Source organism: Rathayibacter sp. AY1E2, assembly GCF_002932325.1.
In the GTDB taxonomy this organism is placed as follows: domain Bacteria; phylum Actinomycetota; class Actinomycetes; order Actinomycetales; family Microbacteriaceae; genus Rathayibacter.
On the sequence record NZ_PSVO01000024.1, the window covers coordinates 1 to 50,782 of the forward strand.

Below are 50,782 nucleotides of genomic sequence, written 5' to 3' on the forward strand. Positions count from 1 at the left end.
AACCCGATCCGAAGATCAAGGCCGGGGTATAAAATTGGCATTGAACATAGTGCACGCTGTTGAGTTCTCAAGAATCGGACACATCCCGCCTCCACACCAGAACGGTGCTTCACAACGAAAGTGATCGAAGTTTGCTGCACGAGGGCGTGAGCCACTCGATTTGTCTTGCTTGCCGAGACCGGTTAGACTTGTCAGAACCGAAGTCCCGATCGCCTCCGTGGCAACTCGACTAACTTAGCACATCCGCAGGCCGTGTCAAGTCCGGCTTTTCCGTGGTGTTCGCTGCGCGATCGAGGATCGCACCGCTGCACCGGGCTGGGCCGTGAGGCCTTGCAACGAAGCCGGGACCGTGTCCCGTGGAGGCTTTGCATCTTACGCTCGCGATCCTGCAGTCTTCAAGAGACGAATCTCTAACAGGCCTGGGAGCGAGGGGATGGTCCCCGCTTGAGGTGGGCCAGCTGGTCTCGACGCTCTGCGCCTGACTCCCGCTTGCCGCTCCTTTGGGGTGACGAGGAGTTACATTACGTCGGGCCTCGGCCGAGCGGCAAATCGCCTGCGTCCCGGGCGTGTCGCGATTCAAGGGCTCTGCGTCGCTGAGTGTCCGACTCGGTACCCGACACCGGACATCCGGCTACCGGCTACCGGCTACCGGACACCGGACACCGGACACCGGACACCGGCTACCGGACACCGGACACCGGACACCGGACACCGGACACCGGACACCGGCTACCGGCTACCGGCTACCGGCTACCGGACACCGAGCTGATGAGACCGCCGACGCCGTCATCGTCCGCGTCCGCTCGAGGACAGCGGGCACGCGGTCAGCGGACGAAGGCCCCGGCGAAGCTCTTCTTGCCGCGACGGAGGACGGCGATCCCGTCGATCAACGGGAGCTCGCCGAGCGTGACGGTCTCGGACGGGAGGGCGGTGTTGTTCACCGAGAGCCCTCCCTGAGCGAGTGCCCGTCGCGCCTCCCCCGTGCTGGCGACGAGTCCGGTCTCGACGAACGCCTGCAGCGCCGGCGTCTCCGGTGTCGCCTCCATCGAGGGCACCGCCTCGAGCGCGCCGCGGAGGATGACCGGGTCGATCCCCTCGAGCGAGCCCTTGCCGAAGAGCGCGGCCGAGGCGTCGATCACCGAGCGCGTCGCCTCCGCTCCGTGCACCAGCGACGTGACCTCCCAGGCGAGCGCGCGCTGCGCCTCCCGGCGGAACGGCTCGTCGGCGGCGGCCTTCTCCAGGCGCTCGATCTCCGTGCGCGGCAGGAAGGTGAAGATCCGCAGGCGGTCGGCGACGTCGCGGTCGTCCGTGTTGACCCAGAACTGGTAGAACGCGTACGGGCTGGTGAGCTCGGAGTCGAGCCAGACGGCGTTGCCCTCGCTCTTGCCGAACTTGGTGCCGTCGGAGTTCATCACCAGCGGTGTGCCGATCGCGTGGACCGACACGCCCTCCGTGCGGTGGATCAGGTCGGTCCCGCTCGTCAGGTTGCCCCACTGGTCGCTGCCGCCGGTCTGCAGGACGCACCCGTACTGCCGGTAGAGCTCCAGGTAGTCGAGACCCTGCAGGATCTGGTAGCTGAACTCGGTGTAGCTGATCCCCGCGTCGGAGTTGAGGCGGGCGCTGACCGCGTCCTTCTTGAGCATCGTCCCCACGCGGAAGTGCTTCCCGATCTCCCGCAGGAAGTCGATCGCCGACAGCGGAGCGGTCCAGTCGAGGTTGTTGACCAGGCGCAGCCCGTTGTCGCCGCCCGCGGGAACGAACCGGGACACCTGCGCCTGGAGGCGCTCGACCCACGCCGTCACCGTCTCGCGCGAGTTCAGCGTCCGCTCGGCCGTCGGACGCGGATCCCCGATCAGCCCGGTCGAGCCGCCGACGAGCCCGAGCGGCCGATGCCCGGCCAGCTGGAGCCGGCGCATGACGATCAGCTGCACCAGGTTCCCGAGGTGGAGGCTGGGCGCGGTCGGGTCGAACCCGCAGTAGTAGGTGATCGGCTCCCCCGACAGCAGCTCGCGCAACGCTCCCGCATCGGTCGACACGTGCACCGAGCCTCGCCAGACCAGCTCGTCCCACACGGAGTCGAAGGCGGGGTCGAGCTGCGGGCTCGTCGCGGACCCGGGGAGGTGCTGGTCGATCACCCGACCAGGCTACCGCGGCGAGAAGGAGCCGGTCTCCGGGAGTCAAGCGCACAGGCTTGATCCCGGGCGATCAAGTGCCGATACTTGATCGAGGAGGTCCGATGTTCGTCATCACCGCGGATCAGCGCGACAGCAGGCACGACCACGACCGCGTGGACCAGGCGATCGCGAGCCTGATCGACGACGGTCGGGCGACGTTCGTCCTGCCCCCGGAGCGGACGGCGGGCGACGAGTTCCAGTGCGTGCTCGACCGGGCCGATGCCGTCGTCGCGCTCGTGCTCGAGCTGCACCGGACCGGCCACTGGAGCATCGGCCTCGGGATCGGCCCCGTCGACCGGCCACTCCCCGCGACCACGAGAGCGGCGACCGGGGAGGCGTACTTCGCGGCGCGCCGGGCGGTCGAGGCGGCGAAGGGCCGGCCGACGCGCTTCTCCCTCGATCCGGACGCACCGGGAACGGCGGCGCCGGCACCGGTGGACGTCCAGGCGCTGATCGATCCGCTCCTCCTGCTGCGCGACGCGCGCTCCGAGGCCGGCTGGCAGATCGTCGACCTGCTCGAGAGCGGCCTCTCCCAGAAGGATGCGGCCGAGCGCCTCGCCGTCAGCCCGCAGGCGGTCAGCCTCCGGGTCCGCGCGGCGAGTGCTCGAGTCGACGCTCCCGCCCGTGACGCGCTCGCGCGCCTGCTGACAGTGGTCGACCGTACGCTCGACCCCACCGACGAGAGGACACCCCGATGACGGCACCCCCCGGATCTCCCGCCCTGCTCCTCGCCTCCGCGCTGCAGTCCGCCTCGTGGACGGGCGTGGTGCTCGTGCTGCTCGCCGGTCTCGCCGGTGCGGTGCTGGCCGTGCGCCTGCGCCGTCCGCAGCTCGCCTGGATCCCCCTCGCGGCGGCGGCCGCCGCCTTCCTCCTCACGGCGGTCGCCGGACCGTCCGCGCCCCCGATCCACTCCGTCCTGGTGGCGGTGCTGGCCTTCGCGCTGGCGGTCGCGGGCGGCGGGCCGGTCGTGCTGCTCACCCTCCGGCTCGCGACGGCCGACTCCCGCAGCGGCAGCCACGGCGGCATCATGGTCGCCGGAACCTCCCGCCCCGCCGCCGGGAGCGCGCCCTCGGCGATCGGCCAGCCGATCGAGGTGCTCCGCGGCGGGACGACGATCGGGGTCCTCGAGCGGATCGCGACGGCCGGCGCACTGATGAGCGGTCTCCCCGAGGGGATCGCGGTCGTGGTGGCGATCAAGGGCGTCGGCCGCTTCAGCGAGCTCGCCTCCCCGGAGGCGCGCGAGCGGTTCATCATCGGCACGCTGGCGAGCCTCGCCTGGTCGGCGGCTCTCGGCGTGCTCGCGCGGCTCTACCTCGCGGGCTGAGCTCCGGGCCGCCGCCGGGGCACTGCTCTCCGGTAAGGCGAGACGGTGGGGTCGCCCGGGATGCTGAAGCGCCACGGGAAGTCGTCCCCGCCGCCCGGGCCCGAGACGCCGGTGCGCGGGCCCGCCGCCACGGAGGACGGCCTCTCCCCCGGCAGCAGCTCGAACGCCGCCTCGAGCGGGTCGCCCGACTCGGTGAGACGGACTCCGAGGGCCTTCGCCAGCCGTGCGGGTCCGCGGGCCAGATCCCGGCTGCGAACGGGTCCGCGCCGGATCATCGCGAGATCCTCCCCCGATACGACCTCGCCGGCGCGCAGCAGCACCGCCGACGCCGTGCCCGCCGGGGAGCAGACGATGTTCACGCAGGTGTGCATCCCGTACGTGAAGTACGCGTACACGGACCCGGGCGGACCGAACATGGGAGCCGTCCGGGGTGTCGGTCCGCGGTGCGCGTGCGAGCCCGGATCCTCACCGGTTCCGAGGTACGCCTCGACCTCGGTCAGCCGGACGCCGACCACGCCCTCCGGCCTGCGGTGCAGGAGGACGCGGCCGAGCAGCTCCGGTGCCACCTCGAGGGCCGAGCGCGAGAGATCGGGGAGGTCGGCGCTCAGAAGAAGCTCTGGCCCGACACGAGGGTGATCACGATCACCGCGACGATGACGACTGCGGCGACGAGCACCAGAGTCCGCTGCTGCCAGGGGCGCAGCGGCGGACGTCCGTCGTCGCCCGGCGCTCCTCGAAGAGTCACGGGCGTTCCCCCCGGAGGGATCCGCGCACGACCCGGACGCGCTCGGTCAGCCGGGCGAGCTGCTCCGCGACGCGGTCGGGAGCCGTGCCGCCGACACCGTCCCGGCTCGCCACCGATCCCTCGATGCTGAGGACGGACCGCACGTCTGGAGTGAGCAGCGGCGACACCGAGGCGAGCGCGGCGTCGTCGAGATCCTCGAGCCCCCTCCCCTGCGACTCCGCCAGCTTGACCAGCTCACCGGTGATCTCGTGGGCGTCCCGGAAGGGCACGTGCTTCTTCACGAGCCACTCGGCCACGTCGGTCGCGAGGGAGAAGCCCTGGGGCGCGAGCTCCGCCATCCGGTCGGTGTGGAAGGTGAGGGTCGCGATCATGCCGCTGAACGCGGGCAGCAGCACCTCGAGGGTCGTCACCGAGTCGAAGACCGGCTCCTTGTCCTCCTGCAGGTCGCGGTTGTAGGCGAGCGGCAGCGCCTTGAGGGTCGCGAGCAGCCCGGTGAGGTTGCCGATCAAGCGGCCGGACTTCCCCCGGGCGAGCTCGGCGATGTCGGGGTTCTTCTTCTGCGGCATGATCGAGGACCCGGTCGAGTAGCCGTCGTCGAGCGTGACGAAGGCGAACTCCCGCGTGTTCCAGAGGATGACCTCCTCCGCGATGCGCGAGACGTCGATCCCGATCATGGCGGTGACGAAGGCGAACTCGGCGACGAGGTCGCGGCTGGCCGTCCCGTCGATCGAGTTCGGCACGCTCGACGCGAAGCCGAGATCGCGGGCGACCGCCTCGGCGTCGAGGCCGAGGGTCGAGCCGGCGAGGGCGCCCGAGCCGTAGGGCGAGACGTCCGCCCGGACGGCCCAGTCCCGCAGGCGCTCCAGATCGCGCAGCAGCGCCCAGCCGTGGGCGAGCAGATGGTGCGCGAGGAGCACGGGCTGAGCGTGCTGGAGGTGGGTGCGCCCGGGCATGATCGCCGTCGGGTGCGCCGACGCCTGCGCGGCGAGGGCGTCGATGAGCTGCACCACCAGCTCCGAGACGAGCGCCGCGTGGTCGCGGAGGTACATCCGGACGAAGGTGGCGATCTGGTCGTTGCGCGAGCGCCCCGCGCGGAGCTTGCCGCCGAGCTCGGGACCGGCTTCGAGCATCAGGCCGCGCTCGAGGGCGCCGTGCACGTCCTCGTCCGACTCGTCGGCGGCGAAGCTCCCGTCGGCGACGGCAGCCTCGAGCCGGTCGAGCGCCGCGAGCATCGCGGTGAGCTCGGCGTCGTCGAGGTAGCCCGCTCCGGCGAGCGCCCGGGCGTGGGCGCGAGAGCCGGCGAGGTCGTAGGGGGCGAGCTGCCAGTCGAAGTGGGTCGACCTCGAGAGCGCGGCGAGCTCGGGCGAGGGGCCGCCGGCGAAGCGGCCGCCCCACAGGGCTCCGGCCTCGCCCGCGCGGGCGGAGGGTCGTTCCGTCATGGTTCTCCTCGGGTTCGGCTGTCGAGTCTACTGAGCGGCGTCGGCGGTGCCGGCGCGCTCCAGGAGCCACACGAGCAGGGCCTTCTGCGCGTGCAGGCGGTTCTCCGCCTCGTCCCAGATCACGCTCTGCGGGCCGTCGATCACGTCGGCGGTCACCTCGTAGCCGCGGTCCGCGGGCAGGCAGTGCAGGAACAGCGCGTCGGGAGCGGCAGCGGCCATCGTGGCGGCGTCGACCCGGTAGGCGCCGAAGGTCGCGACGCGCGCCGCCTTCTCGTCCTCCTTGCCCATCGACACCCACGTGTCCGTGATCACGATGTCGGAGCCGGCCGCGCCCTCGTCGGGGTCGGTCGTGGTGATCGCCGATCCGCCGGTGGTCGCGGCGATGCGCTGCGCATCGGCCAGGACCGCCGCGTCCGGCGAGTACGACTCCGGGGAGACGATGCGGACGTGCATGCCGGCCGTGGCCCCCGCCAGGAGGTACGAGTGCGCCATGTTGCTCGCTCCGTCGCCGAAGAACGTGAGCGTGAGGCCGGCGAGGTGACCGCGGTGCTCGCGGATGGTCAGCAGGTCGGCGAGGAGCTGGCACGGGTGGAACTCGTCCGAGAGCGCGTTGACGACCGGCACGCGCGTGCTGCGCGCCATCTCCTCCAGGCCCGACTGCGCGTAGGTGCGCCACACGATCGCGGCGACCTGGCGCTCCAGGACCCGCGCCGTGTCGGAGGCGGTCTCCTTGCCGCCGAGCTGGCTGCTCGCGGTCGAGATGATCAGGGGGCTGCCGCCGAGATCGGCGATGCCGACCGCGAAGGAGACGCGGGTGCGCGTGGAGGACTTGTCGAAGATCACGGCGACGGTCTGCGGCCCGGCGAGGGGCTTCCGGGAGAAGCGGTCGCGCTTGAGCTCGAGGGCGAGGTCGAGGATCTCGGCCTGCTCGGCGGGAGTGATGTCGTCGTCGCGGAGGAAGTGGCGGGTCACGGTGCTGGTCGCTTTCGGTGGAGGTACGGGGTCAAAGGTTCTGCAGTGCGCGGCCGAAGCGCTCGGCGAACTCGGCGACGTCGGCGGCGGTCACCACGAGCGGAGGCGCGAGCCGGATGCTCGAGTCGTTCGCCGCGTTCACGATCAGGCCGGCGTCGAGGCAGGCGGCGGCGAGCTCGGCGGCGACCGGCCGGGTCAGGGCGATGCCCAGGAGGAGGCCCGCGCCGCGGACCCCTCCGATCAGGGGCGAGTCGAGAGCGGTCAACGCGTCGACGATCTGCGCCCCGCGCTCCCGCGCGTTGCCGAGAAGGTCGGCGCGCTCGATCTCGGCGAGCACGGCTCCGGCCACGGCGGTCGCGAGCGGATTGCCGCCGAAGGTGCTGCCGTGGTGGCCCTTCTGCAGGAGGTCGGACGCCTCGCCGAAGGTCACCAGCGCTCCGACGGGGAAGCCTCCGCCGAGCCCCTTGGCCAGGGTGACGGCGTCGGGCAGGATCCCCGCCTCCTGGTAGGCGAACCAGCGTCCGGTCCGCCCGACCCCGGTCTGGATCTCGTCGACGATGAGCAGCGCGCCGTGCTCGCGGGTGAGCTCCCGCGCGCGCTCGAGGTAGCCGGCCGGCAGCGGGATGACGCCCGCCTCCCCCTGGATGGGCTCGACGATCAGCGCGGCGACGGACTCGTCGAGAGCCGCCTCGAGGGCCTCGATGCTCGCCTCGAGGTGCTCGACCCCTCCCGGCATCGGCTCGAACGGCGCACGCATGGCCGCCTTGCCGGTCAGAGCGAGCGCGCCCATCGTCCGCCCGTGGAACGCGTTCTGCAGCGCCAGGACGCGGTGCCGGCCGCCGGCCGCGTTCAGCCGCGCCAGCTTGAAGGCCGCCTCGTTGGCCTCGGTGCCCGAGTTGGCGAAGTAGACGCGGCCCGTCTCCCCGGCCCCGGTGAGGCGGCGCAGGGTCTCGGCGAGCTCGATCTGCGGGGCGGTCGCGAAGTAGTTGGAGACGTGGGCGAGCGCACCGGCCTGGCGCGTCACGGCCTCGACGAACACGGGATGCGCATGGCCGAGCGAGTTGACGGCGATGCCGCCGAGGAAGTCGAGGTACTCCCGCCCGTCAACGTCCCAGACCCGGCAGCCCTCGCCGCGCTCGAGCACGGCGAGCGGCGGCGCGAAGGTCTGCATCATCGCGGCGGAGTAGCGGTCGCGCGCCGAGCCGGTGCGGGACGCGGTCGTGGGGATGGACATGGTGGCCTTTCGATCGGAGCGGTCCGGCCGCGAGGGCCGACGGTGCGCGCGTCCCGGATGGGACGGACGCTCGGAGCCGGGGCCGCTGAGGATCAGCGGCCCGACATTCGCTCCCGGTCGCGGGGGTCGAGCGAGGCGACGACCTCGGTGCCGATGCCCTCCGAGGTGAACACCTCGAGCAGGATCGAGTGCGGGATGCGGCCGTCGATGATGGCGGCCTTGGGCACTCCCCCGCGCACGGCGTCGAGGCAGGCGGTCATCTTGGGGATCATGCCCGATTCGAGCGAGGGCAGCAGAGCCGCGAGGTCGTCCGAGCGGATGTGCGAGACGAGCGACTCGCGGTCGGGCCAGTCGGAGTAGAGGCCGGCCACGTCGGTGAGGACGACGAGCTTCTCGGCGCCGAGCGCGACGGCCAGCGCGGCGGCGGCGGCGTCGGCGTTGACGTTCAGCGACTGCGTGGGGTCGTCCGAGTCGGGGGCGATCGAGGACACGACCGGGATCCGGCCGGCCTCGAGCTGAGCGAGGACGGCGGCGGGGTCCACGGCGATCACGTCTCCGACGAGTCCGAGGTCGTGCTCCTCGCCGTCGATCACGACACCGCGGCGGCGGCCGACGAAGAGGCCCGCGTCCTCACCGGAGATGCCGGCGGCGAGGGGGCCGTGCTCGTTGATCCGGCGGACGATGTCGCGGCTGATGCTGCCGGTGAGCACCATCCGCACCACCTCCATCGCCTCGGGGCTCGTGACCCGGTAGCCGCCCCGGAACTCGCTCTCGATCCCGAGCCGGTCGAGCATCCGCGAGATCTGGGGCCCACCGCCGTGGACGACCACCGGGCGGATCCCGGCGTAGCGAAGGTAGACCATGTCCTGGGCGAAGGAGCGCTGCAGCTCCTCCGACACCATCGCGTTGCCGCCGAACTTGATCACCATCGTGCGCCCGTGGAAGCTCTGCAGCCAGGGCAGCGACTCGATGAGCGTCGCGGCCTTCCCGGGTGCGGCCTCGCGCTCGGCGCGGCTCTCGGCCGAGAGGGTGGTGTCGTCGGTCATGGCCGCCTCAGCTCGAGTACGCGGAGTTCTCGTGCACGTAGTCGTGCGTGAGGTCGTTGGTCCAGATCGTGGCCGTCGCGTCGCCGGCGTGCAGGTCGATGTCGACGGCGACCTGCCGAGGGGCGAGGTCGACGAGGTCGCGGCTCTCGTGCGGCTCGCCCGCGAGGCAGACCTGCACCCCGTTCATCGCCACGTCGATGCCGTACGGGTCGAACTGCGCATCGGTCGTGCCCACGGCGGCGAGGACGCGACCCCAGTTGGGGTCCTTGCCGAAGATCGCTGCCTTGAACAGGTTGCTGCGGGAGACGGCGCGGGCGACGACCACGGCCTCGTCCTCGGTCGCGGCGTTCAGCACGCGGATCGCGACGTCGTGGTCGGCGCCCTCCGCATCCGCCTGCAGCTGCAGGGTGAGGTCGCGGCAGACCGCGGTCAGGGCCTCGGTGAACTCGTCGGCGTCGGCCTCGACGCCGCTGGCGCCGCTCGCGAGCAATGCGACGGTGTCGTTCGTCGACATGCAGCCGTCCGAGTCGAGGCGGTCGAAGGTGACGCGGGTCGCGGCCCGCAGGGCGGTGTCGAGAGCGGCGGACTCGAGGGCCGCGTCGGTCGTGATCACGACCAGCATCGTCGCCAGACCCGGCGCGAGCATCCCGGCGCCCTTGGCCATGCCGCCGATGCTCCAGCCCTGCTCGGAGCGGACCACCGCCTGCTTCGGGACCGTGTCGGTGGTCATGATCGCGCGGGCGGCCGCCTCGCCCGCCTCGGGTCCCCCGGCGAGCTCGGCGGAGGCGCCGGCCACGCCGGTGGTGAGCCTCGCGAGGTCGAGCTGGTCGCCGATCAGCCCGGTGGAGCACACCAGCACGTCGCCGGCGGACACCTCGAGGCTCTCACCCACGAGCTCCGCGGTGCGGTGGGTGACCTGGAAGCCCTGAGCACCCGTGTAGCAGTTGGCGCCGCCGGAGTTGAGGACGATCGCCGAGACGACGCCGTCGCGCATCACCTGCTCGCTCCAGAGGACGGGGTTCGCCTTGCAGCGGTTGCTCGTGAAGACCGCGGCGGCGCTCTGCAGCGGGCCGAGGTTCTGCACGAGCGCGACGTCGCGCGCTCCGGTCGACTTCAGCCCGGCGACGACTCCGGCCGCCCGGAACCCTGCTGCTGCGGTGACGCTCACGGCGCGACTCCGTTCACGCTCAGGCCGAGGGACTCCGGGAGTCCCAGGGCGATGTTGGTGGACTGGACGGCCGCGCCCGCGGTGCCCTTGACCAGGTTGTCGATGGCCGAGACGACCACGACGCGGCGGGCCCGCTCGTCCACGGCGAGTCCGATCAGAGCGGTGTTCGCCCCCACCACGTCGGCCGTCCGGGGGAAGGAGCCCTCCGGCAGCAGCTGGACGAAGGTCTCGTCGCCGTAGGCGGTCTCCCACGCGGCGCGCACGTCCTGCGCGGAGACGCCGGGGGCGAGGCGCGCGGTCGAGGTCGCCAGGATGCCCCGGGACATCGGCACGAGGACCGGGGTGAACGAGATCGAGACGGGTCCGGCTCCGGCGAGCAGGAGGTTCTGCCGGATCTCGGGATTGTGACGGTGCGCTCCGCCGAGGCCGTAGGCGTGCGCGGAGCCGAGGAGCTCGCTGGCGAGGAGGTCGGTCCGCAGGCTCTTGCCCGCACCCGAGGGTCCGACGGCGAGGACCGCGACGAGGTCCGACGACTCGATCACTCCGGCGTGCAGGCCGGGGGCCAGGCCGAGCGTGATCGCCGTGACGTTGCAGCCGGGGACGGCGATGCGCCGCACTCCGGCGAGCGCCTCGCGCTGCTTGCGTCCGCCGCCGCCGATCAGCAGCTCCGGGAGCCCGTAGGGCCAGGCCCCGGCGAAGTCGCCCCCGTAGAAGTCGGCCCAGTCCTGCGGGTCGGTCAACCGGTGGTCGGCGCCGCAGTCGACGACGAGGACGTCCTCGGGGAGGGTCGCGGTGATCTCGCCCGACTTCCCGTGCGGGAGGGCGAGGAAGACGACGTCGTGCCCGGCGAGGTTTGCGGTCGTCGTGTCGACGAGGACGAGGTCGCGGAGCGAGCGGAGGTGCGGGTGCACGGCGACGAGGGGCTGACCCGCGTTGGCGTGCGCCGTCACCGTGCGCACCTCGAACTCGGGGTGGTCGGCGAGCAGTCGTAGCAGCTCGCCGCCCGCGTAGCCGCTCGCACCGGCCACCGCCACGGAGAAAGTCATGCCCGAGAGCCTAGCCGGTGCGGGTGCGGGGCCCCGCCCGGCCGAACCGGACGGGACCCCCTGCCTCACTCGCGGAGTCGGGCGCCGAAGCGCTCCGCCGCCACGGCCACGCCGTTCTCCTTCGCGGCCGTCGCCTCGGCCGCGGTGAGCGTGCGGTCCGGCGCGCGGAAGCGCAGCGCGAAGGTCAGCGACTTCGTCCCCTCGGAGAGCCCGGTGCCGCGGTAGTCGTCGACCAGGCGGATCGCCTCGAGCAGCTCGCCCGCCCCCTCGGCGACGGCGGCGTGCACGTCGGCGGCCGCGGTGCCGACCGGCACGACGAGCGAGAGGTCCTGGGTCGCGGCGGGCAGCGCGCCCACCGGGCGGGCCACGACGACCCTCCCGGCCCGCGCGAGCAGCGGCTCCAGGTCGAGCTCGACCACGGCGACGCGGCGCGGCAGGTCGAGCTCCTCGGCGAGCGCCGGGAGCAGCTCCCCCGCGTGGCCGATGACCGCGCCGTCGAGGACGACCTCGGCGGTGCGGCCCGGGTGCAGCGCGGCGTGGGCCCCCTGGCGCAGCACCAGCTCGGTGCCGGTCGCCGCGGAGACCTCGCGGACCACGTCGAGGGCGTCGCGCCAGTCGACGTCACGGCCGGCGACACCGGGCTGGCGCACGACGGCGGCGCCCGTGAGCAGCGCCGCGAGGTGCCGCGGCTGCGGTGGGATGCCCGCGTTCAGCTCGGCCTCGACCTCCGCGGACGGACGCGCCCCGCCCGCAGGGAGCGCCCCGGAGCCGAACGGGCCGCCGGCGGCCGGGAGGAAGACGGAGCCGAGCTCGTAGACCGCGAGATCCGTCAGGCCGCGCGAGCGGTTGCGGGCCGCGACCTGCACGAGACCCGGCAGCAGCGAGATGCGCAGCTGGCCCGCGGTCGCGTCGAGCGGGTTCGCGAGCGTGATCTGCTCCTGCGGCTCCCCGTCGACCGAGCCGAGCCGGTCGTTGATCGAGCGCGAGAGGAACGGGTACGAGAGCACCTCGGTCAGACCCGCGGCGGCGAGCGCCTGGGCGAGAGTCCGGCGCAGCCTCTGGCCCGGGGTCAGACCGCGGCCGGGAGGCGCTACGGGCAGGATCGCCGGAATGCGGTCGTACCCGGTGATGCGGGCGACCTCCTCCGCGAGCGAGGCGCGGTCGACGAGGTCGGGGCGCCAGCTCGGCGGAGTCACCAGCAGGCCCGCTCCGCCGGCCTCGACGGAGGCGCCGATCTCGACGAGCGCGCCGCGGATCTCCTCCGGGGTGTACTCCACGCCGATGAGGCCTGCGACGTAGCCGTCCGGCAGCTCGACCGGCTCCGCCGTGCGCGGGTCGGCCAGGACCGAGCCGAGCTCGTCCGCCGTGCCGCCGGCGAGCTCCACGAGCAGCTGCACCGCGCGGGCCGCGGCGACCGAGGCCACCTCGGGGTCGACGCCGCGCTCGAAGCGCCGCGACGCCTCGCTCGGCAGCTTGTGCCGGCGAGCCGTCCGGGCGATCGAGACCGGGTCGAAGTTCGCCGCCTCGAGCAGGACGTCGGACGTGGCGTCCGAGATCTCGGTGCGCGCGCCCCCCATCACTCCGGCGAGGCCGATCGCCCCGCCGTCGTCGGCGATGACGAGGTCCTCCGCGTGCAGGCGCCGGGTCTGGCCGTCGAGCGTCTCGAGGGTCTCCCCCGGCGCGGCGCGCCGCACCACGATGCCGCCCTGCAGGGTCGCCAGGTCGTAGCCGTGCAGCGGCTGGCCCAGCTCGAACATCACGTAGTTGGTGATGTCCACGACGAGCGAGATCGAGCGGACGCCGGCCAGTCGCAGTCGCGCGAGCATCCACGGCGGCGTCGGTCGTGAGACGTCGACGCCCCGAACGACGCGCGTGACGAACACGGAGGCGCCGACACGGCCGCGGATCGGCGCCTCGTCGGCCACGGACACGGGGAAGACGGGGGCCGTCTCCGTGCGCTCGTGCGGAGGGAGCGCCCGAGCGGGGTCGCGGAAGGCGGCTCCGGTGGCGTGGGCGTACTCGCGGGCGATGCCGCGGATCGAGAAGGCGTAGCCGCGGTCGGGCGTCACGTTGACCTCGACCGCGGCGTCGTCGAGACCGAGGAGCGCGACGGCGTCCGTGCCCGGCTCCGGGTCGAGCCCGAGCGAGGCGAGGCGGAGGATGCCGTCGTGGTCGTCCCCGAGGCCGAGCTCGCGGCTCGAGGCGATCATCCCGTCGGACACGTGCCCGTAGGTCTTCCGCGCGGAGATCGGGAACGGCCCGGGCAGGACCGCGCCCGGCAGTGACACGACGACCTTGTCGCCGGCCGCGAAGTTGTGGGCTCCGCAGACGATGCCGCGGACGTCCTCTCCGCCGTCGGCGGCACGCCCGCCCTCCGGGGCCACGCGGACGTGGCACCAGTTGATGGTCTTGCCGTTCTTCTGCGGCTCCGGAGCGAGGTCGAGCACCTCACCGACGACGACGGGCCCGGTCACCTCGAACCGGTGGACGTCCTCCTCCTCCAGGCCGACCGACACCAGGGCCGCGTGCACGGACTCCGTCGTGACGTCCTGCTCGAGGTCGACGTACTCCCCCAGCCAGCTCAGCGGGATGCGCATCAGATCACCATCCCGTACTGCTCGCTGAAGCGGACGTCGCCCTCGACCATGTCGCGCATGTCCTTCACGTCGTTGCGGAACATCAGGGTCCGCTCGATCCCCATGCCGAAGGCGAACCCGGAGTACTCCTCCGGGTCGATCCCGGCCGCGCGCAGCACGTTCGGATTGACCATGCCGCAGCCGCCCCACTCGATCCAGCGGGCACCGCCGACGAAGGTCGGGTGCCAGACGTCCAGCTCGGCGCTGGGCTCGGTGAAGGGGAAGTAGTTCGGGCGCAGGCGGATGCGCGCGTCGTCGCCGAAAAGGATCCGCGCGACGTGCTCGAGGGTGCCCCGCAGGTGCGCCATGGTCAGGCCGCGGTCGACGGCGAGACCCTCGAACTGCGTGAACACGGGCGTGTGCGTCGCGTCGAGCTCGTCGGTGCGGTACACCCGTCCGGGAGCGATCACGTAGAGCGGCAGCGGGCGCTCGAGCATCGAGCGGATCTGCACCGGCGAGGTGTGCGTGCGCAGCACCAGGTGCGAGTCGACGGGGTCGACGAAGAAGGTGTCCTGCATGGCGCGGGCCGGGTGGTCCTCGTCGAAGTTCAGGGCGTCGAAGTTGAACCACTCGTTCTCGAGCTCCGGCCCCTCCGCGATCTCCCAGCCCATCCCGACGAACACGTCGGCGATCGACTCCTGGAGCAGAGAGAGGGGATGGCGGGCGCCGCGGCGCACGAAGCTGGCGCCGGCGGTGACGTCCACGCGCTCGGCCTCGAGCGCGGCCGCGTCCTCCGCCTCGACGAGCTCGGCCTCGCGGGCGGCGTAGGCGTCGCCCACCTGCTTGCGGGCACCGCCGACGAGCTTGCCGGACGCCGCCTTGTGCTCGGGCGGGACGGAGCGCATCTGCGCGTTGAGGCGGGCGAGGGCGGACCCCTCGCCGAGGTGGGCGGCTCGGGCGGACTTCAGAGCGGTGGAGTCGCCCGCCGCGCCGATGGCGGCGAGGGCGTCGGCGACCGCCGCGGAGACGGCCTCGTCGGTGATCGGGTTGCTGTCTGACACGATCCCCCAGTGTAGGCGAGGGCCTCCGCCCCCTCCCGCCGCCCGCGCGCGGTGCTCGTCGCGCTCGCCCGCGGCCAGGCCCCCGTCTGCGCCGACGGCTCTCGAAGCCCCGCCACCGGCGCTGCTCGACCAGCAGGGGCGGGGTTCTCGCTGCGCCGGGGTCGGAGGCTGCTCCACCGGCAGGAGGCGGGGCACCACCGGACGGGAAGACGCCCGGATCGATCGCGACTCCCCGATCACCACCGCCTCCGCGTCGACGACGCCGGAGCGGAGCACCACCGCTCGATGCGCTGAGCGATCGCCGGACCCTCGAGGCGAACGGAGGAATCGCGTGCGAGCGATTCCTCCTAGCCGGACGCAGGACGCTCTGCGGAACCCGACCCGTCGGGAAGCCGACCGCGGTGAGGATCGCCCTCGGGCGATCCTCACAGTTCAATCCTGCACAGCGATCAGCTGCGTGTCCGTCTGCGCGCGGGCTGCGGGGTGGCCGCCGATGGTGCGGCCGCCGCGTCCGCCGCTCTTGGTGCGGATCTCGATCCACTTCGCCAGCCCCGAGAGGAGGAGGCAGATGCCGATGTAGATCGCTCCGATGACGATCGCCGCCGGGATGATCGGGCTGTCGAGGCTCGACTGGTTGCCCAGGTAGCGCGCGTAGTACAGCAGCTCGTTGTAGGTGATGATCGAGCCGAGCGCCGTGTCCTTGAGGGCGACGACGAGCTGGGCGATGATCACGGGCAGCATCGAGCGGATCGCCTGGGGGAACAGGATGAGCCGCATCACGCCGGACTTGCGCAGGCCGATCGCGTAGCCCGCCTCCTTCTGTCCTCGCGGGAGGGCTTCGATGCCGGCGCGGAAGATCTCGGAGAAGACGGAGCCGTTGTAGAGGGTCAGGGCGATGACGACGGCGAGGTAGGGGCTGAGCTTGAGGCCCGCGAACGGCAGGCCGTAGTACATCAGCATCATCAGGATCAGGACGGGGATCGCCCGGAACAGCTCGATGAAGAGCGTGACGGGGACGTTGATCCAGCGCCGGTCCGAGAGCCGGCCGATCGCCAGGAGGAGGCCGAGGACGAGGCTGGCGACGCCCGCCGTGGCGAAGGCCGCGAGCGTGCGGCCGAGGGCGCCGCCGATGCTCTGCCAGACCAGCGGGTAGCCGAACGCGCGCCACTTGGAGGCGTCGAACTGGCCGGACTCCGCGAAGCGCCAGACCACGAAGCCGAGGAAGGCCGCGATCAGCAGGACGACGACGACGCCGATGACGCGGTTGCGCACGACGGCCCGGGGGCCGGGGTTGTCGAAGAGGACGGAGCTCATCGGGCGACCCTCCACTTCTTCTCGAGCTGACGTTGGACGAGCGAGAGCAGGGTGACCAGGACCACGAAGACCAGGGCCACCCAGAGGACGACGATGAGGCTGTTCTCGCCGCGCTCGTTGAGCACGCGGACGATGGTGCCCGCCTCCGCGACCGAGAAGCCGGCGGCGACGGTGGTGTTCTTCAGCAGCGCGATCAGGACGCTCATGAGCGGCGGGATCACGGAGCGGAAGGCCTGGGGCAGGACGACCTGCGTCATCGTGAGGCCGAAGTCGAGGCCGATCGCGCGGGCCGCCTCGGCCTGGCCGATCGGCACAGTGTTGATGCCCGACCGCAGCACCTCCGCGACGTAGGTCGCGGTGTAGAGGCTGAGGGCGCAGATCGCGAGGTTCGTGTAGTCCACCTGCGGCAGGTCGAGCTTGGGGTAGCCGAAGGCGAAGAAGAACATCACCAGCGTGAGCGGGGTGTTCCGGATGGTGTTCACGTACACCGTGCCGACCGCGCGGGCGATCGGGACGGGCGAGACGCGCATCGCGCCGACCACCGTGCCGATCAGCAGGGCGAACACGAGCGAGACGCTGAAGAGGATCAGGGTGTTGCCGAAGGCCGGGACGTAGACGTCGAGGTTGTTCAACAGGACATCCATGCGGCTGGCCCTTCTGTCGGAGCGGTGGTGGTGGTCGAGGAGAGGGGACCCCCGGGCGGCGGTCGGGCCGCCCGGGGCGCCTCCTAGTAGTCGTTCACCGCCGGCTGGGTGACGGTCGTGCCGGACTGGCCGAGCGTCTCGTCGTAGATGGCGCTCCAGGTCTCGCCGCCGTCGGTCAGCATGCCGTTGACGAAGTGGCGCAGGGCGTCGTCGTCCTTGGGCAGGCCGATGCCGTACAGCTCGGTGCTGAAGGGCTCGCCGACGACCTTGAGCTCGTCGGGCTTCTGAGCGGCGTAGCCGATCAGGATCGCGCCGTCGGTGGTGACGGCGTCGACGGTGCCGTCGGAGAGGGCGTCCACGCACTGCGAGTACGTGTCGAACTCCTCGGTCTTCACCTCGGGGTAGTTGGTGCGGATGTTCTGGATCGGGGTGGAGCCGGTGGCCGAGCACACGGTGGTGTCGGCGGTGAGGTCGTCCGGCCCGGTGATCGTGTCGTTGTCGGCCGCGACGAGCAGCTGCTGGCCGGTCTCGAAGTAGGGTCCGGCGAAGCCGACCTGCTCCTTGCGCTTGTCGGTGATCGAGTAGGTGCCGACGTAGTAGTCGATGTCGCCGTTCACGATCGACGCCTCGCGGTTGGCCGACGGGATCGCCTTGAACTCGATGGCGTCGGCCGCGAAGCCGAGCGAGGCGGCGGTCCACTTCGCGATCTCGATGTCGAAGCCTGAGCGCTCGCCGGTCGCCGCGTCGAGGTAGCCCAGCCCGGGCTGATCCTCCTTGACGCCGATGACGACCTTGCCGTCCGCGGTCATCGCGTCGAAGGTCGGGCTGCCCTCGAGAGTGACGTCGGAGGCGACCTCGTACGCGGAGGTCCCTCCCTCGGAGCCTCCACCGGCGCCGCCGCCGGCGGTTCCGGAGTCGCCGGAGCAGCCGGCGAGGGCGAGGGTCGCTGCTGCGAGTCCCGCGGTCATGAACATGAGCCTGGTGCGCATGATCGTCCTTCCTGGGGTTCGGCCCGCCGGAGCGGGCGATGTCGGGTCGGCTCCCGGGTCACGGGTCCGACCTGCCTGGTGGCTGCTGATCGCGCTTCTAGTGCGTGATGAGCTTGGAGAGGAAGTCCTTGGCCCGGTCGGTGCGGGGCGCGGTGAAGAACGACTCCGGGTCGGTGTCCTCGAGGATCTCGCCGTCGGCCATGAACACGACGCGGTCGGCGGCCTTCCGGGCGAAGCCCATCTCGTGGGTGACGACGATCATCGTCATCCCGTCCTTGGCGAGCCCGACCATCACGTCCAGGACCTCGTTGATCATCTCGGGGTCGAGCGCCGAGGTCGGCTCGTCGAACAGCATCACCTTGGGCTTCATCGCCAGCGCCCGTGCGATCGCGACGCGCTGCTGCTGCCCGCCGGAGAGCTGGGCCGGGGTCTTGGCGGCCTGGTGGCCGACGCCGACCCGGTCGAGCAACGCCGTGGCCTGGGCCTCCGCGTCCTTGCGGGAGAGCCCGCGGACCTTGATCGGGCCGAGGGTGACGTTCTCGAGGATCGTCTTGTGCGCGAAGAGGTTGAACGACTGGAAGACCATCCCGACGTCGGCGCGGAGCGCGGCGAGGCCCTTGCCCTCCTCCGGGAGCTTCTGCCCGTCGATGGTGATGGTGCCGCCCGAGATCGTCTCGAGCCGGTTGACCGTGCGGCAGAGCGTCGACTTGCCGGATCCGGAGGGGCCGAGGACCACGACGACCTCGCCCCGGTGCACCGTCAGATCGATGTCCTTCAGAGCCTGGAAGTCGCCGTAGTGCTTCTGCACCCCGGAGAGGACGACGAGGGGTTCACCGGCGGGAGCGGCGGCGCGCTCGTCTTGCGGGGCTGTGACCATGCCGTCAGAGAAGCACACGGGGATGGGCCGGTCAAATCATGAGGGAATTCTTAACCGAAGGGTAACAACGCGCCCTGTTCTCCAGGTTCGCGGCACCCTCGGCCCGGTTCCTCTCAGGAACGCAGCGCGAAGGCGCTCTCGTACAGGCAGACGGAGGCCGCGGTCGCGAGGTTCAGCGACTCCGCCGCCCCGTAGATGGGCACCGCCACCACGCCGTCGACGAGGGCGAGCGACTCGTCCTCGAGGCCGCGCGCCTCGTTGCCGAAGACCCAGACGGTCGGCTGGGCGAGGTCCCCGCGGGCGCGGACGTCGAGCAGGTCCTCCCCCTTCACGTCGGCCGCGACGGAGCGGAGGCCCACGCCGCGGAGCCGGCCCAGCACGTCGGCGAGGTCGGCGCCGACCGCGACCGGGAGGTGGAAGAGCGAGCCGGTCGTGGAGCGCACGACCTTGGGATTGTAGAGGTCGACCGAGCGCCCGGACAGCACGACCGCGTCAGCGCCGGCGGCGTCGGCGGCACGGATGATCGTGCCGAGGTTGCCCGGATCGCGGACCTCCTCGAGCACCGCCACGAGGCGCGGCTCGGAGGCGACGACGTCCTTGAGCGACGTGGGGAACTGACGGCAGACCGCGACGAAGCCCTGCGGAGTGACGGTGTCGGCCATCGCGTCGAGGACGTCCTCGGTCACGTACTCGATGTCCACCTCCGCCTCGGCGGCGGAGGCGACGATCTCGGGGTGCCGCTCCAGAGCGGTCGGAGTCGCGAACGACTCGACGATCAGCTCCGGGCGGTACTGCAGCGCCTCGGAGAGTGCCTGCGGGCCCTCGAGGAGGAAGAGCCCCGTCTCGAGCCGGGCCGGGCGGCGGGTGAGCTTCGCCACGGAGCGGACACGGGGAGAGCGGGGGTTGTCGAGCATGCGGCGAGCCTATCGGCGCGGTGATCGCCGCCCCCGCAGACACGGCGCGGGAGGGCCCGCGGACGACGGAGGGGGCCGCGACCTCTCGGTCGCGACCCCCTCCGGGAAGCCGTGCTGACTACGCTGCGGCCTTGGGCGCCGAGGTGTCGGCGGGCAGCGCGCTCTTCGCGGTCGCGACGAGCGAGGCGAACGTGGCCGGCTCGGTGATCGCGAGGTCCGCGAGGATGCGGCGGTCGACCTGGACGCCGGCCAGGGCGAGGCCCTGGATGAAGCGGTTGTAGGTCAGGCCGTTCGCGCGGGACGCGGCGTTGATGCGCTGGATCCAGAGACGACGGAACTCGCCCTTCTTGGCGCGGCGGTCGCGGTACGAGTAGACGAGGGAGTGGGTGACCTGCTCCTTCGCCTTGCGGTAGAGGCGCGACCGCTGGCCGCGGTAGCCCGAGGCGCGCTCGAGGATGACGCGACGCTTCTTGTGGGCGTTGACGGCCCTCTTCACTCTTGCCATTGCTGTTTCTTCCTATCGATCCGTGTCGGCTGAGTAGCGACCACGCGGCGCAGCGGGCTGCGCCGGCGGTGGGCTACAGACCGAGAAGCTTCTTGGCGACCTTGGCGTCCTGCGGGGCGAGGACCTGGTCCTGGTTGAGGCGGCGCGTGCGAACGCTGGACTTGGACTCCAGGTTGTGGCGCATGCCGGCCTGCTGCTTCATGACCTTGCCGGAGCCGGTCACCTTGAAGCGCTTCTTGGCACCCGAGTGGGTCTTCATCTTGGGCATGTTCTCTCCTTATGAACGTCACTCCGCGCTCGGCGGGGCGAAACCGGTGCCCCGCGAGCGGGGCGTCCACCGGCCCCGAGGCCGGGGCGGCGAAGTACTAGACGGACTCGGCCTCGGCCGTGTCCTCGGGGGTGTTGGCCTCGCGACGAGCGGCGCGGACCGCATTGGCCTCGGCCTTCGCCTCGGACTTGTTCTTCAGCGGGCCGATGACCATCACCATGTTGCGACCGTCGATGGTCGGGGTGGACTCGACCTGGCCGAACTCGGCGACGTCCTCCGCGAAGCGCTGGAGCAGGCGGACGCCCATCTCGGGGCGCGACTGTTCGCGACCGCGGAAGAGGATCATCGCCTTGACCTTGTCGCCGGCCTTGAGGAAGCCCTCGGCGCGCTTGCGCTTGGTCTCGTAGTCGTGCTTGTCGATCTTCAGGCGGAAACGGACCTCCTTGAGGATCGTGTTCGCCTGGTTGCGACGGGCTTCCTTGAGCTTCTGAGCCTGCTCGTACTTGAACTTCCCGTAGTCCATGATCTTGGCCACGGGCGGCTTGGAGTTGGGGGCGACCTCGACCAGGTCCAGGTCTGCGTCCTGCGCGAGTCGCAGGGCGACCTCGATCTTGACGACGCCGACCTGTTCTCCTGCGGGACCCACGAGGCGGACCTCGGGGACGCGGATACGGTCGTTGGTACGGGGATCGCTGATTGCGTTTCTCCTCTGATCTCGGTGAGTGCAGCTGCGCTGCCGGAGTCTTCTCCAGCGCACCCGAGAGAGGTGATCGTCCCGTCCACGTCGTGCCTGCAGCACGGCGCTCGCACCCTGTGACGCGGTTCCCGAGGCGGACCTCGAGAGCCGCAGCCCTGCCTCCGGTGGTCTGACGACCCTCGGGGGCGGAGTGCTTCTGACCCGGTAACCTTGTGAAGCGGTCAAGCGCGGGTGGGAGAATCTCCACTTTCGAACCGAGGACATGCCTCGGAGCCCGGACAACCATAGCAGACCGGCGGCCCGCCCGACAGACCGGATCCGGCCGCCCCTCGATCCTCTGCTCCGGCGGCCGCGCCCCTCCACCACGGACGACGAACGAAGGACCCATGGCCCAGTACGACGACGACTACACGCGACGATTCGGCGAGGACGGCGGAGCCTCCGACGTGGAGGCCGCGCGCGACATCGCGGAGGTCCCGGCGGTGGAGATCATCACCACCGCCGCCGTGCACCTGATGAGCGCGGCCGCCGTCAAGTGCGGGCTCGCCGACGAGCCCGGAGCGCAGGTCGACCTCGACGAGGCGCGCAAGCTCATCAACGCGCTCGCGGGCCTGGTCACGGCCGGGGCGCCCGACATCAGCGACATGCACGCCCGGAGCCTGCGCGACGGCCTCCGCACCCTCCAGCTCGCGTTCCGTGAGGCGTCCCCGATCGCCGACCCGATCGGCAAGGGCCCGGGCGAGAAGTGGACCGGCCCGGTCACCTGATCGGGGGTCAGCGGGCGGCGGCGAGCTGCAGCGTCATCGAGTCGACGCGCTGCGCGACGGTCTCGTCGGCCGCCCACCGCTCCCCCAGGCGCGCGACGAGGGCGCCGAGCGCGTCCTGATCGAGCCCCGGGCGCAGGCTCAGGACCACCACGAGCTCGGGGCCCGCGAGGCGCTGCTGCGGGTCTCCCGCGCGCACCTCGAGCGAGGCGACCGCCCGCTCCCCCTCCGCAGCCGCGCGCAGAGCCCGGAGCACCTCCGCATCGGCGGGGGCCGGCCGCCAGTCGCCGCCCTCCGCGATCGCCCAGAGCGCCGGGCGCCGAACCGCGAACTCCCGCTCGGACGCGGGGTCGAGGACCATCACCTCGGTGCCCTCCGCGACGGCCGCCAGGGCCGCACGGCGCCCGTCGACCGGGACGGGACGGGCGGCCGGGTCCCATCGGCGCATGCTCTCGACGCCGCTGAAGACGGGGAGCACCGTGCGGCCGTCGGGTCCGGCGACCGTGACGATCGCGAGCTCCTGCGTCTTGTCCGCCCGGAGTCCCCCGACCCCCTCCGCCTCCTCGCCGAGGCGGGCGACCAGCGGGATGAGCAGGCGGGACGTGCGGATCGCGTCGACCACGGCCTCCGGGCCGCGAGTGCCGCGGGCGAAGGACTCGAGCGCGGCGACCAGCGCCTTCGGGGCGCTTCCGTCGTCCTCCGGCGCTGCGCTCGGCTCGAAGCGCCGGCCCGCCCAGGGGGTGCCGGCCGAGTCGGTCAGATGCGCCAGGAGCGGGCGGGGCTCACTCGGATGCGACATCCAGGGCCTCCGCGAGCGTGAACGCGCCCGCGTACAGCGCCTTGCCGACGATCGCGCCCTCGAGGCCCTGGGGCACGAGGTCGCGAAGAGCGGCGATGTCGTCGAGGTTCGAGATGCCGCCCGAGGCGATCACGGGGCGGTGGGTGCGGGCCATGACCTGCTCGAGGAGCTCGAGGTTCGGGCCCTTGAGCGTGCCGTCCTTGGTGACATCGGTGACGACGTAGCGGGTGCAGCCGGCCTCCTCCAGGCGGTCGAGGACCTGCCAGAGGTCGCCGCCCTCCTTGGTCCAGCCGCGCGCGGCGAGCGTGGTGCCGCGGACGTCGAGCCCGACGGCGATCTGGTCGCCGTACTGCGCGATGACGCTCGCGGCCCACTCGGGGTTCTCGAGCGCCGCGGTTCCGAGGTTGATGCGCTTCGCGCCGGCGCTCAGCGCGGACTCGAGGCTCCGGTCGTCGCGGATCCCGCCGGAGAGCTCGACGTTGACGCCCTTCACCTGCCGGATGACCTTCTTCATGATGCCGTGGTTGTCGCCGCGGCCGAAGGCGGCGTCGAGGTCGACGAGGTGGATCCACTCCGCGCCCTGGTCGGCCCAGTCGCCCGCGGCGTCGATCGGGTCGCCGTAGTTGGTCTCGGTCCCGGCTTCGCCCTGCGTGAGCCGCACGGCCCTGCCGCCCGCCACGTCGATCGCGGGCAGGAGGACCAGGCCCGGGGCCTTGGTGAACTCGCTCATCGTCATCCTCAGTCTCGGAGCCGGTGCCGGCCCCTGGAGGCGCCGACCACCGGCCGATCCTAGTTCGTGCGGAGGGTGCCCAGCCAATTGGCCAGCAGCCGGAGCCCGGCGGCCCCCGACTTCTCGGGGTGGAACTGAGTGGCCGAGAGCGGCCCGTTCTCGACCGCGGCGATGAAGGGGCCTCCGTGATCGGCCCAGGTGACCGCGGGACGCGGGAACGGGGGCATGACATCGAGCGACCACTCGCGGGCGCCATAGGAGTGCACGAAGTAGAAGCGCTCCTCGGCGATGCCGTCGAAGAGCACCGAGCCCTCGGGAGCGGAGACGGTGTTCCAGCCCATGTGCGGGACGACCTCGGCCGGGAGGAGGTCCACCGTCCCCGGCCACTCGCCCAGGCCCTCGCTCTCGACCCCGCGCTCGACGCCGCGCTCGAAGAGCACCTGCATCCCGACGCAGATGCCCAGGACGGGGCGCCCGCCGGCGAGGCGCTTCTCGATGATCTCGCCGCCGCGGGCGCGGGTCAGCGCCGACATCACGGCGTCGAAGGCGCCGACGCCGGGCACGAGGAGGCCGTCCGCCTCCAGCGCCCGCTGCCGGTCCCCCGTCAGCTCGACGTCGGCCCCGGCGAGCTCGAGCGCCTTGACGGCGGAGTGCACGTTCCCCGAGCCGTAGTCGTAGACCACGACGGAGGGGCGGGCCGAGCTCACAGCGCGCCCTTCGTCGACGGCACGCCGGAGACGAGCGGGTCGAGGGCCTTGGCCTGACGGAAGGCGCGGGCGAACGCCTTGAACTCCGCTTCGGCGATGTGGTGCGGGTCCCTGCCGCCGAGCACCGTGACGTGCACGGTGAGGCCGGCGTTGAACGCGATCGCCTCGAAGACGTGGCGCACCATCGACCCGGTGAAGTGGCCGCCGATCAGGTGCAGCGCGAAGCCCTCCGGCTCGCCGGTGTGCACGAGGTAGGGGCGCCCCGAGATATCGACGACGGCCTGCACGAGCGCCTCGTCGAGGGGGACGAGCGCGTCGCCGAAGCGGGAGATCCCGGTCTTGTCGCCGAGCGCCTGACGGATGGCCGTGCCGAGCACGATGCCGATGTCCTCCGCGGTGTGGTGGATGTCGATCTCGATGTCGCCGCGGGCCCGGACGCGCAGGTCCGTGAGCGAATGCTTCGCGAACGCCGTCAGCAGATGGTCGAAGAAGGGCACGCCGGTCTCGAGATCGGCGACGCCCGTGCCGTCGAGGTCGAGGGAGAGCTCGATGCTCGACTCGCTGGTGGCACGGCTGAGAGAGGCGGTGCGCCCGGGTGCGGCGCTCGGGGAGGTCATGCCTCCCAGTCTATTCGCGCCGCGTCGCCGCCCCCGGGCGGAGCTCACTCACGCGAGAGCGCCACTGTGGCGTCGGCCGACGGTGCGGGGAGGGAGGCGAGCGCCTCGAGGAACGCGGTCGTCTCCTCCTCGGTGCCGGCGCTGACACGGAGGTGGTTCGGGATGCCGACGTCGCGGATGAGGACGCCGCGGGCGAGCAGGCCCTCGAACACGGCGGCCGGATCCGCGACACCGCCGAAGAGGACGAAGTTGCTGCCGGTCGCGTACGGGCGGTAGCCGAGGGCGCGCAGGCCGTCGATCATCCGGTCGCGCTGCACGATGATCTCGCCGACCATGGCGAGCATCTCGTCGGCGTGAGCGAGGGCGGCGGTCGCGGCGGCCTGGGTGAGGGCCGACAGGTGGTACGGGAGGCGGACGAGGCGGAGCGCGTCGATCACCGCGGGGTCGGCGGCGAGGTAGCCCAGGCGGACGCCGGCGAAGGCGAAGGCCTTGCTCATGGTGCGGGACACGAGCAGGCGCGGTCGCCCGGGGAGGAGGCTCAGCGCGGTGGGCGCGCCCCTGCCCGCGAACTCGGCGTACGCCTCGTCGACGACGACGATGCCGTCGGTCGCGTCGTAGACCGCCTCGATCACGGCGAGGTCGAGCGGCGTCCCGGTCGGGTTGTTCGGAGCGCAGAGGAAGACGATGTCGGGCCGGGCCCGGCGCACCTGCTCCGCGGCGTACTCGGCTCCGATCTCGAACTCCGCCTCGCGCGGAGCGGGGATCCACTCCGTTCCGCTCCCCGACGCGAGGATCGAGTACATCGAATAGGTGGGCGCGAACCCCAGCAGCGAGCGCCCGGGACCGCCGAACGCCTGAAGGACGTGCTGGAGCACCTCGTTCGATCCGTTCGCAGCCCACACGCCGTCCGCGGTGAGCCCGTGACCGAGGTAGCCGGCGAGGGAGTCGCGAAGCTCTCGGAACTCGCGGTCGGGATACCGGTTGACGGTGCGCAGCGCCTCCGTGACCCGCCCGACGATGTCGGCGATCACGTCGTCCGGGACCGGGTGGGTGTTCTCGTTGACGTTGAGGGCGACGGGCACGACCGCCTGGGGTGCACCGTACGGGTGCCTGCCTCGGAGGTCGTCGCGGAGGGGCAGGTCATCGAGAGTCGTCACCAGGGAATGTTAGCGAAGCACCCGGCGCGGACGTCCGGGCAGCCCGGCTCAGCGAGCGGTGTCGTACTCGGCCGGGACCGCGAGGCGCTGCCCGGGCTCGACGCCCGCGCTCGAGAGCTGGTTGAGGGAGAGGATGTCGTCGACCACGTCGCGCGGGTCCGCCTGCGGGGCGAGCTCCTCGGCGAGCGACCAGAGCGACTCGCCCGCGTGAACGGTGACGTACTGGAACTCGACCGCAGCGGCGTCGCTCGACGCGACCGCTCCACCGCCGTTGAGCCCGAAGGCGAAGGCGCCCGCCACGATCGGCAGGGCCCCCAGAGCGGCCACCACGGCGCCGCCGCGACGCGTGAGGCGCAGACGGGTGCGAACGATCCGCGCTTCGCCGAACGCGCTCATCGGCTCGGGAGCGGACGGCAGGACCTCGACGGGCCGAGCCGCGGACGAGCGCTGGAGCGGGCGGGAGGTGAGCTGTGCGGTCATGGGATCGCTCCTTTCAACAGGGATTCGGGGAGGCCCTCGGCCGGGAGGGCCGCCCCGAACGCCTGTACCGAACATATCTTCGAATGACGGAGCGGTCAAGGGACCGTTCCGGCTGATCCGCGGGCGGACTGGCGCGCGACACACTCGAACGAATGTTCCGAGTCGTGAGTTCCGGCGGATACAGTTTCGAGAGCCTGGTCGTAGTAGAGCAGCGACCACCGACATTCCTTGTCGGGTCGCGACCGGGCGGGCGCGCACGCGGCGTGCGCACCGGGAAGAGGGAGCATCGTGAGCGACGCGCAGAGGGCCGGGACCCCGGCCGCCAAGACGAAGGCGGCCGCAGGCCGGCGCCGGAAGAGCCTGAGCGCCAAGCAGCTCGCGATCCTCGACGCGATCCAGCGCTCGGTGTCGAGCCGCGGCTACCCGCCGAGCATGCGCGAGATCGGCGACGCGGTCGGCCTCGCCTCGCTGTCGAGCGTCACCCACCAGCTCAACCAGCTCGAGCTCAGCGGCTACCTGCGCCGCGACCCGAACCGGCCCCGCGCCCTCGAGATCCTCATCGACGTCCCCAGCTCGACGGAGGACGACGGGTCGTTCGAGTCGACCGCGACGGTCGGCGACGCGGCGATGGTCCCTCTCGTCGGCCGCATCGCGGCGGGCGTGCCGATCATGGCCGACCAGCAGATCGACGAGGTGTTCCCGCTTCCCCGGCAGCTCGTCGGCAAGGGCGAGCTCTTCATGCTCAAGGTCGTCGGCGAGTCGATGATCGACGCCGCGATCTGCGACGGCGACTGGGTCGTGGTCCGCTCGCAGCGCACCGCCGAGAACGGCGAGATCGTGGCGGCCATGCTCGACGGCGAGGCCACCGTCAAGGTGCTGCGCCAGCGCGACGGCCACACCTGGCTGCTGCCCCGCAACTCCAACTTCGAGCCGATCCTCGGCGACGAGGCAGAGGTGCTCGGGAAGATCGTGGCGGTCCTCCGCTCGGTCTGACACCGGGCGTGCAGGAGGGGCCCGACCGGCGTGCAGCCGGCCGGGCCCCTCCTGCGTTCGACGGGCACCGGCGATCGGGGCGCGCGCCCCTCCGTCGCGGTCACGGGAAGGCGGAGGAGGGCCGCCGAAACCCCGTCGCCGAACCCTCCGGCCGCCGCCGGCCGGTGGTGCGGGACGCCGCATCCCCTCCCGGATGCGCCGAGCGCCCGCCTCCCGGACGGGGAGACGGGCGCTCGGGTGGTGGCGATCAGGCCTGGACGGCCGCGCGCGGAACCGCGAACTCGGTGAGCGAGCCCGCCAGCTCGGCGTGCACGAGGGCGACCACGTGGGTGCCGCCCTCGACGTACTGCGTCGACAGGATCCGGCCGCTGCGGTGCAGATGCGAGATCACGTCGCCCCGGTCGTACGGCACGAGCAGGTCGATCTCGACGTCCGGCTCGGGCAGGATCTCGGCGATCCGCGCCTCCAGCTCGTCGATGCCCTCGCCGCTGCGCGCCGACACGAAGACCGCGTCGGGAGCGAGACCGCGCAGCACCAGCCGCGTGCCCTCGTCCACCAGATCGGCCTTGTTGAAGGCGATGATCTCGGGGATGCTGCGGGCGCCCACCTCGCCGATCACGTCGCGCACGGTGGCGATCTGCCCGGCCGGATCGGGGTGGGAGGCGTCCACGACGTGGACGATCACATCGGAGTCCGCGACCTCCTCGAGCGTCGACCGGAAGGCCTCGACGAGCTGGTGCGGAAGCGCTCGCACGAAGCCGACCGTGTCGGCGAGCGTGTAGAGGCGCCCGTCCTTCGTCTGGGCCTTGCGAACGGTGGCGTCGAGGGTCGCGAAGAGCGAGTTCTCGACGAGGACGCCCGCGTGCGTCATCCGGTTCAGCAGGCTCGACTTGCCGGCGTTCGTGTACCCCGCGATCGCCACCGAGGGGACGGCGTTGCGCTTGCGGTTCGCGCGCTTGGCCTCGCGGGCGGGCTTCATCGCCGTGATCTGCTTGCGCAGGCGCGCCATGCGGGTGTGGATGCGGCGACGATCGAGCTCGATCTTCGTCTCACCCGGACCGCGCGAGCCCATTCCGGCTCCCGCGCCCACCTGGCCGCCGGCCTGGCGGGACATGGACTCGCCCCAGCCGCGCAGTCGCGGGAGCAGGTACTCGAGCTGCGCGAGCTCGACCTGCGCCTTGCCCTCACGGCTCTTCGCGTGCTGGCTGAAGATGTCGAGGATCACCGCGGTGCGGTCGATCACCTTGACCTTCACCACGTCCTCCAGCGCACGCCGCTGGCTCGGTGCGAGCTCGGTGTCGGCGACGACCGTGTCCGCGCCGAGGGCCGCGACGAGCCCCGCGAGCTCCTGGGCCTTGCCCTTGCCGAGGTAGGTGCTCGGATCGGGGTGCGGGCGGCGCTGGAGTAGGCCGTCGAGGACCGTCGCTCCCGCCGTCTCCGCGAGCGCGGCGAGCTCGTGCAGCGAGTTCTCCGCGTCCTCCAGCGAATTCTGCGAGTACACGCCGATGAGCACGACGTTCTCCAGGCGCAGCTGGCGGTACTCGACCTCCGTGACGTCCTCGAGCTCGGTCGAGAGGCCGGCGACGCGTCGCAGCGCCTGCCGGTCGTCGCGGTCGAACTGCTCGCCGTCGCTGTTCTCGCCCTCGTGGCCGGCGCTCTGCAGCGCCTGGGCTCCACCCGCGACGAAGCGCGAGTACCCTGCCGAACGCGACTGCGCGTTCGCCAGGACCCTCGAGACGACGTCCACGGCCTCGGTCGTGTCGGTCTCGTTCAGGTCTTCCGTCATCCGGATAACACTAACTCCTCAGGTCTTGATAGGTTCACTTCTCATGGCCGCCGAGCACTACTTCTCGAGTACTCCCGACGGCGACCTCCGGCCCCGCAGGATCCAGGCCCGCCTGGCCGGCCGCGACCTCGAGGTCACGACGGCAGGAGGGGTGTTCAGCCCCGGTCACGTCGATCTCGGCACACGCGTCCTGCTGGACGCGGTGCCCGACGCCCCCGCTGACGGGGACCTGCTGGACCTCGGCTGCGGCTGGGGCCCGATCGCCCTCGCGCTCGCCCTCGCCTCCCCCGACGCCCGGGTGTGGGCGGTCGACGTCAACCAGCGGGCGCTCGAGCTGGTCCGTCGCAACTGCGAGGAACTCGGCGTCCGCAATGTCAACGCCGTGCTGCCCGAGGATGTTCCCGACGACGTCCGCTTCCGCACCGTGTGGTCGAACCCGCCGATCCGCATCGGCAAGGAGGAGCTGCACCTCCTGCTCGAGCGCTGGCTGCCGCGGCTCGAGGAGGGCGCGGACGCCTGGCTCGTCGTGCAGCGCAACCTCGGCTCCGACTCGCTCCAGACCTGGCTGGGCGCCGCGTTCGCCGGGCGGCTCGACGTGGAGCGCGTCTCCTCGGCGAAGGGCTTCCGCGTGCTGCGGACGACCCGCCGGGCCTGACCGGGTCCTCAGTCGATCCGGATCGTCCCGGTGAAGACGAGGTCGGCCGGGCCGGAGAGTCCGACGTGCTCGCCCTCCTCCGCCGCGAACATCGTCACGCCGAGCGTGCCGCCCGGGACCTCCACGCGCCAGGCCTGCGGAGCGCGCGCTCCCGCCCAGTAGCGCACCGCCAGTGCCGCCGCCGCGGCACCCGTGCCGCAGCTCAGGGTCTCGCCGCTGCCGCGCTCGTGCACGCGCATCCGGATCCGCCCGATCCCGTCGTGGACCAGCGGCTCGCCGGGAACCACGAACTCGACGTTCGCGCCGTCCTCGGGCTCCGGGTCGAGCTGCGGGATGTAGGAGAGGTCGGCGGAGTCGAGCTCCTCGTCGTTGCTGAGGGCGACGACCACGTGCGGATTGCCGAGGTCGATCCCGAGACCGGGGCGCGCGACCTTGAGCTCCTTCGCCCGCACCAGGGGCTCGCCGCCCGCCAGCTCCCAGCGGCCGAGGTCGACCTGGAACCCGGCACCGCTGCGGGTGACGTCGCGGACGCCGGCGCGGGTGCCGATCGGCAGGGTGTCGCCGGGCTCGAGCGCCGCGAGGCCGCCCGCGAGCAGGAACGCGGCGTAGACGCGGATGCCGTTGCCGCACATCTCGGCGATCGAGCCGTCGGCGTTGCGGTAGTCCATGAACCACTCCGCCTCGCTCTCCTCGGCCAGAGCCGCGGCGCCCTCCGGGATCGCGCGGGAGCGGACGGCACGGATGACGCCGTCGGCGCCGACGCCGAAGTGGCGGTCGCAGATCATCGCGATCTGCGCGGGCGAGAGGTCGACCTCACCGTCCGGGTCGCTGAAGAGCACGAAGTCGTTGCCGGTGCCCTGGCCCTTGGTGAAGTGCAGCTCGATCGTCATGGCGCACAGCCTAGCGAGGAGCGGGAGCGGCGGCCTGGGCGGCGGCGTGCGCCCGCGACACCAGGTCCGGCGCGTCGTACGGGAGCCGGTGGGCGCCGGCGTAGCGCCGGAACCAGCTGTTCTGCCGACGTGCGTAGCGGCGCGTGAGCGCCTGCGTCGCCGCGATCGCCTCCTCCTCGCGGAGGACGCCGGCACGCTGGGCGAGCGCCTGGGCGTACCCGATGGCCCGCCCGGCTGTGACGCCGCGCTCCAGGCCGAGGGGGACGAGCCGCTCGACCTCGTCGAGCATCCCGGCCGCCCACATCCGCTCCACCCGCCGGTCGAGGCGCTGCACCAGCTCCTCCCGCGGAGCCTCGAGGAACAGGATCGAGGCGGGGCGCCACCGAACCGGCTCGTCGGACATCAGCGCGCTGTGCGTGCTCCCGCCGGTGAGCTCCGCGATCTCGAGCGCGCGGACGATGCGCCGGGCGTTGTGCGGACCGATCCGCTCGGCCACTCCGGCGTCGATCCGGCGCAACCGCTCGACGAGGGCGCCCAGGCCCTCCCGCTCGGCGGTCTCCTCGAGCCGGCGCCGGACGGCCGGGTCGGTGCCCGCGAACGAGAACTCGAAGACGACGCTGGAGACGTACAGACCGGAGCCCCCGACGAGGATCGGCGTCGCCCCGCGCGCCAGCACGCTCTCGATCACGCGCCGCGCCTCGCTCTGGTAGCGGGCGACCGACGCCTCCTCCGTCACGTCGAGGACGTCGAGCAGGTGGTGCGGGACGCCCCGACGCTCGTCGGCGGGCAGCTTCGCGGTGCCGATGTCCATCCCGCGGTAGAGCTGCATCGCGTCGGCGTTCACGATCTCAGCGGCGCCGCCGTCCTGCCGGATCGCCTCGGCGAGCTCGAGCGAGAGGTCGGACTTGCCCGTGCCGGTCGCGCCGACGACCGCGATGAGCTCCGGCGCGGTATCGGGGGCTCCGGTCTCAGCGCTCGCCATCGAGGGCGTCGTAGATCGGCGTCGTCAGCGTGCCGGCGTCGCGCACGCGCAGCGACGGCAGGCCCAGCGAGACCCGGGGCGCCCCGCTCGCGCCCGGGGCGGCCGGAACTCCGCAGGACTCGGTCTGCGCCCGGTCCCAGGCGTCGCCCGCGCGGGTGCGGCGGATGCGGAGCGGCGCGCCGTCGGGCGAATCCGCCAGGAGGTAGAAGGGGGCGGCACGGGTGACCCGGACGGAGACCACGTCTCCGGGACGCGGCGGCTCGGAGCCCTCGGGCACGTCGAAGTGCACCAGACGGCTGTCCTCGGCGCGTCCGCTCAGCCGGTGCGTCTCCGTGTCGCGGCGGCCCTCGCCGGTCGCGACGAGGACCTCGACCTCTCGGCCGACGACCGTGCGGTTCTCCTGCTCGCTGATCGCGTCCTGCAGGGCGACGAGCCGCTCGTAACGCTCCTGGACGACCGCCTTGGGGATCTGGTCGGGCAGCGTCGCGGCCGGGGTGCCGGGCCGGATGGAGTATTGGAAGGTGAAGGCGGAGGCGAAGCGGGCCGCCTCGACCACCCGCAGGGTCTCCTGGAAGTCGGCCTCCGTCTCGCCGGGGAAGCCCACGATGATGTCGGTGCTGATCGCCGCGTGCGGGATGCGATCGCGGACCCGGTCGAGGATCCCGAGGAACTTCTCGGAGCGATAGGAGCGGCGCATTGCCTTGAGGACGCGGTCGGAGCCGGACTGGAGCGGCATGTGCAGCTGCGGCATCACCGCCGGCGTCTCGGCCATGGCGTCGATCACGTCGTCGGTGAAGGCCGCGGGATGGGGGCTCGTGAAGCGGATCCGCTCGAGCCCGTCGATGGTGCCCGCCGCGCGGAGCAGCTTCGAGAACGCCTGGCGGTCGCCGAACTCGACGCCGTAGGAGTTCACGTTCTGGCCGAGAAGGGTGACCTCGATCGCGCCGTCGTCCACGAGCGCCTGGATCTCGGCGAGCACGTCGCCGGGACGCCGGTCCTTCTCCTTGCCGCGGAGCGAGGGGACGATGCAGAAGGTGCAGGTGTTGTTGCAGCCGACCGAGATCGAGACCCAGCCGCTGTAGGTCGAGTCGCGCTTCGTGGGGAGCGTGGAGGGGAAGACATCGAGCGATTCGAGGATCTCGAGCTGCGCCTCGTCGTTGTGGCGGGCGCGCTCGAGCAGGCTCGGGAGGGCGCCCATGTTGTGCGTGCCGAAGACCACGTCGACCCACGGGGCACGGTCGAGGATGACGTTCTTGTCCTTCTGCGCGAGACAGCCGCCGACCGCGATCTGCATCCCCTCGTGTCGGCGCTTCACCGACGCGAGGTGGCCGAGGTTGCCGTAGAGCTTGTTGTCGGCGTTCTCGCGCACCGCGCAGGTGTTGATCACGACGACGTCGGCCTCGGCTCCATCGGCGGACACGTAGCCCGCCGCCTCGAGCGAACCGCTCAGCCGCTCGGAGTCGTGCACGTTCATCTGGCACCCGAACGTACGGACCTCGTAGGTCCTCGGCCGGGTCTCGGCGACGGGCGACGGGGCGGTACCGAGCGTGCTCATGGTGTGGGATTCTACGCTCCGGTCGGACCGCTCCCGGCCCGCCGTGTCAGCGGAAGCGGACGCTCGACCCCGGCTTGCGGATCGTCTCGCGGACGACGCGCTGCACGAGTCCGCCGGCGTAGCCGCGGCGCGCGAGGAATCCCGTGAGCCGGCGCTCGGCGACCTCGTCGGAGAGCGAGCGCAGGCTCGGCAGGCGCTTGCGCGCGAGCTCGAGCGCCGTGCGGTACTCGTCGTCGCCGTCCAGCTCGTCCAGCGCTGACGCGATCGCCTCGGGGTCGATCTTCCGCGCGCGCAGCTCCTGCTGGATGGAGGAGCGGCCGAGCTTCTTGCGGTCACGGAGCGAGACGACCAGCTGCTCCGCCATGCGGAGGTCGTCGAGGTAGCCGAAGCGCGTGAAGCGCTCGAGGATCTCGAGGGCGTCCTTTTCGGCGACGCCCTCCGTGTAGAGGCGCGCCTCGACCTCGGCGACCGAGAGGCTCTTGCGGGAGAGCCCCCGTACGATCCGATCCGCGACCTGCTCGGGATCGATCTCCTCCGGGATCGCGATCGCGTCGTCGTCGTCCTCGTCGTCCGCTTTCTCGACGAACGCCGGCGCACGCCGGGCGACGTGAGCCGAGAGCTCGGCGATCCGCTCGGAGGCCGGAGACGCGGCGCCGCCAAGGGCGGAGCCTCCCGACTCTCCTGCGACCGTCCGGGGAGCACTGGTACTCGGCGTCCCGGCTCCGGACGGCTCCGGAAGCGACCCGGCCCCGTCGGCGTCCGGCGCCGCCGGAGCCCAGCCCTCGTCGCCCGCCGCACCCCGGTCGACCCAGGGCAGGAAGGCCACGGGGCGGCCCTTCGCCCCCTCCGCGGCCTTCTCCGCCACGGGCTAGGCGCCCTTGCGCACGGGCTGCTTGGTCTCGATCGCGACCGGCGCGGCCTCGACGGCCGCGTTCGGGTCGACGATCACGCCGAGCTTGACCAGGATGCGCTTCTCGATCTCGGCGGCCACATCGGGGTTGTCGATGAGGAACTGGCGCGCCTTCTCCTTGCCCTGGCCGAGCTGGTCGCCGTCGTAGGTGTACCAGGCGCCCGACTTGCGGACGATCTCGTGCTCGACACCGAAGTCGATCAGGCTGCCCTCGCGGGAGATGCCGACGCCGTAGAGGATGTCGAACTCGGCCTGCTTGAAGGGCGGGGCCATCTTGTTCTTCACGACCTTGACGCGGGTGCGGTTGCCGACCGCGTCGGTGCCGTCCTTCAGCGTCTCGATGCGGCGGATGTCGAGGCGGACCGACGCGTAGAACTTGAGCGCCTTGCCGCCCGCCGTGGTCTCGGGGCTTCCGAAGAAGACGCCGATCTTCTCGCGCAGCTGGTTGATGAAGATCATCGTGGTGTTCGTGGTGTTCAGTCCGCCGGTCAGCTTGCGCAGCGCCTGGGACATGAGGCGGGCCTGCAGGCCGACGTGGGAGTCGCCCATCTCGCCCTCGATCTCGGCACGCGGCACGAGGGCCGCGACGGAGTCGATCACGATGAGGTCGATCGAGCCCGAGCGCACGAGCATGTCGGCGATCTCGAGCGCCTGCTCTCCGGTGTCGGGCTGCGACACGAGGAGGGAGTCGATGTCGACGCCGAGCTTCTTGGCGTACTCGGGGTCGAGCGCGTGCTCCGCGTCGATGAAGGCGGCGATGCCGCCGTTGCGCTGCGCGTTCGCGATCGCGTGCAGCGTGAGGGTGGTCTTTCCGGAGGACTCGGGGCCGTAGATCTCGACGATGCGGCCGCGGGGGAGCCCGCCGATCCCGAGCGCGACGTCGAGCGCGATCGAACCGGTCTGGATCACCTCGACGGGAGCGCGGTCGTCGCTTCCGAGGCGCATGACGGCGCCCTTGCCGAACTGGCGGTCGATCTGGGCGAGTGCGGTCTCGAGGGACTTCTCGCGGTCGGAGGAACTGGGCATGGCCGTCTCGCTCTCGTGTTCGTGGTGGTGTCGCCTACAGGCTGTCGCGACATGCCGGTGGCTGTCGGAGTGACAGTGCCGGCCGGCTGCGACAAGGCGGTGAAGCAGGTCCGTTCAGGTGTCTCCGACGGTACGCCCGACCACCGACATCGGGGCCGAGCGAGAGCGACTCCGTGGAGACGGGGCCGATCCTGCTTCTGTGGAGGAGCCTAGACCCGTTCGAACACGGATTCGAGCACGAGCCATCGGCGTGTCGAACACGGCTTCGGCGACGGGAGCGTCAGCGGTGGCGCTTCCGCGGATCCACGCCGTGCCACCGGGCCTCCGGGACGTCGTTGGCGCGGCAGAGGGCGAGCCAGACCTCGCGCGGCTCCGCTCCGTCCGCGAGGGCGCGCTCGGCGGTGCGGCCCCCGAGCTCGGTCAGCACGAGGTCCGAGACCAGGACACGGGCGTAGGCGCCGCCGAACTCGTCGTCCACCAGCTGCCGGAACTCGCTCAAGCGCATGCGTCCACGGTAGCCGCTGCCCGGAGGCCGCACTCCCCCGGGAACGCCGAAGGGCGCCCGGCCGGAGCCTGGGCGCCCTTCGCGTGGAACGGGTGCGGTGAGTGGAGGGGACGGGATCCGACTACTGCGTGACGAGGTCCGCGTCGAAGCCGGCGACCATGTCGGCCGGAATGGTGTCGGGGATGGTGTCGATGCCCTCGATGACGGCGAGACGATCGCCGACCTCGCGCATGATCACCGAGATGGGGGTGTCGAGGGCGTCGGCGACAGAGGCGAGGATCTCCGAGGAGGCCTCCTTCTGACCGCGTTCGACCTCGCTCAGGTAGCCGAGCGCAACGCTCGCCTTGCTCGCCACCTGACGGAGCGTACGACCTTTCTGCAGGCGAAAGTCCCTGAGGACATCGCCGATCTCCTGACGAACTAGAACCACTGGACCCTCCTTCTCCACGTCAACCGCATGTCGTGCACCTGCACCGCGAGCACGAGCGCCGGAGGTTCTCCGGAGCGGGTGATCGGGGGGCTGGGACGAGAGAACCGGATAGCTGTTCACTACCCGGTTCGTATGGTGTCGACTCTAATACCGGATGACTGGACTTTGCGTGTGAGCGACACCAGTTGTAACCGGGCCGCAATGCGGCGCATTCCGATTCCCGGAGGGCCCTCGCTGGGTATCCGCCTCATGCGCCGCGGGAGATCAGCTCCGCGCCGAGGGCGAGAGCCGCGTCGACCGAGGCGGCGCGGATCGCGGCGCGGTCGCCGTCGAACCGGTGCTCACGGACGAGCTCGTCCTCGCCGAGGACGGCCGCCACGAAGACGGTGCCGACGGCCGCATCCCCCTGCGGATCTGGACCGGCGACCCCCGTCGTCGCCAGGCCGAGCGTCGGACGCCCGTCGGCTGCGAGCCGCGAGGACGCTCCGCGCGCCATCTGCACGGCGACTCCGGGATCGACGGGCCCCCGCTCGCCGAGGACGCGCGCGTCGACCCCGAGGAGTCGGTCCTTGAGGTCGGTGGCATAGCTCACCACTCCCCCGCGGTACACGGCGGAGGCGCCGGGCACCTCCACGAGGGCGGAGCTGAGCGCGCCGCCGGTGAGCGACTCCGCGACGGCGAGGTCGACACCCCGCCGCCGGAGCTCGGCGATCAGCTGCGCGGCCGTCACCGCGTCGACCGGGCGGCCCGGCTCTGGCGGGCGGCGTCGGCGAGGTAGTCGATCCCGGTGGCGACCGTGAGCACCACCGCGGCCGTCATCGTGATCCCGTTCAGCCAGTGGACCCACTCGCCGAGGACGGCCCAGAGCGGCAGCAGAGCGAGGGAGATCGCGATCGACTGCACGATCGTCTTGAGCTTGCCGCCCCGTGACGCCGGGATCACCCGGTCCGAGAGCACGGCCATCCGGAAGACGGTGATGCCGATCTCACGCACCAGGATGACGATCGTCACCCACCACGGCAGCTCCGCGAGGATCGAGAGCCCGACGAGCGCCGCACCGGTCAGCACCTTGTCGGCGATCGGATCCAGGAGCTTGCCGAGATCGGTCACGAGGCCCCGGCTCCGGGCGATGTGCCCGTCGATGCCGTCCGTGGCGATCGCGACGATGAAGAGGAGCGCCGCGGCGATCCGGATCCCGCCGTCCTGCCCCCCGTCGGCCAGCAGGAGCCAGAAGAAGACGGGCGCCAGCAGGATCCGGACGACCGTGATCGCGTTCGGCAGGTTCCAGTTGCCCGACGCGGCCGGAGCCGGTGCGGTGGGGTGGGTCATCGTGCTCCGCCGTTCCTCGCAGTGCGGGCGACCGGGACGGTCACTCGCGTCCCGTCAGCGTCCAGGCGTCCTCGCCGGACCCCTCGTCGTCGTCGTGGTAGTCGGTGGCGGCGGGCCCCGTCGGCTCGGCCAGCGGATCCGCGTACGGGTCCGGGGCGACCGAGGACGGCGCGGCCGGCCCCTCGCCCGGGTCCTCGCCGCGCATCCGCGCGAGGACGCCCGGCAGCTGCTCGGCGGTGACCAGCACGTCGCGGGCCTTCGACCCCTCGGAGGGGCCGACGACCTCGCGCGACTCGAGCAGGTCCATCAGCCGGCCGGCCTTGGCGAAGCCGACGCGGAGCTTGCGCTGCAGCATCGAGGTCGAGCCGAACTGCGTGCTGACGACGAGCTCGGCCGCCGCGACCAGCAGCTCGAGGTCGTCCCCGATGTCGGAGTCGATCTCCTTGCGCTGCGCCTGCACGGTGATGTCCTGGCGGTACTCGGGCTGCGCCTGACGGGTGACGTGCTCGACGACCTTCGCGATCTCGTCCTCGCGGACCCAAGCGCCCTGGACGCGCATCGGCTTGTTGGTGCCCATGGGGAGGAAGAGGCCGTCGCCCTGCCCGATGAGCTTGTCGGCTCCCGGCTGGTCGAGGATGACCCGCGAGTCGGTCACGCTGGTCACCGCGAAGGCGAGGCGGCTGGGCACGTTCGCCTTGATGAGGCCGGTCACCACGTCGACGCTCGGCCGCTGCGTGGCCAGCACGAGGTGGATACCCGAGGCACGCGCGAGCTGGGTGATGCGCACGATCGAGTCCTCGACGTCGCGCGGGGCGACCATCATCAGGTCGGCGAGCTCGTCGACCACCACGAGGAGGTACGGGTACGGCTTGAGGACGCGGCTGCTGCCCGCGGGGAGCTTGATCTCGTCGGCGCGGACGGCCGCGTTGAAGTCGTCGATGTGGCGGAACCCGAACGACGCGAGGTCGTCGTAGCGCATGTCCATCTCCTTCACGACCCACTGCAGCGCCTCGGCGGCCTTCTTGGGGTTCGTGATGATCGGAGTGATCAGGTGGGGCACTCCGCCGTAGATGGTGAGCTCCACGCGCTTGGGGTCGATCAGGACCATGCGCACGTCCTGCGGGCGCGCGCGCATCAGCAGGCTCGTGATCATCGAGTTGACGAAGCTGGACTTGCCGGAGCCGGTGGAGCCGGCGACCAGGAGGTGCGGCATCTTGGCGAGGTTCGCCACGACGTAGCCGCCCTCGACGTCCTTCCCGACGCCGATGGTCATCGGGTGCGTGGACGTCGTCGAGGCCGGCGAGCGGAGGACGTCGCCCAGCGAGACGATCTCGCGGTCCGTGTTGGGGATCTCGACGCCGATCGCGCTCTTGCCCGGGATCGGGGAGAGGATCCGGACCTCGTTGCTGGCGACGGCGTAGGAGAGGTTCTTGCTGAGCGCGGTGACGCGCTCGACCTTGACGCCGGGGCCGAGCTCGATCTCGTAGCGGGTGACGGTCGGGCCGCGGGAGAAGCCGGTGACCGTCGCGTCCACGTTGAACTGCTGCAGCACCTCGGTGATGGCGCGGACCATCTCGTCGTTGGCCGCCGAGCGCGCCTTGGAGGGCGTGCCCGTCGAGAGGGCGGCCGCCGAGGGGAGGCGGTACGGCGCGTCGTCCTCGAACGAGGAGTCGAAGCCGGCGGTCGGGTCCTCCTCGGCGAGGGGCGCGATCGGGCCGGTCTCGATGACGGGCGGGATCGGGACGGCGGGCGCCACGTCGAGGCGGTCGAGCCGGATGACCTCGGTCGCGTCGTCGTCGACCACGCCGGTCGCGCCGCGGGGAGCGCCCGTCTGCTCAAAGCGGGCGAGCGCGGCCTCGGCGGTCTCGGCCTCGGCCAGCACCTCGGTGGCGTAGGAGCGGGTCGGCGGGTGGGCCTCGTCGTCGCGCTCCTCGAGCGCGGTGTCGAAGCCCTTCGCGCGGCCGCGGGCGGGCGCGGTGCCCTCGAGCACCTCGGTGAAGGAGTCGATCGGGAGCTCGGTCTGCACGGTCGGCTCGTCCTCGCGCCCGGACTCGGTGCGCCGCCACCAGGGCAGCTCTCCGCCGTCCTGCTGCGCGTCCTCCTCCTGCTCGGCCTCCGCCTTCGCCGCGGCCTTGGCGGCGGCCCGCTCGGCCTTGAGGCGGGCGCGCTCCTCGTCGTCGAGCACGGGGGCGCCGAAGAGGTAGCCGTAGAGCTCCCGCGAGCGCGCGCCGATGCGGTTCGGCGGGGTCTTGGTGATGATGAACAGCGACAGCAGGATCACGAGCGACAGCAGCACGGTCGCGCCGGGGACGGTGGCGATCGCCGCGAGCGGAGCGCCTACCAGCCAGCCGAGGACGCCTCCCGCGGCCGCCATGGTCTCGATGCCCTGGCCGGGCTGCGGCAGGCCGAGGTGCGCGTGGCAGATGCCGGCGGAGGCGACGAGCAGCGTGATGACGCCCACGCCGATCCGTCCGTTGTCGTCGACGGACCGGGGGTGCCGGAAGAGCCAGAGGGAGAAGAGGAGCAGGACGACCGGCAGCACGTAGGCGACACGGCCGAAGAAGCCGCCGAAGCTCCACGCGTCGAGCACCAGGGCGACCGGGTCGGTCGCGAGGAACCACTCGACGACCGCGCCCGCGACGGCCAGCAGCAGCAGCAGGAAGGGGACGCCGTCGCGGCGCTCCTCCTTCGCCAGCCGCTCGGGACCGAGGGCGCGCGCGGCGCCGCCCGCGAGGTGGGCCAGCGCCATCCAGAGCCGCACGGCGGGGTTGGTGCGCGGGGCGGACTCGAAGGCCACCGTCTTCGTCTCGGCGGCCGCCTTGCCCGAGCCCCGGCCGGATCGCGGCGCGCCGGAGCGCGGAGTCGCGCTGCCGCGCCCGCGCGAGGTCGTCTTGGTACTGGTCGCCATGAGGCCACCGTACCCGCCGCCCCCGTCAGGGCCGGTGACCCGCGCCGCGACGGCCGGCGCCGATCCGCCGCCGGCCGGGAGGCTCAGGCCTCGATGACGAGCGGCACGATCATGGGCCGGCGGCGGTAGGAGGTGTTGACCCAGCGGCCGACGACGCGACGGACGGCCTGCGACAGCGCGTGCTGGTCGCTCGCCCCGTTCCGCACCGCCTCCTCGAGCGCGGCCGCGATCCGCGGCTTGACCTCGTCGAAGACGCTGTCGTCCTCCGCGAAGCCCTTCGCGTGGATCTCGGGGCCGACGACGATCCGCCCCGTGCCCGCCTCGACCACCACGATGATCGAGATGAAGCCCTCCTCGCCGAGGATCCGCCGGTCCTTGAGGTCGGCGTCGGTGATCTCGCCCACCGACGATCCGTCGACGTAGACGAACCCCAGGTCGAGCCGTCCGACGACGGTCGCCCTGCCGTCGAGCAGGTCGATCACGGTGCCGTCCTCGGCGATGATCGTGTTCTCCTCCGCGATCCCGGTCTCGCGCGCGAGCTGCGCGTTCGCGACCAGGTGCCGGTACTCGCCGTGCACCGGCATCACGTTCAGCGGCTTGAGGATGTTGTAGCAGTAGAGGAGCTCGCCGGCCGCGGCGTGCCCGGACACGTGCACCTTCGCGTTGCCCTTGTGCACGACGGTCGCTCCGAGCCGCGTGAGCCCGTTGATGACCCGGTACACCGCGTTCTCGTTGCCGGGGATGAGGCTGGAGGCGAGGATCACGGTGTCGCCCTCCCCCGGCTCGATCTGGTGATCGAGGTTGGCCATCCGGCTGAGGACGGCCATCGGCTCGCCCTGCGACCCGGTGGACATGTAGACGATCCTGTCCTCGGGGACGTCGCCCGACTTCTTCATGTCGACCAGGACTCCCGGAGGGACGTGCAGGTAGCCGAGATCCGCGGCGATGCGCATGTTGCGGACCATGGAGCGGCCGAGCAGCGCCACGCGGCGGCCCGTGGCGTGGGCCGCGTCGAGCACCTGCTGCACCCGGTGCACGTGGCTGGAGAAGCTCGCGACGATGACGCGGCGGGTCGCCCTGGCCATGACGCTCTCGATGACCGGGCCGATGTCGCGCTCGCTCGGCGTGAAGCCGGGGACGTCGGCGTTGGTGGAGTCGACCATGAACAGATCGACACCCTCCTCGCCGAGGCGGGCGAAGGCGCGCAGGTCGGTGATCCGGCCGTCGAGCGGCAGCTGGTCCATCTTGAAGTCGCCGGTGTGCAGCACCGAGCCCGCGTCGGTGACGATCGACACGGCCAGCGCGTCCGGGATCGAGTGGTTCACGGCGACGAACTCGAGCTCGAAGGGCCCGAGGTTCTCGACGTCGCCCTCCTTCACCGTGAGCGTGTACGGCGTGATCCGGTGCTCCTTGAGCTTCGCCTCGACGAGGGCGAGCGTGAGGGTGGAGCCGATCAGCGGGATGTCGCGCTTCAGGCGGAGCAGGTAGGGGACGGCGCCGATGTGGTCCTCGTGGCCGTGGGTGAGGACCACTCCGACGATGTCGTCGAGCCGGTCCCGGATGGGCGTGAAGTCCGGGAGGATCAGGTCGACGCCCGGCTGGTCCTCCTCCGGGAAGAGCACGCCGCAGTCGACGACCAGGAGCCTGCCGTCGATCTCGAAGACGGTCATGTTGCGGCCGATCTCGCCGAGGCCGCCGAGGGGGATGATCCGGAGCGTTCCCGGAGCGAGCGGGGCGGGGATGATCACGGGACCGGGCATGCGCCCTCCTTCTCCAGCGGTGCTTTCTCGGGACGTGCCGCTCGGGCTCAGCGGGTGGTGCCGGCGACCTTCGGGAGGGCGCCGCCGGCCGCGGCGTTGCGGTCGGGCCGGAAGTTGCGGAAGTCGACGCCCGGGATGTCGCGGACCAGGCCGAGCTCGTCCTCGATGAGCGCCGCCTCCGACTCCTCCGGGCCGACCAGGGGCAGCCGCACGCGCGGCGAGGAGATGCGGCCGAGGCCGTGCAGGATGTACTTCGCGGCGACGGTCCCGGGGACGTGCGTCATCACGGCGCGCACGAGCGGCTCGAGCTGCTGGTGCGCGCGGGTGGCCGCGTGGAGGTCGCCCGCGTTCACGGCGTCGACGATCGTGCGGTACGGCGCGGCGGCGATGTTCGCGGTGACGCCGATGAGCCCCGTGGCGCCGATGGCGAGCTCGGGGAGCACGTTCGCGTCGTCGCCGCAGAAGTACATCAGGTCGGTCTGGTTGAGCACGCGGCTGACCTCGGAGAGATCGCCCTTCGCGTCCTTCACGGCCAGGATGTTCGGGTGCTTGGCCGCCCGCAGGATCGTCTCGTAGCGGATCGGCACGCCGGTGCGGCCGGGGATGTCGTAGAGGATCACCGGCAGGTCCGTCGCATCCGCGATCATCCGGAAGTGGGTGAGCACGCCCGCCTGCGTGGGCTTGTTGTAGTACGGGGTGACGATCATGTTGCCGTCGGCGCCGGCCTTCTCGCTCTGACGGGCGAGCTGCATGGCGTGGGCGGTCTCGTTCGAGCCGCCTCCCGTGATGATCTTGGCGCGGCCCCCGGCGACCGAGCGGCCGACCTCGACGAGGCGGATCTTCTCCGGGTCGGTCAGGGTGCTGGTCTCGCCCGTGGTCCCGGTGACCACGATGCCGTCCGCGCCCGCTGCGATGCAGTCGTCGATGTGCTTCTCGACACCGGGCCAGTCGACCTCGCCGTCGGCGGTGAACGGGGTGACCAGGGCGACCAGGACCTGGCCGAAGGGATTCTCCGGAGTTGACACGCTGCCAGGGTAGCGGGTCGCCGCCGCGCCGCCGGGAGGAGGTTCCCGGAGCCGCCCGCGCGGACGGCAGCACGCGGATCGGGCGGGACGGCCCGCTCGTCCTCGCCGGGCGGCGGGCTACGGAGCGACGCGGCCGTTCGCGGTGAAGGCGGCGGCCGTGAGGGGCATCAGCTCCTGGAAGTGCGTCTCCATCTGCTCGGCCGCCATCTCGATCTCGCGCTGCGGGAAGGAGGGGAACGTCGAGTCCTCGCGCTTGGTGCGCAGGGAGAGGAAGTTCATCAGCGAGCGGGCGTTGAGCGTGACGTACATCGACGAGTAGATGTTCAGCGGGAGGACGATCCGGGCGACCTCGCGGGCGACGCCCTCGCCGAGCATCCGCCGGTACGACTCGTAGGCCTGCGTGCTGACGCGGCGCGTCTCCTCGGCGACGAGCTCGGCCTGCTCGGGGGTGCCCGGCTCGAAGGAGTAGGCGCCGGGCTTGCCGACCTGCACGAGGTTGCGGCGGGGGCCGGGCACGTAGAAGACCGGACGGAGCTCGCGGTAGCGGCCCGACTCCTCGTTGTAGGAGGCGATGCGGTGCCGCATGAACTCGCGGAAAACGAAGATCGGCGCCTGCACGTAGAAGGTCATCGAGTTGTGCTCGAACGGCGAGCCGTGGCGGTCGCGCATGAGGTAGTTGATCAGGCCGCGGTCGCGCTTGCGCTGCAGCTCGGCGTCGGACTCCTCGCCGTCGAGCGCCTCGGCGAGCGTCTTCTCGCCCTGGGTCGAGACGCGGGCCGCGAACAGCACGTCGGAGTCGTGGGCGCTCGCGCGGACCAGCTCGACGACGACATCACTGCGGAAGACGGGACTACTCGGGTCTGCGCTGAGGCTGCTCTGTTCGGTCACGGATCGAACCTAGACCACGCTCCGACCGCGGCCGTCGTCACATCCCGAAACAGTCGTCCGCGCAGCGCCCGCGCCGACCTACGCTTCCCGGATGGAGCCCGTGACGATCCTCGCCGCACTGCTCGGCCTCGTCGTGCTGGGCGTCGTCCTCGGGGCTGTCCATCGGGCCCGCTCCGGGCGCGTCGCGAGCGCCCCCTCGCGCCAGGACCCCGCGATCGACCCCGGCGAGCTCGTCCCCGGCGCAGTGCTCGGGACCCGGGCCACAGTCGTGCAGTTCTCGACCGACGTCTGCACGCGGTGCCCTGCAGTGCGACGGATGGTCGGGGAGCTCGCCCAGCAGCGGCCCGGGCTGGCGCACCTCGACGTCGATCTGACGCACCGCCCCGACCTCGCGGCGCGCTTCCGCGTCCGGCAAACGCCCACGCTCCTCCTGCTCGATCGAGACGGAGTGCCGCGCAGCCGCATCGGCGGCGCTCCGACCCGCGCCGCCCTGACCATCGAGCTCGACCGACTCCAGGAGACATGATGAGCACCCGCTCCCCCTCCACCACCGGCGCCACTCCCCCGTCCGGCACCGTCGATCCCCGCGGTCCGAGGGTCGCCGCCGGAGTCACCGCCGCACTCCTCCTCACGGCCGTGGGCCTCGGGCTCGCGGCCCCGGCCCGGGCCGACCTCGACGGCCGGCTCTCCCAGCCCGGCTTCCTCCTGCTGCTCGCGCTCGCCGCCCTCTTCGCCTGGTCGGCCGCGCGCGGCGTCGGCTCCGGCCCCTGGGCGGTGCTGTTCCGCCGGGTGGTCCGGCCGCACCTGGCACCGCCGCGCGAGTGGGAGGACGCCCGCCCGCCGCGCTTCGCCCAGCTGATCGGCCTGGTGGTGACCGGCACCGGCGTCCTCCTGCACGTCGCCGGCGTCCCGGGATCGGTTCCGGTCGCCGCGGCCGTCGCCTTCCTCGCCGCCTTCCTCAACGCCGTGTTCGGCCTCTGCCTGGGCTGCGAGCTCTACCTCGTGCTCGCGCGGGCCGGCCTGGTCGGGCGCTCGGCCGGCTCCCGGGCGTGAGGCTCTAGGCTGGGTCCGCTTCGCGGGCGGCCCGCGACCGGCTCCGGGAGGCACCATGAGCGACTCATCCGCACGGCACTCCGACCACGACGGGACCACGGACTCCGGCTCGCCGCGACGCGCCGCGCGCACGCCGGGCGAGCACGTGTCGACGCCGTCCGAGCTGCCCTCGGCCCGGCCGAATGCGTCCGCTCCCCGGCTCCGCGTCCTGATCTCGGGCGCCAGCGGGATGATCGGCTCCGAGCTGACCCGCCAGCTGCGCGCCGAGGGGCACGAGATCCTGCGCCTGGTGCGCCACGCGCCGTCGAGCCCGGACGAGTTCCACTGGGCGCCCACCTCGCACATGCTCGACTTCAGCGTGCTCGACCGCGTCGACGCCGTGATCAACCTCTCCGGCGCCTCGATCAGCCGCCTGCCGTGGACCGCGTCCTACAAGCGGGAGATCCTCGACTCGCGGATCCAGTCCACGCAGACCCTCACCGACGCGATGCGGATGTCCTCGACCCCGCCGACGACGCTGATCAACGCCTCCGCGGTCGGCTACTACGGAGACCGCCCAGGCGAGGAGCTCACCGAGCAGTCCTCGCGCGGCGACGGGTTCCTCGCCGACGTCGTCGACCGCTGGGAGAAGGCCGCCCACCTCGCGCCCGAGGCCACGCGGGTGGTCACAGCTCGCACCGGGCTCGTCCTCGGCGACGGCGGCGCGCTCAAGCCGCTCCTGCCCCTGACGAAGCTCGGCCTCAGCGGGCCGCTCGGCAGCGGCAACCAGGCCTGGCCCTGGATCAGCCTCTACGACGAGGCCGCGGCGATCCGCCACCTGCTCACGTCCTCACTCTCGGGCCCGGTGAACCTGGCCGGACCGGTGCCGGCGACCGCGAACGACGTGATGCGCACCCTCGCCGAGCAGCTGCACCGCCCGTTCAAGCTGGCCGTCCCCGAGAAGATCATCGAGCTCGCGCTGCGCGACGCCGGGCACGAGCTCCTGCTCTCGAGCCAGCGCCTGGTCCCCCAGCGGCTGCTCGACGACGGCTTCGAGTTCCGCCACCGCACGGTCGGCGAGGCGCTGGAGTGGGTGCTCGCCTGATCCGGGACGCCTGAGCGGTCCTCGCCCGGAGAGCCGCGCTCGGGTCGCGGCCGAGCGGTCAGGCCGGAGCCTCGTGCTCCAGCGCGATGGCCCGGCGGATGGCGCCCCGGGCGCGCTTGCGGTCGCCGCTGGCGTCGTAGGCGAGGCCGAGGCGGTACCAGGCGCGCCAGCTCCCGGGCTGCGCGTCGACCTCCGCCGCGTACTGCGGGAACAGCGCGTCCGCCTCCTCCCGGAGCGGACGCCCGCTGGCCCGCGAGTCGAGGACCTCCTGCGGCAGCGCGTTCTCGCCCTCCAGCCGACGGGCCAGCTTCTCGGCGCGGAGCCCGAACAGCAGCTCGCGCACGAGCCCCCAGACGCCGACGGCGCCGAGGATCAGCAGGCCGACGCCCATCACGATGCCGGGCACCGTCGCCGCGGCGAAGGCGACGACGGAGTACTGCAGGCAGACGAACAGGTAGAGGGCGAGCAGGACCGCCATCAGGACGACGCCGACGCGGGTCCTCACGGGGTGCTCGTCGCTGCGGCGGCCTGGCCGGACGGAGCCCGGTCGATGACGGGCTGCTCGTCGACCGGCCGCTCGGCGAGAGGCGCGGCGTCGAAGGCGGCGCGCAGGTCGATCAGCGCGTCGAGGCCCACCACCACGCCCGTGGTCGTCCGGACCGCGTCGAGAGCGCGCAGGACGCCCTGCTCGTAGGAGGCCTGCGAGGTGGTGTCGTGCCGGATGGTGACCGTCTCGCCGGTGCCGCCGAAGACGACCTCCTGGCGCGCCTCCACTCCGGGCAGGCGGAGGCTGTGGACCGGGACGCTCGCGACCTGCTGGCCGCGGGCCCGCTGGTCGGTGTGCGGAGCCTGCACCGGACCGAGCTCGGCCCGGGCGCGCAGCAGCAGCTCGGCCGTGCGGACCGCGGTCCCGGAGGGCGAGTCGACCTTGCGGGCGCCGTGGGTCTCGACGATCTCGGCGGCGTCGAAGAACCGCGCGGCCACGGTGGCCAGCGCGGTCGCGAGCACCGAGCCCAGCGAGAAGTTGGGGATGATCACGACACCGGCCTCGGGCTGCTCGGCGACGCTGCGCCGGAGGGCCGCGATCCGGTCGCCGGTCCAGCCGGAGGTGCCGACGAGCACCTTCCTCCCGTTGGCCACGGCGAAGTCGACGATCTGCTGGCTGACGGCCGGCACGGTCATGTCGACGACGACGTCGGCCGCGAGCATCTCGGCGGGATCGCTCCGCGAGCCGAGCCGCGCGACGAGCGAGAACTCGCTCGACGCCTCGATGAGCGAGCAGGTGAACGAGCCGAGTCGGCCGGACGCGCCGACCACGGCGACGGAGGTAGTCACCGACTCAGCGTAGCCCGCGGCTCAGTACGGCTGGGCCTCGGGCAGGCCGGTGCGCAGCTCCACGGGCAGGTGCGAGAGATCGTTGTGCACGACGAGCACCGGCGGCTTGCGGGAGCGGACGCGGATGATCGTCAGCCCGCAGTTGGCCTGGTTGAGGCCCAGCCACCGCCAGTCGGGAGCGTCGAACACGTGGCGGACGAACCAGCCGATCACGAAGTTGTGGGTGATGAGGAGGTCGTGGCGGTCCTCGCGCGACGGCGCCAGGAACTCGGCCACCGCGTCCTGCATCTGCGCGTGCCCCGCCTCGATCTCGGCCGCGGTGACGCTGCCGAAGAAGGGCTCGAACGCCTTGGGCATGTCCGGGGTCGGCCCCGAGGGGATGCAGTCGAACAGCAGCGAGGACGGCTGGAGCGGCAGGCTCGGCAGAAGCGTCTGGAAGCGCGCGGCCGTCTCCTCGGCCCGGCGCAGCGGCGAGTGCCACGCTCCGGTGAAGGGGACTCCGCCGAGCCGCTCGGCGATGAGCCTCGCCTGGCGCTCACCACGGGCCGAGAGCGGGCCGTCCGGCATGCCGTGCTCGGCGTCCTGCTGCTCGCCGTGGCGGACGAGGTAGATGTAGTGGGACACGGGGTCCTCCCTGGTGCGGCGCGGCGGTGCGCGGTCAGCGGGCGTTCGACGATCGGATCAGATCGCGGAGGCGCTCTCGATCCCGGCGATCCCGGCGAAGGCCGACTCGTCGACCGCGCCGACGGCCGAGATCGACGACGGCCCCCGGGCCAAGTCTGCCGCGAGTGCCTGGACGTCCTCCGCGCCGACGAGGGCGAGTCGGCGCAGGCTCTCGTCGAGGTCGACGAACTCGCCGAAGGTCAGCTCGGCGCGTCCGAGGCGCGACATCCGGGTGTCGGAGTCCTCCAGCGCGAGCGCCGCCGCTCCCGAGAGCTGGCCGCGGGCGCGGGCGAGCTCGTCGTCGGTGACGCCGTCCTCGGCGAGGCGGTGGAACTCGGTGAGCAGGAGCTCGGCGACCGTCCCCGCCTTCGCCGGGGTGCACGCGGCGTAGAGCCCGAAGAGGCCCGCGTCCGAGTAGGACGGGGCGAAGGAGTAGACGGAGTAGGCCAGGCCGCGCTTCTCGCGCACCTCCTGGAACAGCCGCGAGGACATGCCTCCGCCGAGGATCGAGTTGAGGACGCCCATCGTCATCCGCCGCTCGTCGCCCGCGGCGAGACCGGGGAAGCCGACCAGCAGGTTCGCCTGCTCGGTGGGGCGGTGCACCACCGACAGGGCGCTGCCGCGGGTGTAGGACGCACGGCCGCCGACGCGCCGCTCGACGGGCGGGGCCGCCGTGCCGAGGTCCCAGCCGTCGGCGACGAGGACCCGCTGGAGCAGCGCGACGAGCGCCTCGTGGTCGACGGCGCCGGCGACGGTGATCACCACGTCTCGCGGGCGGTAGGCGGCGCGGTAGTGCGCCCAGACCGCGTCCCGGGTGGCCTCGCCGATGGTCGCGGCGGTGCCCCCGATCGGGCGGCCCAGCGGGTGGTCGCCGAACACGGCCTCGAACAGCTTCTCGCCCGCCACGTCGGCCGGATCGTCGTCCGCCATCGCCAGCTCCTCGAGGATGACCCCGCGCTCGGTCTCGAACTCGTCCGGATCGATCAGGCTCGAGGTCACCATGTCGGCGATCACCTCGACCGCCATCGGGAGGTCGCGGTCCTGGATCTTGGCGTAGTAGCAGGTGTACTCCTTGGCGGTGAGAGCGTTGTGCTCCCCGCCCACGGAGTCGAAGGACACGGCGATGTCGAGGGCGGACCGCTTCTGCGTGCCCTTGAACAGCAGGTGCTCGAGGAAGTGCGTCGAGCCGACGTTGGAGGGCACGGCGGGCTCGCCCGCGGTCGCGGGGCGGCCGGGCCGCTCGTCGCGAGAACCCGCGGCGACCCAGAAGCCGATCGTGGCGCTGCGGGCGCCGGGCACCGATTCGCTGAGGATGCGGACACCGCTCGGGAGGACGGAGCGGCGGACCGTGGATCCGCCTGCGGCCCGGACTGACGTCTCCGGCTGGTCGAGGGGCAGTGCGACTCCGTGATTCATCGTGCCCACCCTAGGCCACCGCGACGGCGGCCCGAGCCGGGCTGTCGCGCCGTGGCGGGAGAGGTGCAGGGGGCGTCGCGGACGGGCGCGGTCAGCGGCGCGCGCGCTCCAGCGCGGCCAGGTGTCCGGGGTCGAGCTCGAGCGAGACCGCGCGCACCAGCGCGTCCACGTCGGCGGGTGAGCGCGGGGCGACCGTCGCGGCGGTCAGCCGCGGCCGGCCGAGCAGCCAGGCCAGGGCGACGGCGGCGGGAGCGGCCGAGAGCTCGGCACCGATCGCGTCGAGGACGGCGAGGACCCGGCGTCCGCGGCGCCCGAGGTGGGCGGCGGCGAGTGCCCCGTCGGGCAGGCGGCCGAGCTCGCGGCGGGTGCGCTCGGCGCCGCGGAGGAACCCGTGGGCGAGGGGGACGGTCGCGAGCAGGGCGAGTCCCTGGCCGGCGGCGACGAGGCCGAGATCGCCCTCCGAGCCGGGCCGCTCGAGCAGGTTCCAGCGGACCTCCGCGCCGGCGAGGCGGGGCAGCCCGTGGGCGGCCAGGACGCGCGCCTCGAACAGCTCCTCCGGGGAGAACCCGGAGGCGACCACCGACCGCACCAGCCCGCGCGCCAGCAGCACGTCGACAGCGCTGAGGAGCTCGTCGAGGCGCCCGGCCCCGTCGGGGCGGACCGCCAGCACGTCGAGGCGATCGGTGCGGAGGCGGCGCAGCGCCCCCTCGACACCGTCCACCAGCGCACGTGGCGTCGCGGGGGCGCCGACCGGAGCGGCGAAGCGGCCGATCAGGAGGAAGCGGTCCCGGTCGCGGTGTCCGGCGGGCCAGCCGCCGACGCCCTCCGCGAGGCTCGAGTCGGTGACGACGACGCCGTTGCCGCCCCACGCCGCGTAGCGCTCGAGCAGCGCGGCACCGTCGTCGCGGCCGAGGGCCGCCGCGTCGAGCACGAAGGGGAAGAGGTCGTGGCCGGAGTCGCCCATCGGCCGGCGGTGCGAGGGTGCGACGGCGGTCGGCTCGACGGGGCCGGTCTCGGCGAGGACGCCGCTCGAGGAGGCTGCGCGGGACGCCGCGGGCGGGAGCGGGACGGCACTGTGACGGGGAGCCCGCACGACGGCGCCGGTCCTGTCCCTGGGCACGCCACCACTCTCCCTGCGGCGGCTCGGGTCCCGCCAGGGGAGAGAGTATCCGAGCGCCGGAGCCGCCACTCCGCCGGGTCGCGCACGGTTCACCAGATCGTTACACGGGCGCCGCCGGCGGGGTCGACTCGCGCCGGCGAGCGGTGCGGCGGGCCCCTCCGTGTCGGCCGTCCGGGCTAGATTCGCGACCATGGACTCCGCCGCCCCGACCCCCTCCGAGAC

Annotated in this window: 52 protein-coding genes; 8 read left to right on the top strand and 44 right to left on the bottom strand. The window is 72.2% G+C overall.

Annotated elements, in window-relative coordinates:
• Positions 1–824 precede the first annotated feature (824 nt).
• Positions 825–2,135, bottom strand: a complete 1,311-nt coding sequence (tyrS, locus tag C5C49_RS14290; RefSeq protein WP_104250196.1) for a tyrosine--tRNA ligase — start codon at positions 2,133–2,135, stop codon at positions 825–827.
• A 101-nt stretch (positions 2,136–2,236) separates the two neighbouring features.
• Between tyrS and C5C49_RS14295 the strand changes: the two genes are divergently transcribed.
• Together C5C49_RS14295 and C5C49_RS14300 are read left to right on the top strand one after the other, a co-directional pair.
• Complete coding sequence (locus C5C49_RS14295) at positions 2,237–2,872, top strand: DNA-binding protein (protein WP_104346407.1); 636 nt, start codon at positions 2,237–2,239, stop codon at positions 2,870–2,872.
• Positions 2,869–3,498 carry a hypothetical protein gene (locus C5C49_RS14300; RefSeq protein WP_104346408.1) on the top strand — a complete coding sequence of 210 codons (630 nt, stop codon included), beginning with the start codon at positions 2,869–2,871 and terminating at the stop codon, positions 3,496–3,498. The genes C5C49_RS14295 and C5C49_RS14300 overlap by 4 nt, the downstream gene beginning before the upstream one ends.
• Here C5C49_RS14300 and C5C49_RS14305 read toward each other — a convergent pair.
• The 18 genes from C5C49_RS14305 to infC all read right to left on the bottom strand — a co-directional run bounded on the left by C5C49_RS14305 (position 3,483) and on the right by infC (position 20,942).
• Positions 3,483–4,106, bottom strand: coding sequence for a DNA-3-methyladenine glycosylase (locus C5C49_RS14305; protein WP_104346409.1), 624 nt, complete (start codon positions 4,104–4,106; stop codon positions 3,483–3,485). The genes C5C49_RS14300 and C5C49_RS14305 overlap by 16 nt on opposite strands.
• Positions 4,103–4,243 carry a hypothetical protein gene (locus tag C5C49_RS17135; RefSeq protein ID WP_160034127.1) on the bottom strand — a complete coding sequence of 47 codons (141 nt, stop codon included), beginning with the start codon at positions 4,241–4,243 and terminating at the stop codon, positions 4,103–4,105. Before C5C49_RS17135 ends, C5C49_RS14305 begins: the two co-directional genes overlap by 4 nt.
• Positions 4,240–5,682 carry an argininosuccinate lyase gene (gene argH, locus C5C49_RS14310; RefSeq protein WP_104250193.1) on the bottom strand — a complete coding sequence of 481 codons (1,443 nt, stop codon included), beginning with the start codon at positions 5,680–5,682 and terminating at the stop codon, positions 4,240–4,242. Before argH ends, C5C49_RS17135 begins: the two co-directional genes overlap by 4 nt.
• A 27-nt stretch (positions 5,683–5,709) precedes the next feature.
• Entirely contained in the window at positions 5,710–6,654 is a 945-nt protein-coding gene (gene argF, locus C5C49_RS14315) for an ornithine carbamoyltransferase (protein WP_104238645.1), read from the bottom strand.
• 31 nt (positions 6,655–6,685) lie between these two features.
• Positions 6,686–7,888, bottom strand: a complete 1,203-nt coding sequence (locus C5C49_RS14320; protein ID WP_104346410.1) for an acetylornithine transaminase — start codon at positions 7,886–7,888, stop codon at positions 6,686–6,688.
• Between the two features lie 92 nt (positions 7,889–7,980).
• Positions 7,981–8,934 carry an acetylglutamate kinase gene (argB, locus tag C5C49_RS14325; RefSeq protein WP_104346411.1) on the bottom strand — a complete coding sequence of 318 codons (954 nt, stop codon included), beginning with the start codon at positions 8,932–8,934 and terminating at the stop codon, positions 7,981–7,983.
• A gap of 7 nt (positions 8,935–8,941) precedes the next feature.
• Positions 8,942–10,102 carry a bifunctional glutamate N-acetyltransferase/amino-acid acetyltransferase ArgJ gene (argJ, locus tag C5C49_RS14330; protein WP_104346412.1) on the bottom strand — a complete coding sequence of 387 codons (1,161 nt, stop codon included), beginning with the start codon at positions 10,100–10,102 and terminating at the stop codon, positions 8,942–8,944.
• Positions 10,099–11,148, bottom strand: coding sequence for an N-acetyl-gamma-glutamyl-phosphate reductase (gene argC / locus C5C49_RS14335; protein ID WP_104346413.1), 1,050 nt, complete (start codon positions 11,146–11,148; stop codon positions 10,099–10,101). The genes argJ and argC overlap by 4 nt, the downstream gene beginning before the upstream one ends.
• 65 nt (positions 11,149–11,213) lie before the next feature.
• On the bottom strand, positions 11,214–13,745 hold the full coding sequence (pheT, locus tag C5C49_RS14340; protein WP_104346414.1) for a phenylalanine--tRNA ligase subunit beta: 2,532 nt from the start codon (positions 13,743–13,745) through the stop codon (positions 11,214–11,216).
• Positions 13,745–14,785 carry a phenylalanine--tRNA ligase subunit alpha gene (pheS, locus tag C5C49_RS14345; RefSeq protein ID WP_104250188.1) on the bottom strand — a complete coding sequence of 347 codons (1,041 nt, stop codon included), beginning with the start codon at positions 14,783–14,785 and terminating at the stop codon, positions 13,745–13,747. The genes pheT and pheS overlap by 1 nt, the downstream gene beginning before the upstream one ends.
• 432 nt (positions 14,786–15,217) lie before the next feature.
• Entirely contained in the window at positions 15,218–16,099 is an 882-nt protein-coding gene (locus C5C49_RS14350; protein ID WP_104224492.1) for an amino acid ABC transporter permease, read from the bottom strand.
• A complete protein-coding gene (locus C5C49_RS14355; RefSeq protein WP_104224491.1) occupies positions 16,096–16,743 on the bottom strand; it encodes an amino acid ABC transporter permease in 648 nt (215 codons plus the stop codon). The genes C5C49_RS14350 and C5C49_RS14355 overlap by 4 nt, the downstream gene beginning before the upstream one ends.
• Before the next feature lie 83 nt (positions 16,744–16,826).
• Complete coding sequence (locus C5C49_RS14360) at positions 16,827–17,732, bottom strand: glutamate ABC transporter substrate-binding protein (RefSeq protein WP_159913628.1); 906 nt, start codon at positions 17,730–17,732, stop codon at positions 16,827–16,829.
• A gap of 97 nt (positions 17,733–17,829) precedes the next feature.
• Positions 17,830–18,609, bottom strand: a complete 780-nt coding sequence (locus C5C49_RS14365; RefSeq protein WP_104224489.1) for an amino acid ABC transporter ATP-binding protein — start codon at positions 18,607–18,609, stop codon at positions 17,830–17,832.
• A gap of 113 nt (positions 18,610–18,722) precedes the next feature.
• Complete coding sequence (locus C5C49_RS14370; RefSeq protein WP_104346415.1) at positions 18,723–19,523, bottom strand: RNA methyltransferase; 801 nt, start codon at positions 19,521–19,523, stop codon at positions 18,723–18,725.
• A 118-nt stretch (positions 19,524–19,641) separates the two neighbouring features.
• A complete protein-coding gene (rplT, locus tag C5C49_RS14375; protein ID WP_104224487.1) occupies positions 19,642–20,028 on the bottom strand; it encodes a 50S ribosomal protein L20 in 387 nt (128 codons plus the stop codon).
• A gap of 73 nt (positions 20,029–20,101) precedes the next feature.
• Complete coding sequence (rpmI, locus tag C5C49_RS14380; protein WP_055793295.1) at positions 20,102–20,296, bottom strand: 50S ribosomal protein L35; 195 nt, start codon at positions 20,294–20,296, stop codon at positions 20,102–20,104.
• Between the two features lie 97 nt (positions 20,297–20,393).
• A complete protein-coding gene (gene infC, locus C5C49_RS14385; RefSeq protein WP_374952931.1) occupies positions 20,394–20,942 on the bottom strand; it encodes a translation initiation factor IF-3 in 549 nt (182 codons plus the stop codon).
• 437 nt (positions 20,943–21,379) lie between these two features.
• On the opposite strand from infC, the gene C5C49_RS14390 reads away from it, so the two are divergent.
• Positions 21,380–21,760 carry a DUF1844 domain-containing protein gene (locus tag C5C49_RS14390; RefSeq protein ID WP_104313470.1) on the top strand — a complete coding sequence of 127 codons (381 nt, stop codon included), beginning with the start codon at positions 21,380–21,382 and terminating at the stop codon, positions 21,758–21,760.
• A 7-nt stretch (positions 21,761–21,767) separates the two neighbouring features.
• On the opposite strand, the gene C5C49_RS14395 is transcribed toward C5C49_RS14390, so the two are convergent.
• The 6 genes from C5C49_RS14395 to C5C49_RS14420 are packed head-to-tail and all read right to left on the bottom strand — an operon-like array spanning position 21,768 to position 26,247.
• Positions 21,768–22,556 (bottom strand): SseB family protein, encoded by a 789-nt coding sequence (locus tag C5C49_RS14395; protein ID WP_104346416.1) that lies wholly within the window; start codon positions 22,554–22,556, stop codon positions 21,768–21,770.
• A complete protein-coding gene (priA, locus tag C5C49_RS14400) occupies positions 22,540–23,286 on the bottom strand; it encodes a bifunctional 1-(5-phosphoribosyl)-5-((5-phosphoribosylamino)methylideneamino)imidazole-4-carboxamide isomerase/phosphoribosylanthranilate isomerase PriA (protein ID WP_104224506.1) in 747 nt (248 codons plus the stop codon). Before priA ends, C5C49_RS14395 begins: the two co-directional genes overlap by 17 nt.
• 59 nt (positions 23,287–23,345) lie before the next feature.
• Positions 23,346–23,993, bottom strand: a complete 648-nt coding sequence (hisH, locus tag C5C49_RS14405) for an imidazole glycerol phosphate synthase subunit HisH (protein WP_104224485.1) — start codon at positions 23,991–23,993, stop codon at positions 23,346–23,348.
• Complete coding sequence (gene hisB, locus C5C49_RS14410; RefSeq protein ID WP_104346417.1) at positions 23,990–24,610, bottom strand: imidazoleglycerol-phosphate dehydratase HisB; 621 nt, start codon at positions 24,608–24,610, stop codon at positions 23,990–23,992. The genes hisH and hisB overlap by 4 nt, the downstream gene beginning before the upstream one ends.
• A gap of 44 nt (positions 24,611–24,654) precedes the next feature.
• Positions 24,655–25,767 (bottom strand): histidinol-phosphate transaminase, encoded by a 1,113-nt coding sequence (locus C5C49_RS14415; RefSeq protein WP_181073454.1) that lies wholly within the window; start codon positions 25,765–25,767, stop codon positions 24,655–24,657.
• 48 nt (positions 25,768–25,815) lie between these two features.
• On the bottom strand, positions 25,816–26,247 hold the full coding sequence (locus tag C5C49_RS14420; protein WP_308471229.1) for a LysM peptidoglycan-binding domain-containing protein: 432 nt from the start codon (positions 26,245–26,247) through the stop codon (positions 25,816–25,818).
• 288 nt (positions 26,248–26,535) lie between these two features.
• Here C5C49_RS14420 and lexA point away from each other — a divergent pair, with 288 nt between their 5' ends.
• Positions 26,536–27,240 (top strand): transcriptional repressor LexA, encoded by a 705-nt coding sequence (gene lexA / locus C5C49_RS14425; RefSeq protein WP_104224482.1) that lies wholly within the window; start codon positions 26,536–26,538, stop codon positions 27,238–27,240.
• 247 nt (positions 27,241–27,487) lie between these two features.
• On the opposite strand, the gene hflX is transcribed toward lexA, so the two are convergent.
• The gene (gene hflX / locus C5C49_RS14430) at positions 27,488–29,026 is read right to left on the bottom strand and encodes a GTPase HflX (protein ID WP_104346418.1); all 1,539 of its coding nucleotides are present in this window, start codon (positions 29,024–29,026) and stop codon (positions 27,488–27,490) included.
• Between the two features lie 43 nt (positions 29,027–29,069).
• Between hflX and C5C49_RS14435 the strand changes: the two genes are divergently transcribed.
• Complete coding sequence (locus C5C49_RS14435; protein WP_104346419.1) at positions 29,070–29,681, top strand: class I SAM-dependent methyltransferase; 612 nt, start codon at positions 29,070–29,072, stop codon at positions 29,679–29,681.
• 8 nt (positions 29,682–29,689) lie between these two features.
• On the opposite strand, the gene dapF is transcribed toward C5C49_RS14435, so the two are convergent.
• The 13 genes from dapF to thyX all read right to left on the bottom strand — a co-directional run bounded on the left by dapF (position 29,690) and on the right by thyX (position 43,889).
• Complete coding sequence (dapF, locus tag C5C49_RS14440) at positions 29,690–30,571, bottom strand: diaminopimelate epimerase (RefSeq protein ID WP_104226308.1); 882 nt, start codon at positions 30,569–30,571, stop codon at positions 29,690–29,692.
• A 10-nt stretch (positions 30,572–30,581) separates the two neighbouring features.
• A complete protein-coding gene (gene miaA / locus C5C49_RS14445; protein ID WP_104233272.1) occupies positions 30,582–31,553 on the bottom strand; it encodes a tRNA (adenosine(37)-N6)-dimethylallyltransferase MiaA in 972 nt (323 codons plus the stop codon).
• Positions 31,540–33,108 carry a tRNA (N6-isopentenyl adenosine(37)-C2)-methylthiotransferase MiaB gene (gene miaB, locus C5C49_RS14450; RefSeq protein WP_104346420.1) on the bottom strand — a complete coding sequence of 523 codons (1,569 nt, stop codon included), beginning with the start codon at positions 33,106–33,108 and terminating at the stop codon, positions 31,540–31,542. The genes miaA and miaB overlap by 14 nt, the downstream gene beginning before the upstream one ends.
• A gap of 46 nt (positions 33,109–33,154) precedes the next feature.
• The gene (locus tag C5C49_RS14455; protein WP_181135786.1) at positions 33,155–33,934 is read right to left on the bottom strand and encodes a regulatory protein RecX; all 780 of its coding nucleotides are present in this window, start codon (positions 33,932–33,934) and stop codon (positions 33,155–33,157) included.
• Positions 33,935–33,976: 42 nt separating this feature from the next.
• Positions 33,977–35,044 (bottom strand): recombinase RecA, encoded by a 1,068-nt coding sequence (gene recA / locus C5C49_RS14460; protein WP_104224475.1) that lies wholly within the window; start codon positions 35,042–35,044, stop codon positions 33,977–33,979.
• 280 nt (positions 35,045–35,324) lie between these two features.
• Positions 35,325–35,549 (bottom strand): DUF3046 domain-containing protein, encoded by a 225-nt coding sequence (locus C5C49_RS14465; protein WP_104224474.1) that lies wholly within the window; start codon positions 35,547–35,549, stop codon positions 35,325–35,327.
• 121 nt (positions 35,550–35,670) lie between these two features.
• Positions 35,671–35,979: a helix-turn-helix domain-containing protein gene (locus C5C49_RS14470; protein ID WP_068207524.1), complete on the bottom strand. Its 309-nt coding sequence runs from the start codon at positions 35,977–35,979 to the stop codon at positions 35,671–35,673.
• A gap of 247 nt (positions 35,980–36,226) precedes the next feature.
• A complete protein-coding gene (locus C5C49_RS14475) occupies positions 36,227–36,709 on the bottom strand; it encodes a CinA family protein (RefSeq protein WP_104224473.1) in 483 nt (160 codons plus the stop codon).
• Positions 36,706–37,308 (bottom strand): CDP-diacylglycerol--glycerol-3-phosphate 3-phosphatidyltransferase, encoded by a 603-nt coding sequence (gene pgsA / locus C5C49_RS14480; RefSeq protein ID WP_104226303.1) that lies wholly within the window; start codon positions 37,306–37,308, stop codon positions 36,706–36,708. Before pgsA ends, C5C49_RS14475 begins: the two co-directional genes overlap by 4 nt.
• Before the next feature lie 40 nt (positions 37,309–37,348).
• Complete coding sequence (locus C5C49_RS14485) at positions 37,349–40,216, bottom strand: DNA translocase FtsK (protein ID WP_104313490.1); 2,868 nt, start codon at positions 40,214–40,216, stop codon at positions 37,349–37,351.
• Positions 40,217–40,299: 83 nt separating this feature from the next.
• Positions 40,300–41,976 (bottom strand): ribonuclease J, encoded by a 1,677-nt coding sequence (locus C5C49_RS14490; RefSeq protein WP_104224470.1) that lies wholly within the window; start codon positions 41,974–41,976, stop codon positions 40,300–40,302.
• A gap of 47 nt (positions 41,977–42,023) precedes the next feature.
• Entirely contained in the window at positions 42,024–43,001 is a 978-nt protein-coding gene (dapA, locus tag C5C49_RS14495) for a 4-hydroxy-tetrahydrodipicolinate synthase (RefSeq protein ID WP_104224469.1), read from the bottom strand.
• A gap of 117 nt (positions 43,002–43,118) precedes the next feature.
• Positions 43,119–43,889 (bottom strand): FAD-dependent thymidylate synthase, encoded by a 771-nt coding sequence (gene thyX, locus C5C49_RS14500; RefSeq protein WP_104224468.1) that lies wholly within the window; start codon positions 43,887–43,889, stop codon positions 43,119–43,121.
• Positions 43,890–43,980: 91 nt separating this feature from the next.
• On the opposite strand from thyX, the gene C5C49_RS14505 reads away from it, so the two are divergent.
• From C5C49_RS14505 to C5C49_RS14515, 3 genes are read left to right on the top strand one after another with little or no spacing between them, the layout of a single operon-like run.
• Positions 43,981–44,415, top strand: a complete 435-nt coding sequence (locus C5C49_RS14505) for a thioredoxin family protein (RefSeq protein ID WP_104346422.1) — start codon at positions 43,981–43,983, stop codon at positions 44,413–44,415.
• Positions 44,415–44,942 (top strand): DUF4395 domain-containing protein, encoded by a 528-nt coding sequence (locus tag C5C49_RS14510; protein ID WP_104224466.1) that lies wholly within the window; start codon positions 44,415–44,417, stop codon positions 44,940–44,942. Before C5C49_RS14505 ends, C5C49_RS14510 begins: the two co-directional genes overlap by 1 nt.
• 55 nt (positions 44,943–44,997) lie before the next feature.
• Positions 44,998–46,026 carry a TIGR01777 family oxidoreductase gene (locus C5C49_RS14515; RefSeq protein WP_104226299.1) on the top strand — a complete coding sequence of 343 codons (1,029 nt, stop codon included), beginning with the start codon at positions 44,998–45,000 and terminating at the stop codon, positions 46,024–46,026.
• 58 nt (positions 46,027–46,084) lie between these two features.
• Here C5C49_RS14515 and C5C49_RS14520 read toward each other — a convergent pair whose 3' ends face one another.
• From C5C49_RS14520 to C5C49_RS14540, 5 genes are all read right to left on the bottom strand, one after another.
• A complete protein-coding gene (locus C5C49_RS14520; RefSeq protein WP_104346423.1) occupies positions 46,085–46,531 on the bottom strand; it encodes a hypothetical protein in 447 nt (148 codons plus the stop codon).
• Positions 46,528–47,361 carry a 4-hydroxy-tetrahydrodipicolinate reductase gene (dapB, locus tag C5C49_RS14525; RefSeq protein WP_104233262.1) on the bottom strand — a complete coding sequence of 278 codons (834 nt, stop codon included), beginning with the start codon at positions 47,359–47,361 and terminating at the stop codon, positions 46,528–46,530. Before dapB ends, C5C49_RS14520 begins: the two co-directional genes overlap by 4 nt.
• 21 nt (positions 47,362–47,382) lie before the next feature.
• Complete coding sequence (locus tag C5C49_RS14530; protein ID WP_104224462.1) at positions 47,383–47,985, bottom strand: histidine phosphatase family protein; 603 nt, start codon at positions 47,983–47,985, stop codon at positions 47,383–47,385.
• A 57-nt stretch (positions 47,986–48,042) separates the two neighbouring features.
• Positions 48,043–49,440: a pitrilysin family protein gene (locus C5C49_RS14535; protein WP_104224504.1), complete on the bottom strand. Its 1,398-nt coding sequence runs from the start codon at positions 49,438–49,440 to the stop codon at positions 48,043–48,045.
• A 91-nt stretch (positions 49,441–49,531) separates the two neighbouring features.
• Positions 49,532–50,560, bottom strand: coding sequence for an aldo/keto reductase (locus C5C49_RS14540; protein ID WP_146086937.1), 1,029 nt, complete (start codon positions 50,558–50,560; stop codon positions 49,532–49,534).
• Positions 50,561–50,782: the final 222 nt, after the last annotated feature.

Excerpts from the sequence above, each read along its gene's own strand:
- C5C49_RS14295 (WP_104346407.1), top strand. The coding sequence starts at position 2,237 with ATGTTCGTCATCACCGCGGATCAGCGCGACAGCAGGCACGACCACGAC.
- C5C49_RS14300 (WP_104346408.1), top strand. The coding sequence starts at position 2,869 with ATGACGGCACCCCCCGGATCTCCCGCCCTGCTCCTCGCCTCCGCGCTG.
- argH (WP_104250193.1), bottom strand. The coding sequence starts at position 5,682 with ATGACGGAACGACCCTCCGCCCGCGCGGGCGAGGCCGGAGCCCTGTGG.
- C5C49_RS14320 (WP_104346410.1), bottom strand. The coding sequence starts at position 7,888 with ATGTCCATCCCCACGACCGCGTCCCGCACCGGCTCGGCGCGCGACCGC.
- argB (WP_104346411.1), bottom strand. The coding sequence starts at position 8,934 with ATGACCGACGACACCACCCTCTCGGCCGAGAGCCGCGCCGAGCGCGAG.
- argC (WP_104346413.1), bottom strand. The coding sequence starts at position 11,148 with ATGACTTTCTCCGTGGCGGTGGCCGGTGCGAGCGGCTACGCGGGCGGC.
- pheT (WP_104346414.1), bottom strand. The coding sequence starts at position 13,745 with ATGCGCATCCCGCTGAGCTGGCTGGGGGAGTACGTCGACCTCGAGCAG.
- C5C49_RS14350 (WP_104224492.1), bottom strand. The coding sequence starts at position 16,099 with ATGAGCTCCGTCCTCTTCGACAACCCCGGCCCCCGGGCCGTCGTGCGC.
- C5C49_RS14355 (WP_104224491.1), bottom strand. The coding sequence starts at position 16,743 with ATGGATGTCCTGTTGAACAACCTCGACGTCTACGTCCCGGCCTTCGGC.
- C5C49_RS14360 (WP_159913628.1), bottom strand. The coding sequence starts at position 17,732 with ATGCGCACCAGGCTCATGTTCATGACCGCGGGACTCGCAGCAGCGACC.
- C5C49_RS14365 (WP_104224489.1), bottom strand. The coding sequence starts at position 18,609 with ATGGTCACAGCCCCGCAAGACGAGCGCGCCGCCGCTCCCGCCGGTGAA.
- C5C49_RS14370 (WP_104346415.1), bottom strand. The coding sequence starts at position 19,523 with ATGCTCGACAACCCCCGCTCTCCCCGTGTCCGCTCCGTGGCGAAGCTC.
- rplT (WP_104224487.1), bottom strand. The coding sequence starts at position 20,028 with ATGGCAAGAGTGAAGAGGGCCGTCAACGCCCACAAGAAGCGTCGCGTC.
- rpmI (WP_055793295.1), bottom strand. The coding sequence starts at position 20,296 with ATGCCCAAGATGAAGACCCACTCGGGTGCCAAGAAGCGCTTCAAGGTG.
- C5C49_RS14390 (WP_104313470.1), top strand. The coding sequence starts at position 21,380 with ATGGCCCAGTACGACGACGACTACACGCGACGATTCGGCGAGGACGGC.
- C5C49_RS14395 (WP_104346416.1), bottom strand. The coding sequence starts at position 22,556 with ATGTCGCATCCGAGTGAGCCCCGCCCGCTCCTGGCGCATCTGACCGAC.
- priA (WP_104224506.1), bottom strand. The coding sequence starts at position 23,286 with ATGAGCGAGTTCACCAAGGCCCCGGGCCTGGTCCTCCTGCCCGCGATC.
- hisB (WP_104346417.1), bottom strand. The coding sequence starts at position 24,610 with ATGACCTCCCCGAGCGCCGCACCCGGGCGCACCGCCTCTCTCAGCCGT.
- C5C49_RS14420 (WP_308471229.1), bottom strand. The coding sequence starts at position 26,247 with ATGACCGCACAGCTCACCTCCCGCCCGCTCCAGCGCTCGTCCGCGGCT.
- hflX (WP_104346418.1), bottom strand. The coding sequence starts at position 29,026 with ATGACGGAAGACCTGAACGAGACCGACACGACCGAGGCCGTGGACGTC.
- C5C49_RS14435 (WP_104346419.1), top strand. The coding sequence starts at position 29,070 with ATGGCCGCCGAGCACTACTTCTCGAGTACTCCCGACGGCGACCTCCGG.
- dapF (WP_104226308.1), bottom strand. The coding sequence starts at position 30,571 with ATGACGATCGAGCTGCACTTCACCAAGGGCCAGGGCACCGGCAACGAC.
- miaA (WP_104233272.1), bottom strand. The coding sequence starts at position 31,553 with ATGGCGAGCGCTGAGACCGGAGCCCCCGATACCGCGCCGGAGCTCATC.
- miaB (WP_104346420.1), bottom strand. The coding sequence starts at position 33,108 with ATGAGCACGCTCGGTACCGCCCCGTCGCCCGTCGCCGAGACCCGGCCG.
- recA (WP_104224475.1), bottom strand. The coding sequence starts at position 35,044 with ATGCCCAGTTCCTCCGACCGCGAGAAGTCCCTCGAGACCGCACTCGCC.
- C5C49_RS14465 (WP_104224474.1), bottom strand. The coding sequence starts at position 35,549 with ATGCGCTTGAGCGAGTTCCGGCAGCTGGTGGACGACGAGTTCGGCGGC.
- pgsA (WP_104226303.1), bottom strand. The coding sequence starts at position 37,308 with ATGACCCACCCCACCGCACCGGCTCCGGCCGCGTCGGGCAACTGGAAC.
- C5C49_RS14485 (WP_104313490.1), bottom strand. The coding sequence starts at position 40,216 with ATGGCGACCAGTACCAAGACGACCTCGCGCGGGCGCGGCAGCGCGACT.
- C5C49_RS14490 (WP_104224470.1), bottom strand. The coding sequence starts at position 41,976 with ATGCCCGGTCCCGTGATCATCCCCGCCCCGCTCGCTCCGGGAACGCTC.
- C5C49_RS14505 (WP_104346422.1), top strand. The coding sequence starts at position 43,981 with ATGGAGCCCGTGACGATCCTCGCCGCACTGCTCGGCCTCGTCGTGCTG.
- C5C49_RS14510 (WP_104224466.1), top strand. The coding sequence starts at position 44,415 with ATGAGCACCCGCTCCCCCTCCACCACCGGCGCCACTCCCCCGTCCGGC.
- C5C49_RS14515 (WP_104226299.1), top strand. The coding sequence starts at position 44,998 with ATGAGCGACTCATCCGCACGGCACTCCGACCACGACGGGACCACGGAC.
- C5C49_RS14535 (WP_104224504.1), bottom strand. The coding sequence starts at position 49,440 with ATGAATCACGGAGTCGCACTGCCCCTCGACCAGCCGGAGACGTCAGTC.